The 54502-nt window shown below is 54.3% G+C and carries 62 protein-coding genes (2 of these 62 only partly in view); 35 read left to right on the top strand and 27 right to left on the bottom strand.

The genetic code is table 11. From position 1 onward, the window contains the following. From ABLU78_RS01145 to ABLU78_RS01125, 5 genes are all read left to right on the top strand, one after another. A protein-coding gene (locus ABLU78_RS01145; protein WP_116328448.1) for a hypothetical protein crosses the window boundary here: on the top strand, window positions 1–33 show its 3' portion. 555 nt of this gene lie to the left of the window's left edge; only the last 33 of its 588 coding nucleotides appear in the window; its start codon lies off the left edge, out of view; its stop codon occupies window positions 31–33. After that, window positions 30–1349, top strand: a complete 1320-nt coding sequence (locus ABLU78_RS01140) for an ATP-binding protein (protein ID WP_032711623.1) — start codon at window positions 30–32, stop codon at window positions 1347–1349. Before ABLU78_RS01145 ends, ABLU78_RS01140 begins: the two co-directional genes overlap by 4 nt. Next, window positions 1349–1966, top strand: a complete 618-nt coding sequence (locus ABLU78_RS01135; protein ID WP_045360840.1) for a response regulator — start codon at window positions 1349–1351, stop codon at window positions 1964–1966. The genes ABLU78_RS01140 and ABLU78_RS01135 overlap by 1 nt, the downstream gene beginning before the upstream one ends. A 95-nt stretch (window positions 1967–2061) precedes the next feature. Then, the gene (locus ABLU78_RS01130; RefSeq protein WP_045360838.1) at window positions 2062–2559 is read left to right on the top strand and encodes a heme-binding protein; all 498 of its coding nucleotides are present in this window, start codon (window positions 2062–2064) and stop codon (window positions 2557–2559) included. Window positions 2560–2963: 404 nt separating this feature from the next. Further along, the gene (locus ABLU78_RS01125; RefSeq protein WP_045387819.1) at window positions 2964–3494 is read left to right on the top strand and encodes an N-acetyltransferase; all 531 of its coding nucleotides are present in this window, start codon (window positions 2964–2966) and stop codon (window positions 3492–3494) included. Window positions 3495–3548: 54 nt separating this feature from the next. Here the strand turns inward: ABLU78_RS01125 and ABLU78_RS01120 are convergent, their stop codons facing one another. Further along, window positions 3549–4784: an MFS transporter gene (locus ABLU78_RS01120; RefSeq protein ID WP_045387815.1), complete on the bottom strand. Its 1236-nt coding sequence runs from the start codon at window positions 4782–4784 to the stop codon at window positions 3549–3551. Between the two features lie 272 nt (window positions 4785–5056). Here ABLU78_RS01120 and ABLU78_RS01115 point away from each other — a divergent pair, with 272 nt between their 5' ends. The 4 genes from ABLU78_RS01115 (at window position 5057) to ABLU78_RS01100 (ending at window position 8703) form a co-directional block, all read left to right on the top strand. Beyond that, complete coding sequence (locus tag ABLU78_RS01115; RefSeq protein WP_015705366.1) at window positions 5057–5323, top strand: DUF1778 domain-containing protein; 267 nt, start codon at window positions 5057–5059, stop codon at window positions 5321–5323. Beyond that, entirely contained in the window at window positions 5311–5796 is a 486-nt protein-coding gene (locus ABLU78_RS01110; protein ID WP_015705365.1) for a GNAT family N-acetyltransferase, read from the top strand. Before ABLU78_RS01115 ends, ABLU78_RS01110 begins: the two co-directional genes overlap by 13 nt. Window positions 5797–5867: 71 nt before the next feature. Continuing rightward, window positions 5868–7484 carry an FAD-NAD(P)-binding protein gene (locus ABLU78_RS01105; RefSeq protein WP_045387812.1) on the top strand — a complete coding sequence of 539 codons (1617 nt, stop codon included), beginning with the start codon at window positions 5868–5870 and terminating at the stop codon, window positions 7482–7484. A gap of 118 nt (window positions 7485–7602) precedes the next feature. Beyond that, window positions 7603–8703: an NADH:flavin oxidoreductase/NADH oxidase gene (locus ABLU78_RS01100; RefSeq protein WP_015705363.1), complete on the top strand. Its 1101-nt coding sequence runs from the start codon at window positions 7603–7605 to the stop codon at window positions 8701–8703. A gap of 56 nt (window positions 8704–8759) precedes the next feature. Here ABLU78_RS01100 and ABLU78_RS01095 read toward each other — a convergent pair whose 3' ends face one another. Further along, window positions 8760–8918 carry a YqaE/Pmp3 family membrane protein gene (locus tag ABLU78_RS01095; RefSeq protein ID WP_002903230.1) on the bottom strand — a complete coding sequence of 53 codons (159 nt, stop codon included), beginning with the start codon at window positions 8916–8918 and terminating at the stop codon, window positions 8760–8762. Window positions 8919–9178: 260 nt separating this feature from the next. On the opposite strand from ABLU78_RS01095, the gene uxuA reads away from it, so the two are divergent. Continuing rightward, complete coding sequence (gene uxuA / locus ABLU78_RS01090; protein WP_020078888.1) at window positions 9179–10249, top strand: mannonate dehydratase; 1071 nt, start codon at window positions 9179–9181, stop codon at window positions 10247–10249. A gap of 69 nt (window positions 10250–10318) precedes the next feature. Then, entirely contained in the window at window positions 10319–11653 is a 1335-nt protein-coding gene (locus ABLU78_RS01085; protein WP_047056804.1) for a gluconate:H+ symporter, read from the top strand. Window positions 11654–11702: 49 nt separating this feature from the next. On the opposite strand, the gene ABLU78_RS01080 is transcribed toward ABLU78_RS01085, so the two are convergent. Together ABLU78_RS01080 and ABLU78_RS01075 are read right to left on the bottom strand one after the other, a co-directional pair. Continuing rightward, complete coding sequence (locus ABLU78_RS01080) at window positions 11703–12188, bottom strand: lipoprotein (RefSeq protein ID WP_015366666.1); 486 nt, start codon at window positions 12186–12188, stop codon at window positions 11703–11705. Window positions 12189–12271: 83 nt separating this feature from the next. Next, complete coding sequence (locus ABLU78_RS01075) at window positions 12272–12445, bottom strand: hypothetical protein (RefSeq protein WP_020078890.1); 174 nt, start codon at window positions 12443–12445, stop codon at window positions 12272–12274. Window positions 12446–12540: 95 nt separating this feature from the next. Between ABLU78_RS01075 and ABLU78_RS01070 the strand changes: the two genes are divergently transcribed. Beyond that, window positions 12541–13917, top strand: coding sequence for a pyridoxal-phosphate dependent enzyme (locus tag ABLU78_RS01070; protein ID WP_162866910.1), 1377 nt, complete (start codon window positions 12541–12543; stop codon window positions 13915–13917). Between the two features lie 9 nt (window positions 13918–13926). Continuing rightward, window positions 13927–15072 (top strand): PLP-dependent aspartate aminotransferase family protein, encoded by a 1146-nt coding sequence (locus tag ABLU78_RS01065; protein ID WP_015705357.1) that lies wholly within the window; start codon window positions 13927–13929, stop codon window positions 15070–15072. A gap of 37 nt (window positions 15073–15109) precedes the next feature. Here ABLU78_RS01065 and ABLU78_RS01060 read toward each other — a convergent pair whose 3' ends face one another. Next, window positions 15110–15274, bottom strand: coding sequence for a hypothetical protein (locus ABLU78_RS01060; protein ID WP_015705356.1), 165 nt, complete (start codon window positions 15272–15274; stop codon window positions 15110–15112). 15 nt (window positions 15275–15289) lie between these two features. After that, window positions 15290–15694, bottom strand: a complete 405-nt coding sequence (locus tag ABLU78_RS01055) for a YdeI family stress tolerance OB fold protein (RefSeq protein WP_015366670.1) — start codon at window positions 15692–15694, stop codon at window positions 15290–15292. Between the two features lie 144 nt (window positions 15695–15838). Between ABLU78_RS01055 and ABLU78_RS01050 the strand changes: the two genes are divergently transcribed. Continuing rightward, window positions 15839–16342 carry a hypothetical protein gene (locus ABLU78_RS01050; protein ID WP_020078893.1) on the top strand — a complete coding sequence of 168 codons (504 nt, stop codon included), beginning with the start codon at window positions 15839–15841 and terminating at the stop codon, window positions 16340–16342. Between the two features lie 11 nt (window positions 16343–16353). After that, window positions 16354–16800, top strand: a complete 447-nt coding sequence (locus ABLU78_RS01045; protein WP_015366672.1) for a YetF domain-containing protein — start codon at window positions 16354–16356, stop codon at window positions 16798–16800. Between the two features lie 5 nt (window positions 16801–16805). Here ABLU78_RS01045 and ABLU78_RS01040 read toward each other — a convergent pair whose 3' ends face one another. Further along, window positions 16806–17081 (bottom strand): hypothetical protein, encoded by a 276-nt coding sequence (locus ABLU78_RS01040; protein ID WP_116328447.1) that lies wholly within the window; start codon window positions 17079–17081, stop codon window positions 16806–16808. Here ABLU78_RS01040 and ABLU78_RS01035 point away from each other — a divergent pair. Both ABLU78_RS01035 and ABLU78_RS01030 read left to right on the top strand, forming a co-directional pair. Continuing rightward, the gene (locus ABLU78_RS01035) at window positions 17080–17346 is read left to right on the top strand and encodes an SDR family NAD(P)-dependent oxidoreductase (protein ID WP_348819960.1); all 267 of its coding nucleotides are present in this window, start codon (window positions 17080–17082) and stop codon (window positions 17344–17346) included. The two genes, ABLU78_RS01040 and ABLU78_RS01035, sit on opposite strands and share 2 nt — an antisense overlap. Further along, complete coding sequence (locus tag ABLU78_RS01030; protein ID WP_348819958.1) at window positions 17285–18088, top strand: SDR family oxidoreductase; 804 nt, start codon at window positions 17285–17287, stop codon at window positions 18086–18088. The genes ABLU78_RS01035 and ABLU78_RS01030 overlap by 62 nt, the downstream gene beginning before the upstream one ends. Here the strand turns inward: ABLU78_RS01030 and ABLU78_RS01025 are convergent. The 5 genes from ABLU78_RS01025 to ABLU78_RS01005 form a co-directional block, all read right to left on the bottom strand. Then, the gene (locus tag ABLU78_RS01025; protein ID WP_048228736.1) at window positions 18085–19710 is read right to left on the bottom strand and encodes an alpha-amylase family protein; all 1626 of its coding nucleotides are present in this window, start codon (window positions 19708–19710) and stop codon (window positions 18085–18087) included. The two genes, ABLU78_RS01030 and ABLU78_RS01025, sit on opposite strands and share 4 nt — an antisense overlap. 264 nt (window positions 19711–19974) lie before the next feature. Further along, window positions 19975–20481 (bottom strand): DUF892 family protein, encoded by a 507-nt coding sequence (locus tag ABLU78_RS01020; protein WP_015366679.1) that lies wholly within the window; start codon window positions 20479–20481, stop codon window positions 19975–19977. A 24-nt stretch (window positions 20482–20505) separates the two neighbouring features. Then, window positions 20506–20721, bottom strand: coding sequence for a hypothetical protein (locus tag ABLU78_RS01015; protein ID WP_032705768.1), 216 nt, complete (start codon window positions 20719–20721; stop codon window positions 20506–20508). Window positions 20722–20747: 26 nt separating this feature from the next. Further along, window positions 20748–21248 carry a ferritin-like domain-containing protein gene (locus tag ABLU78_RS01010; RefSeq protein WP_015366681.1) on the bottom strand — a complete coding sequence of 167 codons (501 nt, stop codon included), beginning with the start codon at window positions 21246–21248 and terminating at the stop codon, window positions 20748–20750. 88 nt (window positions 21249–21336) lie between these two features. Next, the gene (locus ABLU78_RS01005) at window positions 21337–21522 is read right to left on the bottom strand and encodes a general stress protein (protein ID WP_004143718.1); all 186 of its coding nucleotides are present in this window, start codon (window positions 21520–21522) and stop codon (window positions 21337–21339) included. Between the two features lie 458 nt (window positions 21523–21980). Between ABLU78_RS01005 and ABLU78_RS01000 the strand changes: the two genes are divergently transcribed. After that, window positions 21981–22865 carry an SDR family oxidoreductase gene (locus ABLU78_RS01000; RefSeq protein ID WP_015366683.1) on the top strand — a complete coding sequence of 295 codons (885 nt, stop codon included), beginning with the start codon at window positions 21981–21983 and terminating at the stop codon, window positions 22863–22865. On the opposite strand, the gene ABLU78_RS00995 is transcribed toward ABLU78_RS01000, so the two are convergent. After that, entirely contained in the window at window positions 22862–23776 is a 915-nt protein-coding gene (locus tag ABLU78_RS00995) for a TIGR03571 family LLM class oxidoreductase (RefSeq protein WP_042897535.1), read from the bottom strand. The genes ABLU78_RS01000 and ABLU78_RS00995 overlap by 4 nt on opposite strands. Window positions 23777–23950: 174 nt before the next feature. Between ABLU78_RS00995 and ABLU78_RS00990 the strand changes: the two genes are divergently transcribed. Continuing rightward, window positions 23951–24934, top strand: a complete 984-nt coding sequence (locus ABLU78_RS00990) for a zinc-binding dehydrogenase (RefSeq protein WP_052765797.1) — start codon at window positions 23951–23953, stop codon at window positions 24932–24934. Between the two features lie 276 nt (window positions 24935–25210). Next, entirely contained in the window at window positions 25211–25459 is a 249-nt protein-coding gene (locus ABLU78_RS00985) for a hypothetical protein (protein ID WP_015366686.1), read from the top strand. Between the two features lie 194 nt (window positions 25460–25653). Here the strand turns inward: ABLU78_RS00985 and ABLU78_RS00980 are convergent, their stop codons facing one another. Then, on the bottom strand, window positions 25654–26853 hold the full coding sequence (locus ABLU78_RS00980; RefSeq protein ID WP_015705349.1) for an MFS transporter: 1200 nt from the start codon (window positions 26851–26853) through the stop codon (window positions 25654–25656). Between the two features lie 104 nt (window positions 26854–26957). Here ABLU78_RS00980 and ABLU78_RS00975 point away from each other — a divergent pair, with 104 nt between their 5' ends. Beyond that, a complete protein-coding gene (locus ABLU78_RS00975; protein WP_015366688.1) occupies window positions 26958–27917 on the top strand; it encodes an AraC family transcriptional regulator in 960 nt (319 codons plus the stop codon). 6 nt (window positions 27918–27923) lie between these two features. Here the strand turns inward: ABLU78_RS00975 and ABLU78_RS00970 are convergent, their stop codons facing one another. Further along, window positions 27924–28190 (bottom strand): VF530 family protein, encoded by a 267-nt coding sequence (locus ABLU78_RS00970; RefSeq protein ID WP_015366689.1) that lies wholly within the window; start codon window positions 28188–28190, stop codon window positions 27924–27926. Between the two features lie 297 nt (window positions 28191–28487). On the opposite strand from ABLU78_RS00970, the gene ABLU78_RS00965 reads away from it, so the two are divergent. From ABLU78_RS00965 to ABLU78_RS00950, 4 genes are read left to right on the top strand one after another with little or no spacing between them, the layout of a single operon-like run. Continuing rightward, the gene (locus ABLU78_RS00965) at window positions 28488–29516 is read left to right on the top strand and encodes an isopenicillin N synthase family oxygenase (protein ID WP_046883604.1); all 1029 of its coding nucleotides are present in this window, start codon (window positions 28488–28490) and stop codon (window positions 29514–29516) included. A gap of 18 nt (window positions 29517–29534) precedes the next feature. Then, complete coding sequence (locus tag ABLU78_RS00960; protein ID WP_015366692.1) at window positions 29535–30341, top strand: MetQ/NlpA family ABC transporter substrate-binding protein; 807 nt, start codon at window positions 29535–29537, stop codon at window positions 30339–30341. Then, complete coding sequence (locus ABLU78_RS00955; protein WP_020079911.1) at window positions 30338–31129, top strand: methionine ABC transporter ATP-binding protein; 792 nt, start codon at window positions 30338–30340, stop codon at window positions 31127–31129. The genes ABLU78_RS00960 and ABLU78_RS00955 overlap by 4 nt, the downstream gene beginning before the upstream one ends. After that, on the top strand, window positions 31126–31785 hold the full coding sequence (locus ABLU78_RS00950; protein ID WP_161798788.1) for a methionine ABC transporter permease: 660 nt from the start codon (window positions 31126–31128) through the stop codon (window positions 31783–31785). Before ABLU78_RS00955 ends, ABLU78_RS00950 begins: the two co-directional genes overlap by 4 nt. An 18-nt stretch (window positions 31786–31803) precedes the next feature. On the opposite strand, the gene ABLU78_RS00945 is transcribed toward ABLU78_RS00950, so the two are convergent. Then, the gene (locus ABLU78_RS00945; RefSeq protein WP_032708005.1) at window positions 31804–32850 is read right to left on the bottom strand and encodes a nitronate monooxygenase; all 1047 of its coding nucleotides are present in this window, start codon (window positions 32848–32850) and stop codon (window positions 31804–31806) included. Between the two features lie 91 nt (window positions 32851–32941). Between ABLU78_RS00945 and ABLU78_RS00940 the strand changes: the two genes are divergently transcribed. Next, on the top strand, window positions 32942–33829 hold the full coding sequence (locus ABLU78_RS00940; RefSeq protein ID WP_046883603.1) for a LysR family transcriptional regulator: 888 nt from the start codon (window positions 32942–32944) through the stop codon (window positions 33827–33829). Here the strand turns inward: ABLU78_RS00940 and ABLU78_RS00935 are convergent. Together ABLU78_RS00935 and ABLU78_RS00930 are read right to left on the bottom strand one after the other, a co-directional pair. Next, window positions 33761–34927 (bottom strand): YbfB/YjiJ family MFS transporter, encoded by a 1167-nt coding sequence (locus ABLU78_RS00935; RefSeq protein WP_048228735.1) that lies wholly within the window; start codon window positions 34925–34927, stop codon window positions 33761–33763. The genes ABLU78_RS00940 and ABLU78_RS00935 overlap by 69 nt on opposite strands. A 181-nt stretch (window positions 34928–35108) precedes the next feature. Then, complete coding sequence (locus ABLU78_RS00930; protein ID WP_048228734.1) at window positions 35109–36437, bottom strand: PLP-dependent aminotransferase family protein; 1329 nt, start codon at window positions 36435–36437, stop codon at window positions 35109–35111. A 98-nt stretch (window positions 36438–36535) separates the two neighbouring features. Between ABLU78_RS00930 and ABLU78_RS00925 the strand changes: the two genes are divergently transcribed. The 3 genes from ABLU78_RS00925 to ABLU78_RS00915 all read left to right on the top strand — a co-directional run bounded on the left by ABLU78_RS00925 (window position 36536) and on the right by ABLU78_RS00915 (window position 39580). Beyond that, a complete protein-coding gene (locus tag ABLU78_RS00925; protein ID WP_032708001.1) occupies window positions 36536–37414 on the top strand; it encodes a DMT family transporter in 879 nt (292 codons plus the stop codon). A 475-nt stretch (window positions 37415–37889) separates the two neighbouring features. Then, on the top strand, window positions 37890–39074 hold the full coding sequence (locus ABLU78_RS00920) for an MFS transporter (protein WP_032708000.1): 1185 nt from the start codon (window positions 37890–37892) through the stop codon (window positions 39072–39074). Between the two features lie 215 nt (window positions 39075–39289). Next, entirely contained in the window at window positions 39290–39580 is a 291-nt protein-coding gene (locus tag ABLU78_RS00915; RefSeq protein ID WP_015366702.1) for a hypothetical protein, read from the top strand. A 6-nt stretch (window positions 39581–39586) separates the two neighbouring features. Here the strand turns inward: ABLU78_RS00915 and ABLU78_RS00910 are convergent, their stop codons facing one another. After that, window positions 39587–40387, bottom strand: a complete 801-nt coding sequence (locus tag ABLU78_RS00910; protein WP_048228733.1) for an MBL fold metallo-hydrolase — start codon at window positions 40385–40387, stop codon at window positions 39587–39589. Between the two features lie 178 nt (window positions 40388–40565). Between ABLU78_RS00910 and tam the strand changes: the two genes are divergently transcribed. Beyond that, window positions 40566–41330 carry a trans-aconitate 2-methyltransferase gene (gene tam / locus ABLU78_RS00905; protein ID WP_015705336.1) on the top strand — a complete coding sequence of 255 codons (765 nt, stop codon included), beginning with the start codon at window positions 40566–40568 and terminating at the stop codon, window positions 41328–41330. On the opposite strand, the gene ABLU78_RS00900 is transcribed toward tam, so the two are convergent. Then, window positions 41320–42093: a DeoR/GlpR family DNA-binding transcription regulator gene (locus ABLU78_RS00900; RefSeq protein WP_015705335.1), complete on the bottom strand. Its 774-nt coding sequence runs from the start codon at window positions 42091–42093 to the stop codon at window positions 41320–41322. The two genes, tam and ABLU78_RS00900, sit on opposite strands and share 11 nt — an antisense overlap. Before the next feature lie 220 nt (window positions 42094–42313). Here ABLU78_RS00900 and otnK point away from each other — a divergent pair, with 220 nt between their 5' ends. The 5 genes from otnK to denD all read left to right on the top strand — a co-directional run bounded on the left by otnK (window position 42314) and on the right by denD (window position 47370). Further along, window positions 42314–43582 carry a 3-oxo-tetronate kinase gene (otnK, locus tag ABLU78_RS00895; RefSeq protein ID WP_048228732.1) on the top strand — a complete coding sequence of 423 codons (1269 nt, stop codon included), beginning with the start codon at window positions 42314–42316 and terminating at the stop codon, window positions 43580–43582. Then, a complete protein-coding gene (locus tag ABLU78_RS00890) occupies window positions 43579–44208 on the top strand; it encodes an aldolase (RefSeq protein ID WP_032711593.1) in 630 nt (209 codons plus the stop codon). The genes otnK and ABLU78_RS00890 overlap by 4 nt, the downstream gene beginning before the upstream one ends. Then, window positions 44208–44987 (top strand): 2-oxo-tetronate isomerase, encoded by a 780-nt coding sequence (gene otnI, locus ABLU78_RS00885; protein WP_348819948.1) that lies wholly within the window; start codon window positions 44208–44210, stop codon window positions 44985–44987. The genes ABLU78_RS00890 and otnI overlap by 1 nt, the downstream gene beginning before the upstream one ends. 63 nt (window positions 44988–45050) lie before the next feature. Next, window positions 45051–46367 carry an MFS transporter gene (locus ABLU78_RS00880; protein WP_015366709.1) on the top strand — a complete coding sequence of 439 codons (1317 nt, stop codon included), beginning with the start codon at window positions 45051–45053 and terminating at the stop codon, window positions 46365–46367. A gap of 19 nt (window positions 46368–46386) precedes the next feature. Further along, window positions 46387–47370 (top strand): D-erythronate dehydrogenase, encoded by a 984-nt coding sequence (denD, locus tag ABLU78_RS00875; protein ID WP_048228731.1) that lies wholly within the window; start codon window positions 46387–46389, stop codon window positions 47368–47370. Between the two features lie 159 nt (window positions 47371–47529). Here the strand turns inward: denD and ABLU78_RS00870 are convergent, their stop codons facing one another. The 7 genes from ABLU78_RS00870 to sad all read right to left on the bottom strand — a co-directional run. Further along, the gene (locus tag ABLU78_RS00870; RefSeq protein WP_032711589.1) at window positions 47530–47970 is read right to left on the bottom strand and encodes a GNAT family N-acetyltransferase; all 441 of its coding nucleotides are present in this window, start codon (window positions 47968–47970) and stop codon (window positions 47530–47532) included. 216 nt (window positions 47971–48186) lie between these two features. Further along, window positions 48187–49638, bottom strand: coding sequence for a tagaturonate reductase (locus ABLU78_RS00865; protein WP_048228730.1), 1452 nt, complete (start codon window positions 49636–49638; stop codon window positions 48187–48189). A 103-nt stretch (window positions 49639–49741) separates the two neighbouring features. After that, a complete protein-coding gene (locus tag ABLU78_RS00860) occupies window positions 49742–50281 on the bottom strand; it encodes a GNAT family N-acetyltransferase (RefSeq protein WP_048228729.1) in 540 nt (179 codons plus the stop codon). 81 nt (window positions 50282–50362) lie between these two features. Further along, window positions 50363–51784: a GGDEF domain-containing protein gene (locus ABLU78_RS00855; protein ID WP_015366715.1), complete on the bottom strand. Its 1422-nt coding sequence runs from the start codon at window positions 51782–51784 to the stop codon at window positions 50363–50365. A 114-nt stretch (window positions 51785–51898) separates the two neighbouring features. Then, entirely contained in the window at window positions 51899–52267 is a 369-nt protein-coding gene (locus ABLU78_RS00850; RefSeq protein WP_015366716.1) for a DUF4186 domain-containing protein, read from the bottom strand. Continuing rightward, complete coding sequence (glsB, locus tag ABLU78_RS00845) at window positions 52267–53193, bottom strand: glutaminase B (RefSeq protein WP_015366717.1); 927 nt, start codon at window positions 53191–53193, stop codon at window positions 52267–52269. Before glsB ends, ABLU78_RS00850 begins: the two co-directional genes overlap by 1 nt. A gap of 80 nt (window positions 53194–53273) precedes the next feature. Further along, window positions 53274–54502, bottom strand: the 3' portion of a protein-coding gene (gene sad / locus ABLU78_RS00840) for a succinate-semialdehyde dehydrogenase (RefSeq protein WP_048228727.1). The gene runs 157 nt beyond the window's last position; 1229 of the gene's 1386 nt are visible here — the last part of the coding sequence; its start codon lies beyond the right edge, outside the window — the gene reads right to left on this strand; the stop codon is at window positions 53274–53276.

Genomic DNA, 54502 nt, shown 5'->3' with positions numbered 1-54502 from the left:
CAATTAAAACATCATGTAAAAAATACAGTATGATAAAAATCCTCTGCTGGCTCACACTTACACTGCTAAGCGCAACGGGGCTTGGCGCCTGGTTTCTTCAACAGCAATATGACGCGCGCTCCGCCGACTTCCGCATCCTGTATCGCGAAATCACGGTAAAGGTGTCGCAGCACGATGCCATCATCCCCCTGCTTCCGTCCGGTCAAAATGCCGCCGAAGTCCAGCAGATCCTGCCGCAGATCGTGCAATGGCGGCGCTATGATTCCCTGGAGCCGCGACGCCCCATCGTCGCGCAAAGCCCCGCACGCTACTGGCTGAATCTTCCGGGCATCTCTCTGCTGATTGATTTGAACACCCTACTTAACAGTCTCAATGAGAAAAAGACATTCAAACATCTTGCCATTCGTTGGGACGGTACCACGTTGTTTGAGGACGGTACCGCATCTACCAACACCTGGTGGCGCTGGGAGAAAACTGTCGCCAGCCCAACACAACCTCTGCTCATTAGCGCAGGTGATAACCCGCAATGGCATCAACTGCCGTGGTGGCTGATACTTTCACCGGCACTGTTCTGGGCGGTGATTATCTATCTTGTTAATCAGTATCGAACCAATAAACGCCGACGGGATATCGCCGATCTACGCACCCGCTATGGCGAACTGACTCGCCTTAACACCATGGGCGAGCTGGCCGCTGGTATCGTGCATGAGCTTAATCAACCTTTAACCGCCATTATGAGCTATAACCAGGCGGCAGTGCGCCTGATTAAAAAAAACGATCCCGTAAAGATCCCCGAACTGCTTGAGGCCTCAGTGTTGCAGATAAAACGCATTGACGCCCTGCTCAGCCAGTTTCGTCTTAAGCTAACCAGCAAGCGCGCCGAATATCAGCCGGTGGACCTTCCGTCGCTGTGGCTACGCGTGTGCGAATTACTGGATAATGAGATCCGCGCCGGTAAAGTTCGTATCTCCAGCCATTTTCCGTCGGACCTACCCGCGCTTCCTGCGCCGCCGCTGTGGGTAGAGCAAATACTGCATAATATCGTTAGCAATGCCATTCAGGCACAAAGCATAAATGTTCCAGGTAGCGCGTGGATTCATCTGCAAGCCGTGCGGGTAAATAACGGTATCGCTTTAACTCTTACTGATGGCGGACCAGGGTTATCATCTGAAGCGCTGGAGCAGGTTTTTATACCGTTTTATACCACCCGTACTGATGGTGTGGGACTCGGCATGGCCCTTGCGGATACCCTTGTTCAGCGTCTTAATGGCAAGATAGAAGCGAGCAATATCACCGGACAAGGCGCTTGCTTCCGGTTATGGTTTCCGCTGCGCAATGAGGAGAAGTAATGGAGCAGTACATCTGGTTAATTGATGACGATGCGGCAATACGCGATTCATTAAGTCTGCTGCTCTCAACCGTTGGCTGGCAGACGCAGGCGTTTGATAGCGCACACGCTTTTCAACATCAGGCAGGGAATCTAGCCGAATTAACCGGCTGTATGCTGCTGGATATCCGCATGCCGGGGAAAACCGGGCTGACGCTGCTCGATGAGTGGCGCCAGCTAGGTCTAACCTTGCCGGTTATTATTATGACCGGGCACGGTAATATTGATTTATGTCGTCGCGCCTTCAAAAATGGCGCCTTTGAATTTTTAACCAAACCCATTGATGCCGACCTGTTATTCGAAGTGGTCGGCGAAGCGATGGCGCAGCAAAAAGCGCATCTCGAACGACAACAAATATTACTGCCGCTGCAGGAAAAACTCGCCACCCTTACCGCCCGTGAGCATGAAATGCTCCAGCAGCTGCTCCAGGGCTACTCCAGTAAAGAAATCGCCCGTTTATGCTCGCTATCGCCGCGTACCGTCGAAGCGCATCGCGCCAATATTTTTAGCAAACTTGAAGTTAACTCGCTGCCCAAATTGTTGAAGGTTTATGCTGATATCGCCAGTGGTTCTAAGTAAAAATACCTGGTACGTTCGGTATTCGCGGCAATAGTCGCCATGCTCCCTACCCCCTAGTATTGGCCTATCGCCACTCAATACGACGGAGCATCACCATGAAACGTATCCTTCTTAGCGCCATCCTGCTCGGCAGCCTGGTCACGACCGCCAGCGCCGCAACGGGCGTTCTCAGCCAGAAAAATTTGTCAGTGGAGCTCGCGAATAAAATCGCGCAAAGTACGCTACAGGCCTGCGCCAAAGACGGCTATAACGTCGCCGTCACGCTGGTCGACCGTTCCGGTACGCCGCTATTAATGAAGAGAATGGATAATGCCGGCCCACACACCGTCGAAGCCAGCCGCATGAAAGCATTCACCGCGCTAACCACTAAAAATGCCACCAGCAATGTCATGAAAGGTTCTCAGTCCAACGCCGGAGCCGCGAACCTGCGCGATATACCCGGTTTTCTGCTATTAGCTGGCGGAGTGCCGGTTAAGATGGGCAATCAGGTCATTGGCGCGGTTGGCGTCGGCGGCGCGCCGGGGGGAAATTTTGACGAAGCCTGCGCGATTGCCGGGTTGCAATCGGTTGAAAATGAACTGAACGCCAGTTAACTGGGCTCGTCAGTAGTCACTGATATGGGTCATCGCGGATCGCCAGAGGTTATCCGCGATATATTTATGCTTTAGAGAATGCTTCCCCAAGCCCACACTCATGTAGTGGTTAATGATGGGTTGTGTTATCATTCGCGTGTTTTATAACTCATCGCAACAGAGGTATTGATGCTGGAGAATGTAATCATCTGATAATCGGTATGCCCTTTCGATTCTGGGGTGGCTGATTACACCGCGCTTAAACATATATGCCAACGCTTTGTATTGGTACGTTTTAGTGCATGATGATTACGGATTGTAAACAGCATGAATGGCGTCTCGCCTCCACGTCTCCCCCAGTAATCTCATTCCAGAACGTTCAATCGAGCCATGGCCGCCAATCTACAACCACATGGTAATTTATTATGATAAATATTGATATTGAACGCCCCCAGGATATTCCCCTGGTTCAACAGGTCATTATTGAGGCTTTTGGCTCAGCCGAAGAGGCATTGCTGGTGAATAAGCTGAGAGAGGACGCCGCCTGGATCCCGACTCTTTCACTGGTTGCGAGAGATAAGCAAGGAACAATCGTGGGGCATGCCGTTTGCACGCGAGCCAGTGTGGGTTTACATCCGGCGGTTACGTTAGCCCCAGTGTCGGTACATCCGGCATATCAAGAGGTGGGTATTGGCAGCGCCCTAGTCATTGCGATTATCGAAGCCGCACGCGACGCTGGCGAGAAACTCATGACCGTACTGGGACATCCTGACTATTACCCTCGCTTTGGTTTTCAACCAGCCTCTGCTTATGGAGTTATCTGCCAACTTAATGACGGCCCCGATGCGGCCAAAATGATCATGTCTCTCGATAACAGTGCTATTCCTGGAGGAAACATGGGATTTTGTAAGCCGATGACTGAATCTATTCAGGCCTGGCAACCAGACCACGCATAATAAAAAACTGGCGACTTGATCTTCAAGCGCCAGTTTTCTTTCAGCCACAGAGCATTACCGACTCACATGCTGCATGGCGTTTTGCCCAACCGCCCCGCTTATCTTCTTCGCCCGACTTTCTTGACCAAAGAAGGTCAGGATCGCGATAATGATCGCTACCGTACCGGCAACAATTGCCATCGCCAGTCCATAGTTCTGACCATGATGTTCCGCGATCGTGGCCTGCAAAGTCGCATTAACCGAAGCAATAAGATTACCCAGTTGATACACAAAGCCCGGCAGCACCGCCCGGGTATTCGCTGGAACCAGTTCATTCAGATAGGTCGGGACCACGCCCCAGGCGCCCTGAACCATGAACTGCATCAGGAATGCGCCGATTCCCAACATCAGTGAACCGCTAGCGAATGCCCACAGCGGGATAACCGGTAGCGCCAGCAACGAGGCGGTTATAATGGCCTTTTTACGACCAATCTTCTCGGAAAGCGAACCGAACAGCACCCCGCCGATGATCGATGCAATATTGTAAGTGACCGCGATAATACTGATCGTTTTCGGCTCAAAGCCATGCTGCACTTTCAAAAATACCGGATACAGGTCCTGGGTACCGTGGGAAAAGAAGTTGAACGCTGCCATCAGTACCACCAGATAGCAGCATAGTTTCCAGTGCGTTTTCAGTACCGGCAGCAGCGCCGTGCTTTCCTTTCTCTCTCGTGACGCCAGCCATACCGGTGACTCCTGCACGCAGAACCAGATAAACGGCAGCAGCAAAATAGGCGCAGCGCCGATGACAAACATCCCGCGCCAGCCGAGTAATTCAAATAGCAGCCCATAAGCGACGGCGGCAATCAGATAGCCAAACGGATAACCGGCCTGGAAAATTCCCGACATTAGTCCACGGGAACGGTCCGGAATGGTTTCCATTGACAGCGACGACGCCACGCCCCAAATACCGCCCATCGCCACGCCATACAGCACTCTTAAGACCAGAAAAATCGTTAATGATGGCGCCGCAGCAGACAGCAACTCGAAAATCGAAAAGAAGATGATATTCAACATCAGGATCGGCTTACGGCCATATTTCTCGGCGAGCCGGCCAAAAATAAGCGCGCCGATAGGCCGTACGGCAAGCGTCAGTAGTATCGCCAGCGTGACCTTTTCCAGCCCAACATGAAACGTCTGGGCAATGTCACTCAGTAAGAAGACGAGGAGGAAAAAATCGAAGGCATCAAGTGTCCAGCTTAAGAAGCTGGCAATGGCGGCATTGCGCTGTAGTGAAGTCCAGCCTAACATCGTGTTATCCCTATCCTGGCACAGCGGCCTGGAGATGTAGCAGCTAGCCGAAAGAACATGCGGGGCCAACTGCATATGTAAATGTAAAGTTTCTTAAGTTACTCATATGTTAAATACACCCAATAATCGTATGGCTGCAAGTTAATTAGCATGCTAATTTGTTTCAAATTAAGTATATGTCCCCTGATAGACCGTGCAGACAGAATGTATAGCATTTGCTATACACCTGTTCTACAATGAGCTGTATACCAATTGCTATACGGGAAAAGAAGATGAAATCAGATATCCAACTCAACATCCGGGCGAAGGAGTCCCAGCGGGCGCTGATTGATGCGGCTGCCGAAATTCTGCACAAATCACGGACCGACTTTATTCTTGAGATGGCCTGCCAGGCGGCAGAAAACGTCATTCTCGACCGCCGGGTGTTTAACTTAAGCGATGAGCAATACGCCGAATTTATCGACATGCTGGATGCGCCGGTTGAAGCTAACCCCGCTCTCGATAAATTGCTGGCGAGAAAACCACAATGGGAAAAATAAGCGCGCCTGCACCGCTATCTTCACACCATCAGATCGCGGAATTTTGTTGTGGAGAAACGGTTCTCGATCAATGGCTGAAACAGCGAGGATTGAAAAACCAGGCTCAGGGCGCCGCGAGAACCTTTGTGGTCTGCAAGGAAGAGAGCCATCAGGTGGTGGGGTTTTATTCGTTAGCAACCGGCAGCGTTAATCACACGGAAGCCACTGGCGGCCTGCGGCGCAATATGCCCGATCCTATCCCGGTCATCATTCTCGCCCGCCTGGCGATCGACTGCGCGTATCACGGACAGGGGCTGGGAGCTGATTTACTCCATGATGCGCTGTTACGCAGTTATCGCGTTGCCGAAAATGTTGGCGTACGTGCCCTGATGGTCCATGCCCTGACCGATAGCGCGAAAAGATTCTATTTACACCACGGATTCAAAGCCTCCACCACCCAGGAACGCACACTTTTCCTCGCGTTGCCTAAATAACTCCACCTTTCGTCATTTTCTCTACCACACTTATCTTTCAGTTCGGGAACCACACCAAAGGAAGGATAACGATGAAGAAAGTGGCGATTGTCGGCGTTGGGCCGACCGGGATCTATACTTTTCATTCCCTGGTTGAACGGGGTGAGCCGCTGGAGATAGTGCTCTACGAGCAGGGTGAAGAGGCTGGCGTCGGCATGCCTTATAACGATGAGCATAACTCAGCGCAAATGCTGGCGAATATCGCCAGTATCGAAATCCCCCCCATCTATATTACCTATCTGACGTGGCTACAAAATCAGAGCGAAAACTGGCTCAGCCGGTATGGCATTGAGCGTGAGGCCTTACATGAGCGGCAATTTTTACCGCGCGTGATCCTCGGCGACTATTATCGCGATCGGTTCCTGGCGCTGTTGGAGAAAGCCAGGTTAGCGGGTTTCAAAGTTAGCGTGCGCGAATCCTGCGAGGTTACCGATCTCCAGGCGGAACAGGATGGCGTCAAACTGTGGATTAATCACGCGCCCACAGCGGAACGCGCGGATTTTGCCGTTATCGCCACCGGTCATCTCTGGCCGCAGGACGATGATTCTTCCCGCGAATATTATCCCAGCCCCTGGAGCGGTTTGATGCAGGCGCAGATAGCCCCCTGCCGGGTCGGTATCATGGGGACTTCACTCAGCGGCATTGATGCTGCCGTCGCCGTCGTCATTCAGCATGGCCATTTTACGACTGACGCTGATGAGAGCGTCCATTTTCGGCTTAATGACGTGAGTCATAAACTCCATATCACCCTGATGTCGCGAAACGGCATCCTGCCCGAGGCAGATTTCTACTGTCCTATCCCCTATGAACCGCTGGAAATTGTCACCCATCAGAGGCTGGAAACGGCCATCGCTGAGGGGAGCGAGGGATTGCTGGATCGCGTATTCCAGCTTATCGTCAGGGAGCTGGAACTCGCCGCGCCGCACTGGTGTAAGCAGATAGGCTTACGCCAGCTCACCGCGGATACGTTCAGCGACGCCTGGTTTATCGACAGAAAACGACACGATCCCTTTGCCTGGGCGCAAGCCAATTTGCAGGAAGTGGAACGCAACAAACAACAACAGCATACCGTGCCGTGGCGGTATACCATTCTGCGATTGCATGAAGTGATTGAGATGATTACGCCGCATCTTAACGAACGCGACCGCGAACGCTTTAAAACAGGGCTCGCCCGGGTATTTATCGATAATTACGCGGCCATTCCATCGGAATCGATTCGCCGCCTGCTGGCGCTGCGTGAGGCCGGGGTGATTAGTATTTTGCCGCTCGGGGCCGATTATCAACTGGAAGTTCAACCACAACGGACGGTCATTCACCATCACAACCAACGCAGCGAATTTGACGTCTTTATTGACGCCAGAGGCCAAAAGGCGCTGAAGAGTAAAGACATCCCTTTCCCGACGCTGCGCCAGCAACTTCTCGCCTGCGGTGATGAGATCCCGGATATCGGTGATGATTACACCCTGCAGGCGCCGGCGTGCGCTCGCGGCCGCATTGCCTTCGGCGCGCTGCCGTGGTTGATGCATGACCGCCCTTTCGTTCAGGGCCTCGTCGCCAGCGCGGAAATCGGCGCCGCGATGGCGAGATCGGTTTCACAGCAGGCCAGCGGCCGCCGGCGCAAGCTGTGGTTCAGTCATGAAGAGTGGTGATCCATCAGCATGCGAATAACGACTAACCGCGTCTTAAGCGCAACAACGGAAAAGAGACCGCCATCCAGGCATGTTACAACTACAGGTTATCAGGTAGCACAACGCTTACGAGGTACATATGAGTCAACTATTTAGCCCTGCGCGAATTGGTAAACTGGCGCTGGAAAACCGGATTGTCATCGCCCCGATGTGTCAGTACTCCGCCGAAAACGGCAAGGCAACCGCCTGGCACCGCATTCATCTTGGACAGCTGGCTTTTTCCGGCGCCGGTTTGGTGATTATTGAAGCCAGCGCCGTTGAGCCCGCGGGTCGCATCTCCCCGGCGGACGTCGGCCTGTGGGATGATGAAACCGAAGCCGCCCTGTACCGGGTACTGGAAGATGTTCGCGCCTATTCAACAACCCGCATCGGTATCCAGCTGGGGCATGCCGGGCGCAAAGCCTCCGTCGCTGCCCCCTGGCTTGGCGGCGGTCAGTTGGCGTTGGATAACGGCGGCTGGCAAACCGTCGCTCCATCCGCGCTGGCATTTCATGACGGCGACCGGGCGCCGAAAGCGCTGAGCCATGACGATCTGGCGCGGCTTAAACAAGCCTTTGTTGATAGCGCGCGGCGCGCTGAACGCCTGGGAATTGAACTGATAGAGCTGCATGCCGCCCACGGCTATCTGTTGCACCAATTCCTCTCGCCGCTGAGCAACCAGCGAACAGATGAATACGGCGGTTCGCTGGAAAACCGCTTACGTTTCCCGCTGGAGGTTTTCCAGGCAATACGGGAGGCGGTCAGCGAAAATATCGCCGTCGGCGTACGGCTTTCGGCGACAGACTGGGTGGACGGTGGTTGGGATACGGCGCAATCCATCGTCTTTAGCCAGCAGCTTGAAGCGCTGGGTTGCGACTATATTCACGTCTCCAGCGGCGGGTTGTCGCCGCAGCAGGCGATTCAGGTCGGTCCTGGCTATCAGTTACCGTTCGCCCATGAAATCCGCCAGCAGATCAACGTTCCGGTCATTGGCGTAGGGTTGATTACCGAACCGCAGCAGGCTGAAGATGCACTGCAAAACGGCGACGCCGATCTGATTGCCATCGCCCGCGCAGCGCTCTACAACCCACACTGGCCGTGGCAGGCTGCGGCGGCTCTGGGGGCCCAGGTTAGCGTGCCGCCGCAATACCTGCGTTCAGAACCGCATGGGCTGAAAGGCACGCTAAAATCTAATCGCTGAAGCTTCACGCTATGAACGATAGCGGCGCGAATGCGCCGCTAAATTATTGACAGGAATTAATCGCGGGTTTGTACCCAGAAGGCGTGAATAAGGCCAGGAATATAGCCCAGCAAGGTCAGAATTATATTCAGAATGAATGCCCAGCCGAAGCCTTTACCCAGCAGTACGCCCAGCGGCGGCAGGATGATAGTAAATACGATTCTCCAGAAACCCATACACTCTCCATACAAACAAAATTAACGACTTAAAAAAGAGACTTCGTCTCTAAGCATAGTAATTCTACCTGATGCCGCCACGTTAACCGCCCCCTTTACCCGATTTTACGCATCTTGTAATGAGCATTACGTCAGCGTGTGCAATTCATCCGATGTATGGTTTTGTGAGTTCGATCATGTCCCCCTCTCCGCATTGTCGTTATCCTTAATCTAACTTGTATGGTAGTAGACTACAAACAACGCGGTAAGGAAAAGTTTTCATGCAAATGACGATGCGCTGGTTTGGGCCAGACGAAGATAAAGTCACTCTTGAGCAGATCCGTCAGGTTCCTGGAGTGGAAGGTGTGGTCGGCGCGCTGTACGACGTACCGGTTGGCGAAGTCTGGCCACGGGAGAAAATTAAGGCGTTAGTCGAGCAGGCCCACGCTAACGGTCTGACGATGGAAGTTATCGAAAGCGTGAATATTCACGACGCGATTAAAATCGGGCTGCCGGAGCGCGAGCGCTATATCGCCAACTATCAGCAAACGATCCGTAACCTCGCCGCCTTTGGCGTTAAGGTCATCTGCTACAACTTTATGCCGGTTTTCGACTGGATGAAAACCGACATGAACTACCGGCTGGCGGACGGTTCGCTAACGATGGCTTTTGAAAAAGCCGGCATCGATAAAACGCTGGAACAGGTCGTTGCGGAAGTGCTCAGCAACGCCAACGGCTATGCCCTGCCGGGCTGGGAGCCCGAACGTTTAGCGCAGGTACAGACGTTATTCGACAGCTATAAAGCGGTCGATGATGACAAACTGCGAGAAAATCTGCTCTATTTCCTGGAGAAAATTATCCCGGTCTGCGAAGAGGTCGGCGTGAAAATGGCCATTCATCCTGACGATCCGCCGTACTCTATTTTTGGTCTGCCGCGCATTATTAAAAACCGCGACGATCTCGACTGGTTGTGTCGCGCGGTGGATTCACCGGCAAACGGGATTACCTTATGTACCGGCTCTATTGCCGAGGAGCCGCAAAATAATGTTTATCAAATCCTCGCGGAATTCAGCCAGCGCGGGCGCATTCATTTCGCTCATGTCAGAAATATTAAAATCATAAAAGACAAAGATTTCTACGAATCGGCGCACCCTACCCGCTATGGCTCGCTCGATATGTACCGGGTGATGCAGGCGCTGCACGACAACGGCTTCGACGGCTATATTCGCCCCGATCATGGCCGTTTTATCTGGGGAGAAACCGGCCGTCCGGGATACGGCTTATACGATCGCGCGCTCGGCGCCACTTACTTACTGGGATTATGGGAAGCGCTGGAAAACCAGCACGCCTGATCCGCTCGTCACCCAGGTGCCGGAACTCTCCGGCACTGAAAATAATAAAATCTCTGTTGGGAGGATGCCATGTCTCCAGCCCTGGCTCTGCTATGGGTGGTGGTCGGTATTGCGCTACTGGTCATCATGAATCTGAAATACAAAGTTCACAATATTTTCGCCTTATTAATTGCCGGCCTGTTCGTCGCCGTTATGGAAGGCGTGCCCCTCGATAAAATCGTCTCGATGGTTCAGCAAGGACTGGGCGGAATAATGGGACACCTGGCGCTGATCATTATATTCGGCGCTATCATCGGCAAATTTATGACTGAATCCGGCGCCAGCCAGCAGATCGCCGATACGGTCATCAGGCGTTGCGGTACCCGTTATCTGGCGGTCGGCTTGATGTTTATCGGCGTTATCTTCGGCATTGCCATGTTTTATGAAGTGGCGTTTTTGATTGCTATGCCGCTGGTTCTTAACATCGCCAGCAAAGCCAATATCCCGTGGATGAAACTGGTTATTCCGACGGTCGTCGGCGCCACCATGGGACATAGTTTATTCCCGCCACAACCGGGGCCGGTTGCATTAGTCAGCGCCTTCCAGGCGGATATTGTTCAGGTTTATCTGTATGGCATTATCGTGATCATCCCGGCGCTGTTCTGTGCGGGGATCCTGTTACCCGCCTGGCTTCCAGGTATCCGCGAGATGAAGCTGAATGCCATGATTAAACCGCAGGAGGAGAAACCTGCCGACGCGCTGCCGTCGTTTGCGGTCAGCATTGCCATTCCGCTGATCCCCGCGATATTAATGATTGCGTCTTCGCTGATTCAGTCGCTGTTTGGCGCGGCCTCTTCTGCGGGAAAATTCTTCCAGTTCCTCGGTAGCGCGGAAATTAGCATGCTGTTGGCGACCGGCGCCGCAATCTGGCTGCTCGGCTGCCGCCGCGGTATGAACGCCGTTCAGGTTAACCACTGCGTCACGGACTCGGTCGCCAGAATTGCCAACGTCCTGTTCGTCATCAGCGCCGGCGGCATTCTCAAACAGGTTATTATCGATTCCGGCGTCGGCGACCATATCGTTACGATGATGAGCCACGTCCCGCTGTCGCCGTTTATTATCGCCTGGCTGATTACCGCTATTATTCGTATTCTTACCGGCCAGGGCGCCGTTGCGGCAATTACTTCAGCAGGGATTGTTTCGCCGATGGTTACCGCATTTCATCTTAATCCAGCGCTGATGTGCCTGGCGGTGGCCTGTGGTAGTAATACCATTACTTTGATGTATGACGGCGGCTTTTTACTCTTTAAGGAAACGTTTGGTATCTCGATGCGCGATACCTTTAAGACCTGGGGCTTACTGGAGCTAATCAACTCGGTGGTGGGTCTGTTGATGGTGTTATTACTGAGTCTGTTTATTTCCTGAGAAACGCATCGCGGCGGCGACAATACCGCCGCGGTAAGCACTCAAATATTTACTGTTGGCCGGCCGGCGCCTGCTGTGCTGGCGCTTGCTCCGGCGCGATACTCTCTTTTATTTCTTTGGTTTTATTGGCGGCATCGGCGGAAAGCTGGTTGGCTTCAACGATAGCGTTATCTTTAATTTTTCCCGCCTCTTTCATGATCGCATCGCTTTTTTGCTGCGCATCCTGTTTTACCGCATCCGCTTTATTTTTCGCATCCTGGGCAATCGCGTCGGCCTTCTTGTCGGCTTCAGATTTAATACTGCTGGCCTGGGTTTTCAGGCTATCCGCTTCATTATTGGCCTGCGTTTTGATGTCGTCGATCTGCTTATCCGCTTCTTGCTTAATGGCCCGCGCTTTATCGGCAGCCGCATCTTTAATTTGTTCCGCGTTATCTTTGGCCTGATCCAGTTTATTGTCGACTTTCGATGAGTCATCGCAGCCAAACAACGCCAGGCATAATGCAGAGGTAATCAGCGTTTTATTCCACAGTTTCATCAGTATTCCCTTATCGGTCCAGGTGGTAAGCCAGTGACGGTCATAGCCTTGCCGTATCGGCAGAGTCAATTTATTTATAATCGCTATGCCTGGAGAGTCAAGCTATCGATAATTTTCAGTAATGCTTTGCCGGAAAATGCATAGACCAGCCAACGCCAGCGGCTAATTTGCTTAAAAACAAGACAAAAAACCGTTATTCCAGCAATCGATACGCCCGGGCGGATAACCTGCTTTCCTTCTGGATGGCTAAAAAGCATCTTATATTCCATTTTGCGCTAAACGGCAGATTTATGTTCTTTAAAATGCCGTTTTTACAGTTCTACCATTCAGCTATCTCGATACGAATGGGTAAATGGTTATGTCACTCTTTCACTCTGTAAGCGACCTGATTGGTTATACCCCACTGTTACAACTGCATAAACTGGATACCGGCCCGTGCAGCCTGTTCCTGAAACTGGAAAACCAAAACCCCGGCGGTTCGATAAAGGATCGCGTGGCGTTGTCGATGATTAATGAAGCCGAGCGCCAGGGAAAACTGCGCCCCGGCGGCACCATCATTGAAGCCACCGCCGGTAATACCGGGTTGGGGCTGGCGCTGATTGCCGCGCAGAAAGGCTACAAACTGATCCTGGTGGTGCCGGACAAAATGAGCCGCGAGAAAATTTTCCATCTGCGTGCGCTGGGCGCCACCGTGCAGTTAACCCGCTCGGACGTCAACAAAGGTCATCCCGCCTATTATCAGGACTACGCCCGCCGTCTGGCGGATGAAACGCCGGGCGCGTTTTATATTGACCAGTTCAATAATGAAGCCAACCCGTTGGCTCATGCCACCACTACCGCGCCGGAGCTGTTTGAGCAACTCGATGGCGACATTGACGCCGTGGTGGTTGGTGTCGGCTCAGGCGGTACCCTGGGTGGTTTGCAGGCATGGTTTGCGGAACATTCGCCGAAAACCGAATTTATTCTTGCCGATCCTGCGGGATCGATTCTGGCGGATCAGGTAGAGACCGGGCAATACGGTGAAACCGGCTCCTGGCTGGTGGAGGGGATCGGCGAAGATTTTATTCCCCCGCTCGCCCATCTGGAGAAAGTACGCAAAGCGTGGCGCGTGACCGATCGTGAAGCGTTCGCCACCGCCCGGCAGCTGCTGCAGGTGGAAGGTATCCTCGCCGGATCGTCAACGGGCACCCTGCTGACAGCAGCCCTGCGATACTGCCAGGCGCAGTCCACCGCTAAACGGGTGGTGACCTTCGCCTGCGATAGCGGCAACAAATACCTGTCGAAAATGTTCAACGATGACTGGATGCGCCAGCAAGGTCTGCTAAGCCGTCCGACGCGCGGCGATCTTAGCGATTTTATTGCCCTGCGTCATGACGAAGGCGCAACCGTCACCGCCGCGCCCGACGATACGCTGGCTGCCGTCCTTGCTCGTATGCGCCTGTACGATTTCTCCCAGCTGCCGGTGCTGGAAAACGGCCACGTGGTTGGCATCGTCGATGAATGGGATCTGATAAGCCACGTCCAGGGCGACAGCCGGCGTTTCGCGCTACCGGTCAGAGAGGCGATGACCCGCCATGTCGAAACCCTGGATAAGCACGCCCCGGAAAGCGCGCTTAAAGATATCTTCGACCGTGGACATGTCGTGGTCGTTACCGATAACGATCGGTTTATCGGCCTGATTACCCGTAGCGACGTCCTGACCACCTGGCGTAACCGACTGGAACAATAAGGAACGAACATGAAAAATTTACAGACGCTCAGCGTCCATAGCGGCATTTTTAACGACCAGCATGGCGCGGTGATGCCACCAATTTACGCCACCTCTACCTTTGCCCAGCCCGCGCCGGGCCAGCATACCGGCTATGAATATTCGCGTAGCGGCAATCCGACCCGCCACGCGCTGGAAACGGCCATTGCAGAGCTGGAAAGCGGTAGCCGGGGTTTTGCTTTTGCTTCAGGCCTCGCGGCCATTTCCACGGTACTGGAACTGCTGGATAAGGATAGCCATCTGGTGGCGGTAGATGATGTCTATGGCGGCACATACCGGCTGATTGAAAATGTTCGCCGTCGTAGCGCCGGTCTGCAAGTGACCTGGGTCAAACCTGACGATCTGGCAGGCATCGAAGCCGCGATCCGCCCTGATACGCGGATGATTTGGGTGGAAACGCCGACCAATCCGTTACTCAAGCTGGCGGATCTTGCGGCCATTGCCGAGATTGCCCGTCGACATAACATTATCAGCGTCACCGATAATACCTTTGCCTCACCGATCATCCATCGCCCTATCGAACTGGGCTTTGATATCGTGGTGCATTCAGCGACCAAATATCTCAACGGTCATTCGGATGTCGTCGCCGGGTTGGCGGTGGTTGGCGACAATCCGACGCTGGCCGAGAAGTTGGGCTATCTGCAAAACGCCGTCGGCGGCGTACTTGACCCATTCAGCAGCTTCCTGACGCTGCGCGGCATTCGCACCCTGGCTCTACGGGTGGAACGTCATAGCAGCAACGCTCTGCTGCTGGCGGAATGGCTGGAGCAGCAGCCGCAGGTCGAGAAAGTGTGGTTCCCCTGGCTCGCCAGCCATCCCCATCACGATCTGGCCCGCCGACAGATGGCCCTGCCAGGCGGTATGATTTCCGTTGTGGTCAAAGGAGATGATGACTACGCCGGGCGCATCATCAAAAAACTACGGTTATTTACCCTGGCGGAAAGCCTGGGGGGTGTGGAAAGCCTGGTGAGCCAGCCATTCAGCATGACGCACGCCTCCATTCCGCTGGAACAGCGGCTGGCGAATGGCATAACGCCGCAGTTGATTCGACTCTCGGTAGGTATTGAAGATCCGCAAGACCTGATCGCTGACTGGCGAAACGCGCTACGTGAGTAAACGCTAACCCCGCGCGCGGCGCGGGGTTTCATTACCCTCAGCAGAAACATACCGCTTTGGCGTTTTCCGTCGGATGATAGGGATCGCTTCGGTGATCGTCGCTATCATCCCGTTTCCGCGGGATCTCGCCGTGTTTACCCGGCTCTTCTCGCGCCGGGTGTTTACCGCGTTTATCGAGTTCATGGTGATGCGCTCTGCTCATACTCAGGCTCTCCGGTTAATTGGGCGCTTGTTTGCGCAGCTTATCAACCCGCACCAGCGGCGGCGTCATTTTACTATCCAGGCTTCCGTTGATGCTCACCAGTTTGTCTGGCTTGATGTCCTGACCATCAAAAACGGCTGCCGGAATAATGGCCGCAATGGTGCCAGTTTTATCACGGAACAGATAACGGTCGTCGCCTTCATGCTTAATCACATTGCCGCGCAGGGAAATAGTCGCGCCGTCGTGCATGGTTTTCGCCTGCTCAATGGTCATAATCCGGCCATCCTCCATACCGCGATAGCCGTCGTCCAGCTGGTGCGGCGGCGGCGGTGCGGCATCGTTTTTAAAACCGCCCTTCTCTTCAGCCCAGACGCCAGCGGTGAGTAACAAACAGAGTGTCGCGATTAGCTTTTTCCTCATTATTTCACCTTTTATGTCAGCATGACTGTTATTAAAGTCTGGCCGCGGATAGCGATTTTAACAACGTCAATAATTCTGATATCAGCTAAAATAACAACGTCGCTATCGTATCGTTAAATATAAACATCATGCTGGAGCCGAAAGATGGACAATAATCAACAGGATCCGCCAGAGATAAACGAGAATCTACAGGCGTTACGCTTCGAGTATAACTTCCGGCGCTATGGGGTGGTTTTTCTCGCCATTATTATCATTGCTGCATTATGCGGTTTATTTTCATCTGGCTTCCTGAGCTCCGCCCATCATGAGAATTCCGCTTCATCGTTAACGGTAGACTATGACCGTTTTGCCAGGCTAATGAGCGAAACCGAAGTCAATGTTCAGATAAAAAACAGTGGCCTCGCTCATACCTCAGTGGATTTTTCACCCACGTTATTAAGCCATTACCAAATTGGTGATATTCGACCGCAGCCCGATAAAATGTACAGCGCTAACGGTCATCTGATACTGGTTTACAATGAAAATAGCAGTGGCGCGCCGCTCTCGCTGTGGTTATCTATCACGCCAAAAACATTTGGCAAACTTTCCACGACACTACAGGCGAACCGGCAACCTGCCGTCACCTTTAGCCAATTTGTCTTTCCTTAGGAGTCACAACGATGGAAATGGTGCTCAGAGCCGTCGCAATCTATCTTATCTTATTGATTATATTTAAAGTTGCTGGTAGAAGAACGCTTATGCAACTCACCAGTTTTGATCTGATTTTACTGTTGATTATCAGTGAGGCCACCCAGCAGGCCATGCTCAGCACCGACTATTCTGTTACCGGTTCAATGCTGACTATTGTCACGCTGGTCAGCGTGGATATTTTATTTGGCTATATAAAGAAGCGCTTTTCGCAGGCTGAGAATTATCTTGATGGTTCGCCGACGATCGTCGTAGAAAATGGTGTTGTCGCTGACGATAAAATGAAAATGGTCAATATCTCTGTGGATGACATATTGCTCGCCGCGCGACAGCACCATGGTATATATCAACTTGAGAAGATTAAATTTGCGATCCTCGAACGTAATGGCCAGATTTCAATTATTCCGACCGAAGCGTAGAGACGTTACTTATCGCGTTCCGGTTGTTTATCGCCTGACTCAGGAGCCCGTGTCGGGTCGTCCTCTTCTTTTTCAGTAACATGATTAATATACATACCACCTCCAACTTTGCGGCATTGAATTATAAATTGTAGCGTTACCATGAAATTTGGCCATTGCCATAATAAATAATGTCGTTTGTTAGCCATAATAAGTACTCTCGGATATTTCCGACCACCGGCCAGCAATGAATCAATAATACTCAAGTACTCAGTGACCAATACACCATGGCGAAATGCCATGTTCAGACCAATTGAGGCGACTATGGCGGTAATGGTTATCACCGGCGGCAGCGCGGGCGCCGGTAAAGCGACGGTGCTACGTTTTGCTAAGGCAGGCTATGATGTGGCGATTATTGCGCGCGATGAAAGTGGGCTACAGGAGGCCGAAAACGCATGTCGACAGTACGGCGTCCGGACGCAGGTTATCAGCGCTGACGTCGCTGATGCCCGTTCGCTGCGGCAGGCCGCGGCGGAAATCGAAACCCAGCTCGGCGCCGATCAATAATGCCATGACCACGGTGTTAGCGCCCTTCCATTTGATGAGTGATGAGGAATTTCGCCGCGTGACGGAGGTGACCTATTTAGGTTATGTCAACGGCACACGCGCCGCGTTGGAAGTGATGAGCCCCAGAAACCGCGGGATAATAATCCAGGTGGGCTCCGCGCTTGCCTGGCGCTCCATCCCGTTGCAATCGGCGTATTGCGGCGCGAAGGCGGCGATTCGCGGATTTACCGATGCTGTGCGAACCGAACTGATGTATCAACGCAGCCGGATCCAATTAACCATGGTCCAACTGCCGGGAATGAATACGACGCAGTTTGGTTGGGCAAGAAATAAAATGGATAAAGAGATGCAGCCCGTTCCCCCGGTTTATCAGCCGGAGGTGGCGGCAGAGGCGATTTTTAGCGTCGTTCAGCGCCCCGTTCGCGAGTTGTGGGTAGGTAAAAGCACCATTCAATCCATCGTTGGCCAATTTTTCTTCCCTTCACTACTCGACCGCCTGATGGTTAACAAAGCCTGGGAAGGTCAGCTGACAGCGCAAGCGAAACGTAGCGAAAAGCCAGACGATCTCTATTCTGCCGTGCGGGGCGAGCACAGCACCCGCGGGACATTTAGCGCTGGCGCTCGCCAGCGCTCATTTAACGTCAGCGCCGATTTGCCTGGTAAAGTCGCCTCCGGCGTTGGGATCGCATTTGGACTGATGATATTACGCGGACTACTACGCCGCCCGCGCAAGCGCCGTTAATCGTGCTGGCGGCTAAACCAGCGATAACCATAATCGGCAAGCTGTAACCGGCAGACCTTGCCGCCGGTAAGGCTATCGCGATAACGGCGGTCCTCCAGCACGCAGGACCAGTAACCTGTCTCCTGACGCGGCAATCGTACCTCTATCGGGCGTTCGCTGAAGTTCGCCAGCATCATCAGATCGCGAGATTGACTGCGGTAGCGCAGCGCTAACACCGATGGCGGCACGCCGGATACCAGCTCAAAGGGGGTGGCCCCCGGCTCATGGTATTCGGCGCGCAGTTGAACCATCTGCCGCACTCGCTGCAGCAACGAGTGGCGTTGACGCAACGCCAGTTCGACGTTGACCTGCTGATATCGCCAGGGGCCGCTGGCAACCGGCCTGACGAGTAATTTTTCCGCCGCGGCGGTGGAAAAGCCCCCATTGACCCCGGCTGACCACTGCATGGGCGTCCTCACGGCATAACGCTCTTTCAGCGACAGATCCTCGCCCATACCGATTTCATCGCCATAGCGCATCACAGGCACGCCAGGCAGCGACAGTAACACCGCATGGCTAAGCGCCAGCCGACGGATATTGCCCTCCAGCATCGGCGCCAGGCGGCGGCGAATGCCACGTTGATAGACTGACATCGACTTCTTGGGGGCGAAACAGCGCAGCACAAACTGCCGGTCTGCGTCCTCAATACCCTCCAGGTCGAGCTCATCGTGATTACGTAACCAGTTAGCAAAACAGCAACCGGGCGGCGGCTTAATCATCGCTTGCAGCGCGCTAACGAGCGGCTTCGCACTCTGCCGGGCGAGGCTGACGTAAAAAAATTTGTTCAGCCAGAAATTAAGCACCAGTTGCAGGCGATCGCTGTGGCCGAAATAGTGACGGTAATCGTTCACTGCCACGTCAACTTCACCGAGCAGAATGGCTTCAGGATTGGTCTGTTCAACCAGTTGCCGAAGATGGGCCAATATCCAGTACCCCTGCTCTTCGTCGCCATTTCCGGCTTGTTTAACCAGGTGTGAGGCGGCGTCTAGCCGAAAACCGCTCACCCCAACGCGTAGCCAAAAACGCACAATATTGTCAATTTCGTCTATCACCGGAGGGTGCACCAGATTGAGATCCGGCTCGTGGCGATAGAACATGTGACGATAATACTGTCCCGCCTGTTGATCCCAGCGCCAGACGCTCTTTTCGACACCGGGAAACATTGGCGGGTCGTCCTGTTCGGGCGGCGAATCGGCCCAGAGATAATATGGCCGGAAAGGAGAATGTCTGTTTTTACGCGCCTCCAGAAACCAGGGGTGTTGCGAAGAGGTATGCTGGATAACCAACTCGATGATTACGCGTATCCCCAGTTCCCGCGCGTCATCAATCAGTTGAATAACGTCACGGATTTGCCCAAAACGCGGATCGGGCTGCAGATGATCCTGCACGTCGTAACCGTCATCGAGAAATGGCGTCAGATAAAAGGGGGTTAACCACAATACCGTCACCCCAAAGCTACGTAAGTAATAGAGTTTTTGCCTTATTCCGGCCAGATCGCCACAGCCATCACCATTGGCATCATAAAACAGCGAGGTATCAACCTGATAAATTACAGCGTTTTGAAACCACGGTTGGCGAGGCATTATTCCCCCTCGTATCAGTAGAACATCACGAGCGCCAGAAACATACCCGAGGTATAAGCTCTTATTTTCTCTGCGCAGGCTTCGGACGTGTGGCAAGTTTATCTACCATCATTCGCTGCCTCGGGGTCAACGACGGACACTGACAGTGCGCGTCAAAATTTATCTCTAACGTAATATTCCGCCCTGCTGCCGTTAGCGGCGGCGCGCTATCGTTAATACGCGACAAGATAGCAAGGAGACGAATCATTTACAGACCTTTTACCGCTAACGCTTAGCATCAAAACCCGGCGTTTCAGAGCGGATAATATATTGCTCCGTAATATCCGGAATATGTTGCAGCAACCATTCGGCCATACCTCTCTCTTCCGCCAAAATACTTTCTAAATCCGCAATCGAATCATGATCGTTGACCTTTTGCGCGGCGGTTAATAAGGAGGTATAACAGGCGACCTCAAACTGCTCGAAAACGTAACCGCTGATCACACCTTTGACTACTTCATCTTGTGGAAACATTCCACCAATAGATTGTCCCATCGCGGCGATTTTACTCATTGAGTCTTTAAGAACCGAGCGGGAAATATTATTGCGCGCAATAATATCATCCAGTACGGTAATTTGCCGACGGGTTTCAAAAAGATGCTGCTCAAGGCGGGTGCATAATTCCGGGTAGCTGTCGATGCGTTTGACCATCGATTCAAGCATCGATTCGGCCTGCTTTTCCATAGCGTGCGCGTCACGCAACCAATCGTGATAGTTTTCAATATCAGTCATAACAACCTCTTTATAAAAAGATAATTACTCTTCAGCCTTATCTTCATTTTCTTCTGCGGCCTGGTCGGCTCGTGCTGCGCTATACCCTGATAAGTGGCCGACAATATTTGCATAAATACTAATAATGATGACCCACAGGACACTGTCTTTCCACCATATTACCGACGGTATAGCCAGTACAAACCACATTATCGCCGCGACGAGATGACACCTTTTTATTACAACCGGACTAAGACTCATTTTTTTGCCTGATGCCTTAGATAGGATTAAGCGGACTGTTGGGCATCCTGATTGACGTGTCCAACGGCGATGTCCGTTAATTTCATATCAGCGTCTTTTTCTTCTTCCAGCGTTTCCGCCAGCAATTTCACCGCGGCTTTATAGCCGAGCTGCTCTGCCAGCGTACACAGCGTACCGTAGGCCGCAATTTCATAGTGTTCAACTTTCTGCGCGGCGGCTATCAGCGCAGCATCGCGGATCTCGTTCTTTTCCGTCGCTTCGATCACTTCGTTGGCCTCTTCGATAAGCCCTTCCATCGCCACACACTTCATCCGTTTCAGGCGAATTTGATCATTTTGTTCAAGGAGCTTATCAATACGTTCTATATGGCCCTGTGTTTCCTCAAGGTGAGCGCTGAATGCCGTTTGTAGCTCTTCACATGCGCTGGCGCGGGATAGTTTAGCCAGCGCGCGGGTTAACTGTTTTTCCGCGCTGTAGGTATCCGATAATAAATGAATAAAAATATCTTCAATGGTTTGTATTTTCATAAGTCACACCTTTTAAAAACTGCGGGTCGGATGACCCGCAGGGTATTTTTAACAGCAGTTACCAGATCAAATCACTTATATTCACAAGCTAGCTATCACCGGATTTACGGCCGCCGCCATGGCTGTTTTTACCGCCTTTTTTACCGGCTTCGGATGCACGTTCCGGGTCATTTTTAAAATTCCCGCCGCTGTGCTGTCCGCCTTTACGTCCGGCTTCAGATGCTTTTTCCCGGTCTTCTGCAAAATTACCTGAACCACCTCTGTGTTCTGCCATAACGTTTACCTTTTAGCTTGGTTAGTAAAAGATGATTTAACGCTCTAAATCATCGCCGTCGAGAATTAAGTCTGGAGCAATAAGTGAAAAATGCAAATTAAATAAAATATATTAACAGTTGCTATGAAATTAATTAAAAAATAAATAGCGGAGCGGAAAAAATAACCAGACCATCGCTAAGATCATATTAACCAGAAGAAATAAACGCGACGGCGAGACCAAAAATCACCACGAATTGAGCATGAGAAAATAGAACTGTAAATAAAGTTAAATATTCTGTTTTTAAATATTTCGCTGAATAATCTGAAAAATAACCCAGCGAAAGGTTATATATAAATCGCCTTATATCAGTAAGTTGGCTAAGGAAAAGCGGGAATATGTCCATTGGGCAGGGATTTACATTTATCGTAGCGTCCGCATACCTTCTATCATTACTCTTTTCTGTGAAGGAGATTGCTATGGATAATGACAAACTGCGTACCAACCATTGGCCACAACCCCCTTTCCCCGATCAACCGCAAACGCCTCCCGGCCTGGCCGCCGAAATGGAACCCACACCGGATCATGGTGAAGTCAGCTACAGCGGGTCAGGACGGCTACAGGGTAAGAAAGCGCTGATTACCGGCGGAGACTCCGGTATTGGTCGCGCCGTGGCTATCGCCTTTGCCCGCGAAGGCGCGGATGTTGCCATTAACTATCTTCCGGAAGAACAGAGCGATGCGGACGCCGTCATCGCGCTTATCAAAGCGGAAGGCCGTACGGCGGTGGCGATACCGGGCGATATTCGCGTGGAATCCTTCTGTGAAACGCTTGTGGAAAAAGCGGTAAGCGGTCTTGGCGGTTTGGATATTGTTGTGAACAATGCAGGTCGTCAGCAATACTGTGAAAAAATTGAGCAACTCACCACCGCCGATTTCGATGCAACCTTCAAAACCAACGTCTATGCGCCGTTCTGGATAACCAAAGCCGCGCTGCCGCACCTCAAAGCCCAAAGCGTGATTATCAACACCTCTTCGGTCCAGGCTTTTAAACCGAGCCCTATTTTGCTGGATTACGCCCAGACCAAAGCCTGCCTGGTGGCATTCACCAAATCGCTGGCCAAGCAGTTAGGGCCGCGTGGGATCCGGGTCAATGCGGTCGCTCCCGGCCCGTACTGGACGGTGCTGCAGTCAAGCGGCGGACAGCCGGCGGAAAAAGTGCAAAACTTTGGCGGCGATACGCCGCTGGGGCGGCCAGGGCAACCCGTTGAGATCGCCCCGTTGTATGTGACTCTCGCCTCTGATGCCTGCTCGTATGCCTCCGGCCAGGTCTGGTGTTCAGACGGCGGTGACGGCGTACTTTAATAATGGAATGCCGGCAGCACCAGTTCGCCAATCTCCTGCATCGTCTCGGCCAGCGGACGCTGGTTGCGACGAAAATGCAGACCGATATGGTTCACGCCGGCATCGCGCATCGCGTTCAATTCCTGAATGAGACCATGGCGGCCGCTGCTGATGCCGAAACGATGGCGCTGAATCGGCGCATTGGCGTCATCTTGCAGATCCAGGTGGATAAAGCTGATATAGGGTTTCTCGCCCGCTACCCGGCGCCACAGCTTGACGCGGCTAACGTGCTCGTCAGGCTGGCCAGGGTAGGCAAGCCAGCCATCCATATTACTGCCTACCCATTGCGCCGTTTGTTGCGCCAAACCAGCAACCAGCAGCGGCGGGGTCGGTTTGGCTGGCAGCAACTCCAGGCCCGGCTCCAGCTGACGATCGGTCTCGCCCTTCAGCACGCTCACGCCGTGACGGAAACGCTCGCCGCGGCTGGCGTAGTCTTCACCAAATAGCGGGTATTCGACCGGCCTGTCGCCGCTGGCGATGCCCAGTAGCAGCCGGTCGCCGCTGAGCGCCTGCACCGTGGCGGCGGCTTTACGTACCAGCCATGGCTGACGTAACGGCAGCACAACCGCCGCCGTGCCCAGCAAAATATTTTGCGTCAGGCTCGATAAATAGCCGAGGTAGGTAAAGGCTTCAAAGACGTTAGCCGCATCGCCAAACTGCGGATCGTACAGCGGAACATCGCGGATCCAGGCAGCGCGAAACCCGAGCGTATCCGCCAGTTTAATGCGCTGCGCGTGCTCGCTCATATCCGGCACGCCAAACGGTCGCCCGTCGCGCTGCCGTTTTAGCTGTCCGCTTGTCGACCAGTCATTGTCCAGCGGCAGTTCCACGCCAATCGTTAGCGGCTGCTGGGTTAATTTTTCGATGCTCATGGGTCACTCCGTCAACCGCCGTGCGGTATCACGTTGAAAATATGAGCAAAGTGTTTCATGGAATGCTATTGCGATAAACAGCACTAATCGCAATAGATAATTGCTAATTATGGAATTATCTTGAGTTCTGATTTTGTTTAAATGGATAGCTCACCAACACCAGAGGAAGAAACAATGATAAAAACCGACGCCTGGCTGTGGAAAAAGCACGCCTCCCCGCTTCTGCTTGAACGCCATGAGAAAACATTAGTCACGCCCGCTGACGATCAGGTGCTGATCGAGAACCGCGCCATTGGTCTTAATCCGGTCGACTGGAAGCTGATGGCCGGTCTCTCCGACGCCTGGCAGGAGGATCAGATCCCCGGCGTCGACGGTATGGGGGTGATTACCGCCGTTGGCCGCAACGCCCGCCACCTTCGTCCCGGCACGCGTGTGATGTATCACACCGACCTTCGTTTTGACGGTAGCTTTGCCCGCCATACGTTAGTCAGCGCCCAGGCGGTGATTGCAGTTCCCGATCATATCAGCGACCTCACCGCTGCGGCGCTACCATGCCCTGGTCTGACGGCGTGGCAGGCAGCGCAAAAGATCCCCCTTCCGGCTGGCGAGAATGTACTGGTCAGCGGCGCCGGCGGCGCTGCCGGTAGTCTGCTAAGCCAATTACTGATTGAGAGCGGCGCTAACGTCTACGTCACGGCCAGCGCCACGCATCACCCGAAACTACTGGCTCGTGGGGTGATTCAGGCCTTTGATTATCACCATACTTCCTGGCCGCAGGAGCTAAAACGCGCGCTGGCGGGTAAATCGCTGTATGCCGCTTTCGATACCGTAAATCAGCAAAATGCCCTTTCGCTTGCCGGGTTGCTCGGCTACTACGGCCATCTGGTCTGTATACAAGACCGGCTCGAGCACGCGCCGCTACCGGCGTTTACTACCAGTATCTCATTGCATGAGGTCGCGCTGGCGGCAATCCATCCTTACGGTACCCAGAGGCAGTGGAGTCGATTACGTCAGGCCGGGGAAAACATGCTGCAGCAAATTGGCCGCGGCGAACTGATGATGCCGCCGATAGAAAGCGTCAGTTTCGACGAGATCCCACAGGCGCTGGAAAGGCTAAAACAGAACAATAACGGTATTAAGTACGTAGCGGTGCTGTAATATTCATCAGCACGATGAATAACCTCAATCCCAAAAACCGGGTAATCAATGCCACATCCAACGGGCCTCTTTCCGCTGGATGAGGCATTCATCGCTTCGCTTCCGTAGGTCGGTCTGGTGCTGAATGGTTACAATAGCCTGGGATTCAGCAGAGTGATTAGCAAAAATATAACAGCTAGATCGCCAACTAATAGTCACACACATCGATTAAAAACTCAGATTGAAAGAATCAAAAAAAGGAGTAACGTTAAAAAAACATTAACAAAGAGGTGCAAAATGTTACGCGATTATTTAAAACTGGATTCTGAAGACCAATTAGTTGAACAACAAAGCGGTCATCAACCTAGCCAGCAGTATACCGAAGTGACTGAGTGGGTGATCCTCAATAAAGAGGGTAAGAAAAAAGGCCGCGTCTCCCTGTTTGATAAATTTAATACTCGCCGCTCGTGGAACGTTAATTTTCGTATTACCCAATTTGATAACAGCGGTAAAGTTATCGTTGACCAACTGACAGACGCTATTTAATAGAATAATTAATAACATAGCGCCCAATCTGTGATGGAAACCACCTGACAAAACGCTGAGGCCAGCAACCGCATTCACGCGGGAAAACGTAAGAAGTTTTTCAACTCATCAATTAGCCGCTCGTTTTATAATAATAAAATGAGTACTCGCTGCGCCCGAAGAAAAATAAACGCGCCAGTCGGCGCGTTTAATCATTAATTGTTTCTGACCGGCGGCGTCACCCTGACGCCAATAAAGACAATCAGCATGGCGCTTAATAATAACAGCCCGCTGCCGGTAAATACGCCGCTGGCGCCGCTGATATCAAATATTGCCCCACCGCCGGCAGCCCCGGCGCTAATGGCCAGCTGGATCGCCGCGACTAATAATCCCCCTGCACTTTCCGCTTCATCCGGTACCGTAGTGGCAAGCCAGGTTGACCAGGCCACCGGCACCAGGCCGAATGCAAATCCCCACAGGGCGACCAACAGGCCATCCAGTAGCGCAATATGACCATACAGCACCATCATCAGCGCCAGCAAGCTCATCGCCAGTGGCACCAGCGCCAGCGTCAAACGCAAACTACGCGCCAACAGATGCCCGGCAAGCGAGGTGCCGATAAAGTTGGCCACGCCGAACCCCAGCAAAATCAACGACACCCCTTCTACACTTGCCAGCGCCACGGTTTCGAGAAACGGCCGCAGATAGGTAAAGAAAGCGAAGTGGCCGCCAAAAATCAAAATCGAAGCCAGCAGGCCGCCAACCATTCCCGGCCGCCGCAGTACCTTAAAGAGCGTACTAAAGCTGCCAGCACTCTCCGGGCGCATCGACGGCAGTACCCATAGCTGCCACAGTAGCGCAACCAGGCTCGGTACGGCGCAGATGATAAAGACGTTACGCCAGCCAATGAGCGCGCCAAGATAGCTACCCAGCGGTGCCGCCACTACGGTGGCAATCGACACCGCCGAGAAGATAATCGCCAGCGCTTTCGGCACCATCGCCGCCGGAACCAGCCGCATCGCCGTCGCCGTCGACATCGCCCAGAAGCCGCCGATAGCGATACCAAGCAGCAAGCGTCCCAGCAGCAGGAACTCCAGTGAACCGGCAAAGGCCACGATCAGACTGGAGATGATTTGCAATACGGAAAAGAACATCAGTACCCAGCGACGGTCGATATTGCGGGTAGCGGAGGTAATCAATAACCCCGTCACCAGAGCGATTAACGCCGTGGCGGTCACCGCCTGTCCGGCCATCCCCTCACTCACGCCCAGGCTGCTGGCCATCGGCGTCAGTAAACTGGCCGGTAGAAATTCAGCGACGATCAGGCCAAAGACCCCCAACGCCAGCGCATACACGGCGCGCCACGCCGGGCGGGCGTTAATCGCGCTCTCTTCAGCGACAATGCAAGAACTCATATACATCTCTCCAGAATCATTAACATTCGCCAAGCTTAGTGGCTTCCGTTAAGACGATATATGATACATACTCTGCAATTATTGATTATTCGTCCGGAAAAACGATGAGCCAGCAAACCTTAGATCTGACCAGCGAGCTGTTACAGGGCATGCGACTGTCGGGAGTGAAATACCGACGGATTGAAACCTCGCGTCCTTTCGGCGTGGAGTTTAATTCGGTTCCTGGCAAAGCGCAGTTTCATTTTGTCAGCCGCGGCCCGCTGCTGCTACAAATGAGCAACGGTAAACAGTTCTCGCTTGAGAGCGGCGATGCGGTGTTTATTCCCAATAGCGATGCGCACGCCCTGCTCTCAGATAGCAAAGCCGCGCGGGTGAATGTGATGGAGCTCGACAGCAAACCGGTCTGCGGGACGGTTTCCTGCATCAAAAACGCAGGCTGTGTTAATACCGAAGAGAATGCGGTTATCTTCAGCGCCTGTATGGATTTTGAATTAGGCGGAATGCAGCCGCTGGTTCGGGCCATGCCGGAGGTAATGTTAGTGAGTAGCCTGTTAAGCGCCCGCCCGGAAATCCAGCCGCTGCTGGCGGCAATGGAGCGTGAATCCCTGACGCGTCAGGTGGGCTATGCCGGCATTCTGGCACGTCTCGCCGACGTCGTCGCGGCGCTGATCGTCCGCGCCTGGGTGGAATGCGGCTGCGGTAACGCTACCGGCTGGGTACAGGTACTGCGCGACCCGAAGCTATCGCGCGCGATATATGCTATGCATCAGCAGCCCGGCGTCAACTGGAAGGTGGAAGACTTAGCCCGCGAATCCGGCCTGTCGCGTTCGGTGTTCGCCGAACGTTTTCTCACCGCCACCGGTACCACGCCGGCCCGCTACCTGACAGAATTACGCATGCGCCTGGCGGTGCAGTACATCAGCCATGAAGGCGAAGCGCTGGAAAAAGTCGCCTTCCGCCTCGGCTACAACTCGCTCGCTGCCTTTAGCCGCGCCTTTAAACGCATTACCGGCAAAGCGCCGGGAGCGCTACGCAATGGGGTCAATGAACAAGCGGTAACCTGATAAGCGTTATTTCTTCTGCCAGTTGGCCCACGGGCCAGCGTCGGCGGGTTTGTCGATGAGCCCTTCCAGCGAATCGAGATAAAAGTTTTCCACTTCTTTACGCGCCCACGGCGTGCGGCGTAGAAATTTCAGGCTCGACTTAATGCTCGGATCGCTTTTGAAACAGTTGATTTTGATATGTCGGGCCAGTTCATCCCAGCCATATCTGGCCACAAGGTCAGTGAGTAACGCTTCGAGCGTCACGCCGTGAAGCGGATCTTTTGACGTGTGCATTGTCTTTCCTGCATGAAAAATTTCGCTCACCATACGGACCGCGGCGGCATCATGCAACATCCCGCCACTTTTTTTAAATAACGGCTACGCCGAAACCCCTCTCCTTATCTGTTTTTCGCAAAAGCACTGAACCCACCGCGGTCATAAATTAGAAAAGAACGTTATTGGTCGAAAAAATTGCGCTAAGGCAAGCTGAGCGCATCTACCCGACAGAGGAAATCATCATGCGCCGTTGTTGTTGCCGAACCCAGAATCACTTCATAGCCAATGACCCGTACCCCGTTCTCGGAGAACACAATGAACGCCACGACTTTGCCGATTCTCGATCTGGCCCGCTATACCAACCCTGCTGAAAAGAGCGGTTTTCTTGCCGACCTCCGCCAGGCCGCTCGCGATATTGGTTTCTTTTATCTTATTAATCACGGCGTGGACGCCGGATTGCAAACTGAAGTTCAACGCCAGGCGCGACGCTTTTTTGCTCTTGATGATAGCGAAAAGCAGCAGGTGGCGATGATTCATTCCCCGCACTTTCGCGGCTATAACCGCGCGGCTTCCGAGCTCACTCGCGGCCAGCCAGACTGGCGCGAACAGTTTGACATCGGCGCCGAACGCCCGGCTTTAACTCTCGCCGAAAACGCGCCACGCTGGCAGCGTCTGCAGGGACCGAACTTATGGCCCGCCGCGCTACCGTCGCTGAAACCGACCCTACTGGGTTGGCAGCAGGCGATGACCGGCGTTGGGATCACCTTGCTGCGCGCGTTTGCCGAAGCGCTACAGTTACCTGCCGACGCCTTTGACGCGCTGTATGGCGAGAAGCCGAATGAACATATCAAACTGATTCGCTACCCCGGTCAGCGTGAAACCAAAAGCGCACAAGGCGTCGGCGCGCATAAAGATTCCGGATTCTTAAGCTTCCTGTTACAGGACGAGCAAAAAGGACTGCAGGTGGAAGTCGCGCCGGACCATTGGATCGACGCCACGCCGCTCGCGGGCAGCTTTGTGGTGAATATCGGTGAGCTACTTGAGCTGGCGACTAACGGTTACCTGCGCGCCACCGTTCATCGCGTGGTCTCGCCGCCGGCAGAACAGGAACGCCTCTCAATCGCCTTCTTTCTTGGCGCGCAGCTCGATGCCGTGGTGCCGGTGTACCGCCTGCCCGCCCATCTGGCGCAGGAAGCGCTCGGCCCGGATAGCGATCCGCAAAATCCGCTGCTGCGGGATGTTGGCTGGAATTACCTCAAAGGGCGGCTGCGTTCCCACCCGGATGTCGCCGAACGTTATTACCAGGATGTTTTTCGCGAACGTACTGAGCAACTGATCGTTTAATTTAATAAGGATAACAATATGAAATATGCCGCATTCAAACTGGCAGGGGTCGCTTTATCTCTTTCTCTGGCATGGACATCCGCCCAGGCTGCCGCGCTGCGCGTTGCCGCTGACCCGGTACCACACGCTGAAATCCTCAATTACATCAAAAAAATCGATCCCAGCCTCGATATCAAAGTGGTCGAACTCACCAGCGGCGTTAACGCCAACGAGCTGCTGGCGAATGGCGACGTTGATGCCAACTACTTCCAGCACGTTCCGTATCTGAAGGATCAGGAAAAAGCGCTGGGTAAGACCTTTGCCGTCGCCGCTACGGTGCATATTGAACCGCTGGGTATTTATTCCCGTAAGCACAAAGACTTTAATTCCGTCCCGGAAAACGGGACCGTCGCGGTGCCGAACAACACCACCAATCTCAGTCGCGCCTTGTTCCTGCTACAAAGCCAGGGGTTAATCAAACTCGGCGCTAAATTCACCAACCCGGCGACCACGTTAGCCACCCCGAAAGATATCGTGGAAAACCCCAAACATCTGAAGATCCTCGAAATTGAATCGCCGCAGATCCCGCGTTCCTTAGACGATGTCGATTTAGCGGTCATTAACGGCAACTACGCGCTGGAGGCGGGACTGGTACCGGCGAAAGATGCGTTAGGACTGGAGAGCGCGAACAACAACCCTTACGCCAATATCCTGGTAACGACGCCGCAGTTGGCTAATGACCCACGCATTAAAGCGCTGGCCAAAGATCTCACCTCGCCGCAGGTTGCCGAGTTTATTCGCAAAAACTATAACGGCTCGGTTATCCCGGTTGCGCCGCAATCATGATTGAGGTCGTCGGGCTGAGTAAAACCTATGCCGGAACAGGCCGACCGGCGTTAAACGACGTGTCGCTGCAGATCCCGAAAGGCGCGATTTATGGCATTCTCGGGCGCAGCGGTGCAGGCAAAAGCACGCTGATCCGCTGTCTCAATTTACTCGAACGGCCCTCTGCGGGCCGAATTGTGGTGAACGGGCAGGATATCACTCAGTTAGACAAAGCCGGTTTACGTCAGCACCGTCTGCGCACCGGAATGATCTTCCAGCACTTCAACCTGCTGCATGCCCGCAACGTGGCTGACAACGTCGCGGTTCCGCTGGAAATCGCCGGTGTCGACAAACGTGCGCGCCGCGAACGCGTGCTCGAGTTGCTGGAGTTAGTGGGACTGGCGGATAAAGCAACCGCCTTTCCATCCCAGCTTTCCGGCGGTCAAAAGCAGCGCGTCGGCATCGCCCGCGCGCTGGCGGCCGGCCCGGATGTGCTGCTATGCGATGAAGCAACCAGCGCCCTCGATCCGGAAACCACCGCCTCGGTGCTGGCGTTACTGGCCGATATCAATCAGCGGCTCAATCTGACTATCGTGCTTATTACCCATGAGCTGGAAGTCGTCAAAACGCTGTGCGATCACGCGGCGCTGCTGGAGCATGGCGAAGTCATCGAGAGCGGGAAAATTGCCGATCTGCTGGTGGCGCCGTGGTCCAGATTACGTCAGTCGTTACTGCATAATCCGCAGGCGGAGCAGGATTTCCTCGCCCGCCACGGCTTTCACGGGAGGCCTTTATGCGTAGTCGCATGAGCTGGGAAGATTTATGGCCCTTATTATGGGAAGGCAGCCTGGAAACCCTCTATATGGTAGGGCTGGCGGCGCTGTTTACCATTTTAATCGGCCTGCCGGTCGGCGTGTTACTGTTTGTCTCCCGGCGCAACGGCCTGGCGCCGATGCCGAAACTGAATGCGCTGCTGGGGGCGATTATCAATTTTGGCCGCTCGCTGCCGTTTATTGTACTGCTCATTGCGCTGATCCCCTTCACGCGTTTGATTATCGGCACCACCTTAGGCAGCACCGCCGCCGTCGTGCCGATTACCATCGGCGCTTTTCCGTTCTTCGCGCGACTGACCGAAAACGCGCTCGACGAAGTGGATTACGGACGCATTGAAGCCATTCTGTCGATGGGGGGTAATCTGTGGCACGTTATCTTTAAATCGCTGCTGCCGGAGGCGCTACCGACCCTGCTTGCCGGGATCACCCTGACTATCGTGATGCTGATTGGCTTTTCATCCATGGCGGGCGTCATTGGCGGCGGCGGTCTTGGGGACCTGGCGATTCGCTACGGTTATCAGCGTTTTAACGATCAGGTGATGGTCGGTACGGTGCTGATTCTGGTGGTGATGGTCCAGGGCGTACAAATGATCGGCGACAGGCTGGTACGACAGCTTGCCCATCGCCGCTAAGCTCTCATTCTCAGGCGGCTACTGCAGGCCGCCTTCCTTCACGAGAACCCTGACCAGCTCTGCCGCCGGCATTTCGCGAATCATCGCCACCCCTTGTCCCGCCCAGTGCGCGCCGAAACCATGATCGCCCTGCGCTTTTGCCGCCGTCGCCAGCGCTTTTCCGGCGTCATAAGCGAGCGGATAGGCGGGAATTTCTCCTTCGCCGATTTCGTGCCAGCTATTTTTAACGCAGCGTGCTGGCCGACCCGAAATAGCCGCCGTCAAAAATGTGACAACGTCACTATTTTGCGTGAGCGCCTGTCGATATCCACTATCTATACCCGCTTCCGGGCACAATAAAAATGCGGTTCCCAGCTGAACGCCCGACGCGCCGAGCTGCATCAGGCTGGCTATCGCCGCCCCATGCATGATGCCGCCGGCGGCGACAATGGGTAAATCGACAGCCTGCTTTAGAGCCTGAAGCAGAGTGAAGGTGCTCATTTGACGATCGTCGCCGTGTGGGTCAAAAATCCCCCGATGGCCACCGGCCTCATACCCTTGCGCAATAACGACATCAATACCCGCTTGCGCAATTAATCGCGCTTCGTCGACGCAGGTGGCGGACGCCATCGTCACCGTTCCCTGTTGCTGGAAGCGGCGAATAACCTCTGACGACGGCACGCCAAAATGAAAACTCACCACCGCCGGCTTCTGTTCAAGCAGCATATCGAGCATGGATTGATGTTGATGGAAGGTCTGATAAATCTCGTTAAGCTGTTTCGGCGGCGTGCCGTGATAACGGGCAAACGCCGGAGCCAACCGCGCCAGCCACTGCGCTTCTTGAACGGCATCGCGGCGCGACGGCGTATGACAGAAAAGGTTGACGTTAAAAGGACGATCGGTGAGCTGCCGGGTTTGTTCAATAAGCGCCTGCGCCTGCGTAACCGTCGACGCGCCGAGCCCCAGCGAACCCAATCCTCCGGCGTTGCTTACCGCTGCAGCCAGGGACGGTGTCGACACCCCTGCCATCGGCGCCTGAATAATCGGGTAACGAATATTAAGTAATCGCGGTAAATGCTGATTCATTGGCGATCCTGTGCAATTTGCGATGTGAGGCATTAACCATCTCTTTTTAAGATGTTAAGATCAACAATATTGTCATATTGAGAAGAAAAATATGAACCACACCACATTACTGATCTTTAAGCTGGTGGCCGAAACCCAAAGCGTCACTCAGGCGGCGAAACAACTTGGTCGCGCGCAGTCCAATATCACCACGCGCATTCAGCAGCTTGAAGAGGAGCTGGAAGCCGAGCTTTTCGTACGCGGAAACAAGAAGATGCTGCTTTCTCCCGCCGGGCAAAACTTCCTCAGCTACGCGCGGCGAATTTTAAGCCTTGCCGAAGAAGCCAAACTGGCGCTGCACCCGGCACGGCCCGCGGGAACGTTAAAGCTCGGCGCGATGGAAGCCTGTGCCGCCAGCCGCCTGCCGGCCATATTGCCGCTGTTTCAGCAACGCTGCCCGGACGCCGACCTGACATTGCGTACCATGCCCACCCGTCAGCTGACTGAACTGGTCGAAAACTCCACGTTGGACTGTGCGCTGGTTTCACTGCCGGCCGGTCCGGACGGCAGCCTTCAATGCCCACAGACGCTTGAATATCTCCCGCTTTTTATCGAACAACTGGTCCTTATCGCCCCTGTCGAGGGGCGCAACTACCGTTTTGCCGCCTTCCCGGCAGGATGTTCCTACCGCCAGCGCGGCATCGAGTATCTGCAGCAGACGGGAGCACACGTGGACATCGTCGATGTCAGCTCCTATCACGCTATGATGGCCAACGTCGCCACCGGTCGCTACGCCTGTTTGCTCCCGGAAAGCGTTCTGGCCCTGCTCACCCTACCCGCAGGCTGCCAGACGCAATACGTCACCCAGGCCGCCACCCAGCTTATCTGGCGCCGCGGGTATGTATCGCCGATTCTCGACGCCCTGCGCCAGTTATTGCTGGCGCCGGCCGCAGGCAACCAGCCCGGCGGCTCCCAGCAACACGCCGCTGGCCGTCAATAGTGAAGGGTTAAACGATCCCGTCAGGCTGTATAAACCATCGGCGACCAGCGGCCCGATTATCTGTCCGACGCCGTAAGTCGCCGTTAGCGCGGCGATCATATTAAATTTTACCGCCTGATTTAGCCGCTTGCCCTCTGACAAGGCAATGGTTACCGTCCCAAGGAAGGTCGCTCCAACCAGCAGCGCGCTCAACAAACAAAAGGTGAATGAGTGGCTCCACGCCGGTAAGGCCACGCCGAAGGCCTGGATAACGAGATTGCTACAAAATGCCCGCTGATAGCCAATTTTCAGTACGAGTTGGTGCCAGATAAAACAGGAAGGTACCGCCGCGAGACCAAATACCGCCCACAGATGCACCGGGTCGATACCCGATAGCGCGCCGTGCAAAAACAGCGGCAAATAGGTCGCGGTGATGATGTAGCCGAAGCCCGCGAGGCCATAAATCAGCAGCAATTTTACCGCATCGCTCGTGCGCCCATTGTCGCTCGGCATCGTTGTTGCGGGCCTGCTGTTTAACGCCAGCAGCGAATCCGCCGGGCTTAATAATCCGCGCAAGGCGAATAAAAACAGCATCGTCGCCGTGATGGCGCACAGTAGCCAGATTTGCTGACTGCTAAACGCCAGCGCTTTACCGGCGGCAATAAACTCCGCCGACAAAAAAATCCCCATCCCGACACCGGCAAACAGTACCGGCGCGCCGTTATGATGTTTCATATGTTGCAGTAGCCATAACGAGGCGGAGATAAGCGTTACCGCGCTGAGTACCCCGGCCAACCCGCGCAGGATAATGATAGCCAGCGGCGAACGCAGCCAGGCCAGTAGCGCCAGACAAATTAGCGTCAGAATGACCGAGACAATATTCATTCTGGTCGCCTGCTCCGGCTTTGCCTTCGCCAGTAACAATGCCCCCAGCAGGTACCCGGCATAATTAGCGGAGGCGGCCAGATTCCCCTGACGCAGCGTCAGGATCTGATCGCTTAACATCACCGGCAGGATCCCGGTGAAGGCGAAGCGGCCGTAACCCATACCAATCATTAATACCGTCGCCCCTGCCAGCGCTAATAAGAAAGCGTTTATCTCCGGCCTGATTTGTCGCATCTGCGTTACCCCTTGCACAATTTAATCTCAAAAAGAGAATATTATTTAAATTTAATTCTCTTTTTATTATGTATTAGCATGATGCGACGAGCAAGCCGCCGCGCCAGGGCAAAGAGTAAAAGCACCAACCAGAGGATACTTCGGTTAGCGACGAAGGATGGTTGTCAAAAGCGCACGGTCGTTAAACGCCGTACTCGATAATAGGCCGCATTATCTTCAGCGCAGCGCTCAGTTTATCGAGGCTCGGTGACGCCAGCGCCAGACGCAAAGCATGCGGCACATCACGACTGACGCTGTAAGGTTCGGCGGTGGAAATAGCGATATTCATGGTTAGCAGCTGTTTCACGACGCGATCGGCGCGGATCTCCTCGCCCAACGGCAGCCAAAGGAACCAGGCATTTTCATTGCCAATCATTGGTAAGCCAGCCAGCGCCTGACGGGCGATGGCCTGCCGCCGCCGCGCATCTGCGCGCATTATGGTTTCGAGCCGGGCCAGCGTCCCATCCTGGATCCAGCCGCAGACCAGCGCCGTCGTTAAGGCCGGCGTATTCCAGCTGGTGGCGCGGATCGTCCGCTCTATCGCCGGCATTAACGCTTCGCGGCATACCACCATGCCAACCCGTAAACCGGTGGCGATGTTTTTTGAAAAACCGCACACATAGACCGTACGCTCAGGCGCCAGCGACATCAGCGGCGGCGGCGCGTTTTCAATCAACCACGCATAGGCGGCATCCTCAATGATGAACAAATCGAACTGGCGGGCAATATCAACCAGTTGACTACGCTGCGCCAGATTCATTACCCAGCCGAGAGGGTTATGCAGCGTCGGCATGGTGTAAATCGCTTTTACCCGCCGTTTTTCACACAGGCTGCGAAGCATGTCGAGATCCGGCCCTTGTGTTGTGTGCGGGATAGCAACCAGTTCAAGTTGATAGAGCCTGGCGAGAGCGCGAAATCCCGGATAGGTCAATGCATCTGCCGCAACCACATCGCCGGGACGCAGCAGGCCGCCGAGCGTGACCGCCAGCCCATGCTGAGCGCCGTTAACGATAGCGACCTGCCCGGCGCTGGCCGCCATACCCTGTCTGTTAAGATGCTGGGCCACTATTTCCCGTTCGCTCATGCGTCCGGCGTGCGGTTGATAGCGTAACAACGCCTCCAGATCGCCCGCGCCAGACAGTTTTTTTAATGCCTCGCGCAGGAGAACGGTTTGTTCCGGCAACGCCGGAGAGTTGAAATTAAGATCGATCATGTCCGGGGCAATGGCGTGCTGATCGACACCCAGCCCCGGCGGCAAGCTCAGTTCACGCACAAAAGTGCCGCGTCCCGTTTCGCCGCTGACCAGCCCCATTAACGCCAGTTCACGGTAGACCCGCGTCGCGGTAGCCAGCGAAATTCCGTGTTCAACGACCAATTGCCGATGGGTCGGCAGTTGGCAGCCAGCCGCCAGCGCACCGCTGCGGATGGCTGCCGCATAGCGATCAACCAGAGATTTATAGCGGTTTTTCATCGTCATTGTATCCATGACAATTATTTGATTGTCATGGATTGTGCGACCTACTATCGACCCGGTCAACCACATTAACTATCACTACAAAGAGGTCACACGTGCACAACCGTCGCGCTTCCACTTCTATATCCGGTTGGATAAACGGTTTTATCGGCGTCGCTATTTTTAGCGGCTCGCTACCCGCCACCCGCATCGCCGTGCAGGAGTTCGATCCTTTTTTCCTGACTTTCTGCCGTGGGGCGATTGCCGGGGTGCTTGCGCTGGGCCTGATCTGGCTTTTACGCCTGCCGCGCCCGCAAGCGGGACAATGGCGTTCACTGGCGCTGGTTGCCGGCGGCGTGGTCATCGGTTTTCCGCTGCTGACGGCGCTAGCGCTGCAGCGGGTGACGTCTGCCCACTCAATTGTTTTTATTGGGTTATTGCCGCTAGCGACGGCGATTTTCGCGGTGATCCGCGGCGGTGAGAGACCGCGCCCTGCCTTTTGGGGATTCTCGCTGCTGGGCAGCGTGCTGGTGGCCAGTTTCGCGCTGGCCGGTAATGTCGGGATCTCCGTCGCGGGCGATCTGCTGATGCTGGCGGCGGTAGTGGTCTGCGGATTGGGTTATGCCGAAGGGGCGCGCCTCACCCGAGAGCTTGGCGGGCTGGCGGTCATCTGTTGGGCGCTGCTCCTGTCCCTGCCCCTGATGGTGCTAGCCTGCGGCTTAACGATTCCCATCAGCTTCAGTGGTATCAGTGCGTCTGCATGGACGGCGCTGGCCTATGTCTCGTTATTCAGCATGCTGGTAGGCTTTATCTTCTGGTATCGGGGACTGGCAATCGGCGGTATTGCGGCGGTCGGTCAACTCCAGCTATTGCAGCCCTTTTTCGGCCTGGCGCTGGCGGCACTGCTCCTTCATGAATCAGTGAGCCCGTTGATGGTTGTTGTCACGCTTGGCATTATTTTCTGCGTGATCGGTTCGAAGCGCTTTGCCCGTTAAAATAGTCGGCAGCCTGATTTGAGGCGCATTCCTCTCTCAGGCTGTCTTCTATCAATTAAACTGTGGCGCAACCGAATGGCCGCAGGCGCTGTTAGCATCAATGGTGTCGTTCATGCAGGTTTGCGAATCAAGGCCCTGACCCGGCGCCATCCCCGAGGATGATGAGGAACCTCCTGAACAGGCGGATACAGCAAAAACAATGAGCAATATAAGTAATTTTTTCATCGCGATGACCTCCGGGAAGCAAATAGATTGCCGTGCTCCATCCTAAGACTGGCCACTCATCCATTTCCCTTTCAAACTCAGGTATCACTCTAAGAAATAATATGGGCGTTATTTATCATCTGTATAGCTATATTATCGGTCATTTTGCCAATAAATGAACCGAGCGTTGGCATAAAATGCTCGCCCGCTCGCCGTGGCCACCGCGCTTGCGCTATGCTTATCCTCCCTTTTGTTTTAAACACTTAGCGTTATGACTACTTCTGTCAGCACCACTCAGCTTAACCTGCGAATTATTTCCATCGTGGTTTTCACCTGTATCTGCTATCTCTCCATCGGCCTGCCGCTGGCGGTGCTTCCCGGCTACATCCACTATCAGCTCGGGTACAGTACGCTAATCGCCGGAGTCGTTATCAGCCTGCAGTACATTTCAACGCTAGTAAGCCGCCCGCATGCTGGCCGCTATACCGATATCTGGGGGCCAAAAAAGGTCGTTAGTCTCGGCATCATCTGCTGCATGTTAAGCGGACTCTTCACCCTCGCGGCGGTGATGTTGCAAGCTATACCGCTTCTCGCCGTCAGCGCCCTGTTGATTGGCCGGGTTTTCCTCGGCGTGGGAGAAAGCTTTACCGCCACCGGGGCAACGTTATGGGGCATTAAAACCGTTGGCGCGATTCACACCTCGCGGGTGATTTCATGGAATGGCGTCGCGACCTACGTGGCAATGGCCGTCGGCGCGCCGCTGGGGGTGATGCTCAATAGTTATTTTGGCATCAGCGGTTTTGCCGTAGTGGTAGTGCTGGTTGCGCTAATTGGCCTGCTCTTTGCCCGCACGCGACAGGATGTCAGCGTAACCGCCGGAGTGAGAGCGCCATTCCATGTGGTAGTGCGCAGAATCTGGCCCTACGGGCTGGGACTGGCGCTTGGGACTGTCGGCTTTGGCGTCATCGCCACCTTTATTACCCTCTATTTTTCGGCTCACCACTGGCAAGGCGCGGCCTTCACCCTCTCTCTCTTCAGCATCGGTTTTATTTGTATACGCCTGATCCTTGGCAACACCATTACCCGCTACGGCGGCGTGCCGGTGTCGCTTGTCTGCTTCGTAGTGGAGTGTCTTGGATTATTGATTATCTGGCAGGCGCCGTCGGCGTGGGTCGCCGGTATTGGCGCATTCCTCACCGGTTCTGGTTTCTCGCTGGTCTTCCCGGCGCTGGGCGTCGAGGCGGTGAAACAGGTAGAAGAACAAAACCAGGGCACGGCGCTGGGTACCTATTCAGCCTTTCTCGATTTGGCGCTGGGTTTGACCGGCCCGGTTGCCGGTTGGGTGGCGGGTTATTATGCGCTTGATACGCTGTATCTGCTGGCTGCGGTGGTCGTCGCCATGGCGTTTATCCTGCTGCTTCGGGTTCGTCTGCAACAGACCAGGACGAACGTATGATGTATGCCGATTAATCATGATACTGGTAACAATTTAATCAATAATTGACGACGCTTTAATATCCGTGCCACCATTCCGCGAGCATCCAGTCCTGGATGCCGGGCGGTACGGGTGCAGTGATAGAGGTCGTCAACAAAACGATCCCCCCGTGACCTGGCTCCATTCGACTCGTCGCCTGATGCGGCGAGCGGCTTACCCTGGCGGGAAATACCGACATGCATCAAAGTTTCAACCAGCGCGTCCATTTTTACTACTGCATTCTGGTCGCGCTGAAAATCCACGTAAAAACGAAGAAATCGGGCGGAGCGAGAGGGAAAAATAACTTTCTTCTCAAATGGTTGCGTAAAGCGCAGGACAACAACATTTTTCACCCGGATATCACCAGCGAAATCGAATGGCTACGCGGAAAAATTATCCAGGCCGGTCATGATACAGACCTTGAACCGATGCTGGAATTCGTCTATGCCACCGCCCGGCGCGCCGAAATGCTGAAAGATGCCGACTGATCCTTATTAAGCTAGCTGCAAAATATCCCCTGTAGCCGGCGCCTGTGCGCCGGCGAGCCACAGTTTTCCCCAGGCGCCGGTACAGTGGCAGGCCAAAATTTTCTCCACCTGCAGCTGTTGTAAATAACTTCGGACCTGCCAGACCCTGGCGACGGATGCGGCGCGCAGGTGTAGCCCACCGATCAATGCGTGGACCCGCTCGATACCGGTGATATTCTGACAATGCCGCACAATGTTCTCTACGCCACGATGTCCGCAGCCGCAGATGATGACCAGACCGTGGTCAGAAAGATAGATAAGGACGCCTTCATCGACGATATAATCAGGCGTCAACGGCGAGCTGGCTAAAACGCCAAAGGATTGCGGACGGTTTACCACAATCTCGCCGGACCACAACAGACGTTCGCTGATGGCAAACGGCTGCCGGTAGCATTCCATGCGAAAGCGGGAATAGTCGAGCTCAAGCGAGAGTTTTTTGATTTTGCGTACGTGCCGGCCAAGGCTGATAGCGGCATAGCGCGGTTGGCTAAGCTGTGGATGACAAATAATTCGGCTCCCCTCCGGCAGCCAGGGGACGCCACCGCAGTGATCGTAATGGCCGTGTGATAATACCGTCGCGGTCAAGTTATCCAGTTTAATCCCCATCCGCTGCGCATTCTTAAGAAAACTGCCGTCAGGGCCGGTATCAAACAGCACTTTGCTGGTTTCATCCTCAAGGAGCAGGCTAAGTCCTGCTTTGGCTGTCAACGCCGGATCGGCGTGCGCCGCAAGGCGATTTTCCAGTAATACCCTGATGGTTAAGGCCATTATTTCATTCATCCCTGTTATATATGCACGACCAGTGTAACGAAGAAACCCTGCAATCTGTGTGATGAGCGCCGCACCTTTCGCCCCGAAAAAAGTGACCCTGTCACTAAAAAACAACTTCACAACCGCGCTACGTCCTCTATGCTGATAGACGCGGATCGTTAACTTGAGGTTATCTATGGCAGACTGGAATCCCTCGCTGTATCTGAAATTTGCTGATGAGCGCACCCGACCGGCGGCTGAGTTAACGGCGCGTATTGCGCAACAGCCGGTCAAGCTGGCTGTGGATCTGGGCTGCGGTCCAGGCAACAGCACGGCCTTACTGCGTGCAGCGTGGCCTGAAGCGCGAATTATTGGCGTTGATAATTCCGCCGCCATGCTGGCACAGGCGGCGCAAGCGCTTCCCGATTGTGAGTTTATCACCGCAAATATAGAAGACTGGCAGCCATCTGAGCCCGCAGACGTGATCTATGCCAATGCCTCTTTACAATGGCTCACAGACCATCAAACGCTGTTCCCGCGACTGGCCGGCCAGTTAAGCGATGGCGGCGTTCTGGCGGTTCAGATGCCGGATAACTGGCAAGAGCCCTCTCATACCCTGATGCGTCAGGTCGCTGAAGAGCTGGGATTTCCGGAAAGTGGCCGACAGCCGCTCCCCAGCGTCCAGCTGTATTACGACATGCTGAGCAACAGCGGTTGCGAGGTGGACATCTGGCGCACCACCTATTATCACCCTCTGGAATCGCACCAGGCGATCGTTGACTGGCTGCAGGCAACCGGTCTGCGCCCGTATCTGCAGAATCTTGATGAAGCAGAAAAGAACGTGTTTTTAGAGCGTTATCTGACGCTGTTACAACAACATTATCCGTTACAGTGTAACGGGAAAGTGCTGTTATTGTTCCCGCGGCTGTTTATTGTGGCCCGACTCCTGGTTAACGCGTAGTCGCCAGTTCGACATCAACGTTAAGCGCATTCAGCTGATTTACTACACTGCCGCTCAGCCGGTCATCGCTGATGATGACATCAAGCTCGCTCAGCGGCAGGATCAGGTAATTCGCCATTTTTCCATATTTTGATGAGTCGCTTAGCAGGATACATTTTTCACTTACCTTCGCCACGGTCTGTTTCACGATGGCTTTATTTTCGTTGGGCGTCGACAGTCCGCGCAAATTCCATGATGACGCCGAAATAAACGCGACATCGATAAACAGGTTCTCCAGCATTTTTGCCGTCAGGTGGCCAACGGTCGACTGATTCTCACGGCATAAGCGTCCGCCGGTATGGATCAATTCACATTGCCCGCGTTCAATCATCAAATTGGCAATGGCGAAATCATTGGTGATGATCAGCAAGTCCTGACGCTCAACCAGGTTTTCGGCCAGTGCGAGCGTCGTGGTCCCGGCATCCAGATAGACGGTGCTGTTCGCGGGAATATGCTTAAGCGCCGCCAGACCAATAGCCTCCTTTTCCTGGGGAAACATAAGCGTTTTATCGCGATGCGAAGGTTCATTCAGCAGGCGGGTTCGTTGCGGAAGTGCCACACCCCCCGATACGCTGGCCAGCACGTTAAGCTGCTCCAGGCGCTGAATATCGCGCCGGATTGTCATATGCGACACGCCCAGCGCCTCGACCAGTTCGACGACGCTGACCACCCCTTTGTCTTTAATGATTTCCAATATCTTCTCTTGTCTCTCCAATGGCAGCATCGATTTCTCCTGATGGTGTCTCGCTATCTCATATTTTCACATTTTATCACATCATCCAGGGCTGTACACCGGATTAACAGTGCCAGTTAATGTGAAAAATAGATAATAAATGTTATTTATTGTGATCGTCATCGCTGTATTCATCACCTCAATCATTGATATTAACATTTAACAACAGATAATACCGTAAATTAACACTCGCTGTATGAGGGGACAGGATATGAGAGCAGGCATAATTGCCGATGATTTTACCGGCGCGACGGATATCGCCAGTTTTCTGGCTAATAACGGAATAGCGACCAGCCTGTTTAGCGGCGTCCCCGGTGAAGATTACCAGGGCGATGCTCGCGCATTAGTCGTGAGTCTGAAATCACGTTCTGTTTCAGCCAAAGAATCTGTGACGCTGTCACTGAATGCGCTGCACTGGTTGCAACAACAGGGGTGCGATCGCTTTTATTTTAAGTACTGCTCCACCTTCGATAGCACGAGAAAGGGGAATATCGGCCCGGTAACCGATGCCTTAATGGATGCGCTGGGCGTCGCAACCACGGTGATCTCTCCGTCGTTGCCTATTAACGGTCGTACGGTGTATCAGGGACATTTATTCGTAGAAGACCGCCTGCTACAGGAGTCCGGTATGCGCAATCATCCGGTCAATCCCATGGATGACAGCGATCTGCGCCGTTTGATGGAACGCCAGTCTCGCGGCACATGCGCTCTTATCAATGTGCAGATTCTGGAGTCCGGCGAGGCAGCCGTGCGCGACGAGATCCAAACTTTATCCGCCTCGGGTTATCGTTATATCGCGCTGGACGCAATAAACGAGAAACATCTGCAAATTCAGGGGCAAGCGTTGCACGATATGAAGCTGGTTACCGGTGGTTCCGGCTTAGCCGCGGGTCTCGCGCGTTGCTGGGCCAACGCCACGGAGCCTTCCCTTCCCTTTAGCGTCACCACGCCAGCGGCCTGTACGGTAGTATTATCCGGGTCCTGCTCTATGAGAACTCAGGCACAGGTGGAAAAATACCGCCAACTGGCGCCAACGCTGGCCGTGGACGTGGCAGGATTGCTTGATAAACGCTGGACGCTTGATGAGTATTGCGGTCAGATCGTTGAATGGCTGCACCAGCAGTCCGACGCGGCCATGGCGCCAATGGTTTACGCCACGACTTCGGTCGCAGAGCTGCACAACATCCAACAGCGCTATGGCGCCGAGCCAAGTCGGTTGATCGTTGAGACGCTGTTTTCTCAATTAGCAAAACAACTTGCGCAGCAAGGCGTGAGCCGGTTCATCGTCGCGGGCGGAGAGACCTCCGGCGCGGTAACGCAAGCGCTTGATATTCGCCATTTCACTATTGGCGCCGCGGTCTCACCCGGCGTTCCATGGATCAAGGCAGATTCCCGGCCGCTTATCCTGCTGCTCAAATCGGGTAATTTTGGCGATGACAATTTCTTTGCCCGCGCGCAGACCGCGGAGGCTTGTGCATGAACGAGTCATCCTTACGCCAACAGATGGTCTCTATCGCTCGCTCTTTCTTTAATCGCGGCTATGCAACCGGTTCGGCTGGCAATCTTTCCGTCCAGCTTGCTGACGGCACGATTCTGGCCACCCCGACAGGCTCCTGTCTTGGCGAGCTTAACGCCGAAGAATTGTCGCACGTGACTCTGAGCGGTGAATTGCTCTCGGGTTTAAAACCCTCAAAAGAGGTGAGTTTTCATCTCGCGCTGTACCGCAACAATCCGCAGTGTCGCGCCGTCGTCCATCTGCATTGCCATTACCTGACGGCCCTATCCTGCCTGCAGGACCTGGACCCGGCTAATACCCTGCCGGCCTGTACACCGTATGTGGTCATGCGGGTCGGCGAAATACCGCTGGTCCCCTATTTCCGCCCAGGCGATCCGCAGATTGGCCAATGGCTCGGCGAACGCGCCGCGCAGCATAAGGCTTTTTTGCTGGCTAATCATGGCCCGGTGGTGGTGGGTAAATCGCTACGCGATGCCGCCGACAATCTGGAAGAGATGGAAGCGTCCGCCCGCCTGTTCTTCACGTTGAAAAACAGCCCGGTGAACTATCTCGATCATCAACAAATGACTGTGCTTCGAGGAATGCAATAATGTTGAAACTTGCTGCCAATTTATCGATGTTATTCGGCGAAAATCCGCCTCTGGAGCGCTTCTCCCTGGCGGCCAGAGCCGGTTTTAATGCCGTTGAGATGTGGTTCCCTTACGAATATCCCGTAGAGACCGTCGCCCGCGAATTAGAGAAACATCACCTCAAGCTTATCGGCATTAATACTCCGGCAGGCAATACCGCACGCGGCGAATGGGGATTATCGGCTTTACCTGGCCGTGAAGAGGAAGCCCGCAAAGCCATTGATTTAGCCATTCACTATGCTGCGGCTCTGCAGTGCCCGGCGATACATGTTATGGCGGGCGTCACCGAAGGGTTCGATCGGCAGCACTGTGCGGACACGTTTATTGACAACGTACGCTACGCGGCGGATCTGGCCAAACCGCATAACATCACCATTTTGCTTGAAGGTTTATCGCCCGCCACCCGTCCGGGTTATTTATTTTCCAGCCAATATCAGGCGATGGAATATATTCGCCAGGCGGACCGCGACAATATTCGACTGCAGCTTGATATTTTCCATGCCCAGCAGGTCGATGGCAATCTAACGTATTTATTGAAAAACTATAAAGAGTATATCGGCCATATTCAGATTGCGTCGGTACCGGCGCGCCAGGAACCGATTGACGGCGAAGTGGATTATCAATGGATTTTCGCCGTACTCGAGCAGGAAAAATATGATGGTTACGTCGCCGCGGAATATAGTCCTCGCGCCGGAACGCAAGTCGGACTGGATTGGGCGCAAGCCTGGTTAAATAACTAAAACCTACATAATATCAATGCCTCAGTGAGCGCCGATGCGCGCTCATTTTTCGGAGATAGAACTATGTCAAACCACTCTGCGTTGAGCCTGGAGGGCGTTGCGCCTGCCATAAATGAAGAGTTAGTGTGGAAGAAAGTCGTCCGCCGCACGCTGCCCTTATTAATGATTTGCTATATTCTGGCCTATCTTGACCGGATCAACGTCAGTATCGCTAAATTACAAATGTCGAGCGATCTGGCATTTTCCGACACCGTTTACGGTATCGGTGCGGGAATATTTTTCATCGGTTTTTTCTTTTTTGAAATTCCCAGTAATATGATCCTTCATCGCTTTGGCGCCAGACGGTTACTTGGTGGTTTACTTATTTCCTGGGCGCTCATTGCGCCGCTGACGGCATTTGTGCGCACGCCGCTGGAGTTTTATACCGTGCGCTTCTTTTTAGGCGTGGCGGAATCTGGCTTTTATCCCGGGGTAATTCTGTATCTTTCGTTCTGGTTCCCCAGCTATCGCCGCGGGCGGATGTTCGCCCTCTTTGCTACCGCCGTACCGCTTTCCGGGATCCTCGGCGCTCCGCTCTCCGGGTGGATTATGGGCCATTTTCATGAGTACGGCGGTCTCGCTGGCTGGAAGTGGTTGTACATTATTGAAGGCGCGCCATCTCTGCTCATTGGCGTGCTGGTGATATTTCTGCTGACCGACCGCATTGCGCAGGCGAAATGGCTGTCAGATGACGAAAAAGCGTTGCTCGAGGCGCGACTGCGCAGCGATGGCAGCCATAAGACCGAACAGCATGGTTCGATGCTGGCTGTTTTGAAGAATCCGAAGGTGTGGTTACTGACTTTTATCTATTTCTGCCTGATTGCCGGGTTCTATACCGTCAGTTTTTGGATGCCAACGCTGATTCATAACGCCGGTGAAGGCGATGTGCTGAAAGTCGGATTGTTAACCGCTATTCCTTATGCCGCAGCGATAGTCACCATGATTGCCGCTTCGCGCAGCGCCGATAAACGCAGAGAACGTCGCTGGCATCTCGCCGCCATCGCCGTCATGAGCGGCCTGGGGATGATTATTGCGGCGCTGTTCAGCCACGATCTGGTGATTGCGATGATCGGTTTAACAATTGGCGCCGCCGGCGGATTGAGCACCCTACCACTCTTCTGGAGCCTGCCGACGGCCTTCCTTGGCGGCGCTTCCGCCGCGGTCGGTATCGCGGTAATCAACTCCTTTGGCAATCTCGCCGGCTTTGTCGCCCCGTGGATTATGGGCCTGCTCACCGATATGACCCATTCGACGCTAACCGGCACCTTAATCATATCCGCGACGCTGTTTATCGGCGCTGCGGCGATATTCCGTATTCCTGCCCGTATGGTTAACCATTAATAATATTGAGAAAATCACCATGAATAATAAATTAACGATTGCCGTCACCGGCGCCGCCGGATTTCTTGGCTCCCAACTGGTCAAGGCGCTACTTCAGCGTGGTTCGCTAAGCGGCCCGCAGGGCGAAACCCAAGAAATCGGTAGACTGATCGCTATCGACCGCGTGGCGTTCCAGGGGATTGACGATAGCCGTTTACAGGTATTAACCGGCGACATCAGCGATAGCGAATGGTTATGTAGCGCGATTCCCGCTCAGGTCGATAGCGTCTTTCATTTAGCCGCCATCGTTTCAAGCCAGGCGGAACAGGACTTCGAGCTGGGGATGAAAATCAACGTTGATGCCTTCCGCCAACTGCTCGAGCACCTGCGTCAGTTGCCGCAGAGCGTCAAACTGGTGACCACCAGTTCGGTGGCGGTATTCGGCGGCGACTTGCCAGAAAAAGTGAGCGATTCACAGGTATGGTTGCCGCAGAGTTCTTACGGCACGCAAAAAGCCATTTGCGATCTGTTACTGGCGGATTATAGCCGTCGCGGTTGGCTTAATGGCAGAAGCCTGCGCATGCCCACCATCGTCGTGCGCCCGGGGAGGCCCAATCAGGCGGCATCGAGTTTTGCCAGCGGTATTATCCGCGAGCCACTTAATGGGGAATCCGCCGTTTGCCCGGTCACAGCGGATACCCGTCTGTGGCTGTTGTCGCCCCGTAACGCAATTAAGGCTTTAATTCACGGGCACGAACTGGCTGAGGCACAGTTGACGGACGGTCGGGTGATTAATCTCTGCGGGCTGTCGGTCAGCGTCGAACAGATGATCGTGGCGTTGCGCCAGGTTGCCGGCAGTGAAGTCGCGCAGCGTATCACCTTCACGCCCGATGCCGCCATTGAACGCATTGTCAATTCGTGGCCCGGCGATTTCGACACGCGCTATGCTCAGCGTCTTGGGTTTAGCGCCAACCACAGCTTCAGCGAAATGATCGAAGAGTATATGGCAGATTACCTCAAATAGGTTCGGTACCAGCGGCGCCTGACGGCGCCGCTGCATGTTACCAGGGGAAGTCGTGAACCAGCGAAAGATCCCAGGCGGTGGCCAGTAACGACAGAAACATAATCAGATTAACGGTAGTTTCGATTCGTTTTTCCATGCTGCTTCTCCTGTGTCGCACAGCTAGAGCTTCATCAGATATCGAACATAATCGTCCGCAGGGGTGAATTCATCATACAGTCGGCGTGCAGGATTATCGTGACGGGTGTGCCAGTACAGCCGCGACCATCCCTGAATTTTACCTTCAGCCTGCAGGGTTCGAATCAGCGTTCTCGCGACTCCCCGCCCGCGGGCTTTTGGTGCAACAAACAGGTCTTCCAGATAACAGACAGGCGTCGTTACCCAGGTGCCTTCGTGAAGTACGCAGATAGCAAACCCCAGCACCTCGCCCTCAACCACGGCTACCCGACCGATCACCGGAGACTGCGGATCCAGCAGACGTCGCCAGGTATGTTCGGTGACGGTTTCCGGCTGCGGGCTATTATAGAACTGCGTGTACCCCTCCCATAACACTCGCCAGGCGCTGTAATCCCGGTCAGTAGGTTCACGTATGTCTATATTCATTGATGGGATCTCCGCACGCTAAACATCATCGTTAAGTCATTATTTTGCTTTCTGAAAATGACTTCAAGCGCCGAGTGCACATTTCATCCCTTTCCCCGCTGCGAAGCGATGTCGGTACGATGTTACTGCAACGGTTTACTGCTAACAACAACCAGAATGTTGTAACTAATGAAAGAGATTAACCCGGCAGCATGCCGGGTCATTGCAGAGGAGCGTTTAGCACAGCGGTTTTACGGCGCTGCGCATGCCGTCACGTAAGATAGCATCCAGATTAGCCGTTACCTGCGCCGTCAGTCCTGGCACCTGCGTCAGATCCTGCTGCCAGTGCGATTCTACCGACAACACCGACGTTACCAGATCCTGCGTTGAAAGCTGGCCATCGCGATGCTGCGCCCACAGCGTCTGAAAGCGTGCGATCCACTCCGCGTCGTCCTGAACCGGGTAGACTTCACCGTTACGCTCACCGCGGTAGAAGGCGATCAATGCCGCCAGCGCGAAAGTCAGGCGCGGTGGCAATTTACCGCTTTGCTTCTGCCCTGCCAGCAGCTGCGGCAGGATACGTGTACGGAACTTAGTCATGCCATTGAGGGCGATGGATAACAGCTGGTGTTTGATATAGGGGTTGCGAAAGCGTCCTGTTACCGCGCTGGCGAATGATTCCAGCTCATCGCGCGGCAGATCGAGAACCGGGATAATCTCCTGATATATCGCTTTTTCGACAAATGCGCAGACTTCCACGTCGTTCATCGCTTCACCAATGGTGTCCAGACCTGCCTGCCAGGCCACCGGCACCAGTGCGGTATGCGCGCCGTTGAGAATCGCTACCTTTCGTTCTTTATACGGTTTGATATCGTCAACAATCAGCACGTTGAGCGGTAATTTATCGAGGCGCAGTTCGGCGGCCAGCGATTTCGGCCCCTGGATCACGAACAGGTAAAAGTGCTCGGCGGTATCAAGAAAGGCATCTTTATAGCCAAGCTGCGTTTCAATCTGCTCCGCTTCATCGCGCGGATAGCCGGTAACGATGCGGTCCACCAGCGTTGAACAGAAGGTGTTCGCCTCTGCAAGCCAGGCGGCAAAGGATTCCGGCAGCGCCCATTCACGCGCATAGCGCAGCACCAGTTCACGCAGCGCCTCGCCGTTATAATCGATGAGCTCACAAGGGATGATAACCCAGCCTTTATCGGCGGCGCCGGCAAAATGGCTGAAGCGTTCGAACAGCAGGCGGGTCAGTTTCGCCGGATAACTTACCGCCGGGGCATCGTCAAAACGGTCCCCGGCATGGTAGCTGATACCCGCCTCGGTGGTGTTGGAGAAGACAAAGCGGATATCCGGATTGTGCGCCAGGCGCAGAAATTCGTCATAGTCGGCGTAGGCGCTAATTTCGCGATTTACCGAACGAATAAGACGCGCATCGCTGACTGCTTCGCCCTTTTCATTCAGTCCGCGAATAATCGTGGTATAGAGGCCGTCCTGAGTGCTCAGCGACGGCGGGAAATCGCTGGCGATGGGTCGGACGATGACCACGCCAGCATTCAGGTCAGTATGCTCGTTAAGCAGGTCAATTTGCCAGTCAACAAACGCGCGCAGAAAGTTACCTTCGCCAAACTGGATGATACGTTCAGGGTACTGCGCGCCGGGGAAATCTCGACGGTTTAAGGTTTTCACAATGGGTTCCCTCTTAGAGTAGTCATACAACCTGAGTAATTGGTCCAATAAGTTATCAGGTTTTATGCTTCGCAAAACCCCGTTTTGATCAAACCTCTTCGCATTATTCTGTCGCCGGGAGGATCTTATAGAACAGCGTGGTGCCCGTCATTTCCCCGTCAGGCATTAAGGCAAACTGCGGAATTTCTCCCGCTTTTTGCCAGCCGCACTGCTGATAGAAGCTCTCCGCGCCGCTGCCGGTGGCGGTATCCAGCACCAGCACGGTTTTCCCGTGCGCCAGTGCAATAGCCTCAAGCTCGCTCATCAGTAACCCGGCGATCCCCTGCCGGCGCGCATTTTGGTGAACCAAAAGCTTGACGACATCGGCGCGGTGCGGCTGGTTTTCCGGCTGGTCGATAATCAACTGGACGGTCCCCACTATCTGCCGTTGTTGGTTTTCGGCCGCCAGAACAATCCGCTCGCCGGCAGCGACGCTTTGCGCCATCCGCTGCCAGAAGCGCTCGCCGGTGTCCGGTGAAAACGGCTGCATAAAACTGACCGAAGCCCCGCCGTTCACGCAGCTGGCGAGGATTTCATTTAATTGCGGAAGGGATTCAAGAATAGATTCACGCGTCAGCGTGCGAAGTGATATAGGTGTGGCCATAGGTTGCTCCCTGAAAATGACCACATCACTATGTTTTTAACTAATATTTAACTCAAGCAAAAAGACCATTGGATTTTCTTATCATACGCCGTCAGGCAGCGCCTGCACGCAAACACGATTGCGCCCGGCCTGCTTGGCGTTGACTAACAGGTCATCCGCTTCCATCAGCAGCTGATTAAACAGCTCGGCGATCCGTCCTTCACCGACTTCGCGGCACTGCAAGCCGAGACTCACCGTCAGGCGAATACGCTGCTGCCCCCAGGTGAACGTTTCCGACTCAATCCCCTGACGAATTTTTTCCGCCAGCAGATGGGATTGTTGAGCATTATCGAGCAGCGCCGCAACGGCAAACTCTTCCCCGCCGATACGCGCCACCATTCCCTCTTCGCCCGCCAGTTCACGTACGCGCTGGGCAAACTGGGTCAGCACGCAGTCACCGCATTCGTGGCCCCAGGTATCATTCACCCGTTTAAAACCATCGATGTCCAGCACCATCACCGAGAGCTGTTTATCCGGGTGCGGCGCCTGGCGTTTCAGCGCCTCGCCCAAACCGGAACGAGAGTAAACCCGGGTCTGAAAATCGAAATCAGCGCGGAGCGCCAGCTGTTTTACCAGGTTATTGATAGCCTCGACGCTGGTCGCCACGATCACCGGGCTAATCAGCATCGCCGCCATGCCGAGACGGGTTGAAAACAGCTGCCACGGCTGCGGACGCGCATCCGGCGACAGATGGATAAGCGAGTTTGCCACCAGCAGAATCTCAGTGATACCGGTAATAAACGTTAGCAGGCAGGTCAGCGGCAATGGATAGCGAATCGCGCACCAGATCAGCGCCGGCAGCGGGAAAGTCAGGCTTCCGGCGCCGCCTACCGCCACGCCGAGCGCCATCGATAGCACCAGCGCTATCACCGGCAGTAGTTGGCTAAAGCGAAAGCGGCCCAGCACCGATGGCAGCGTCAGGGTCAGAATAAACGGCAGGATGAGGACCGCGGTCGAGAACTGCTCGCTAAACCAGTCCGCCAGTTGCGGAATAAAAGTCGCCCGTTCAACATCAACCGAGCCCAACGCGCCAACCGCCGCGCACACCAACGCCGCCAGCAGGCAATAACAAAAAAGATTCAGAGCGTTAATTGGCCCCGGCATCGAATCGGCACGCCGCTTATCCCACAGCACCAGTTGCGCCAGAATGACGATGAAGACGATATTGGAGAAGTTAATCAGCAGCGACGCAAAACCCATGCCCCAACGGGAAGTCAGGCCGTCATAAACCAGCATCGCGGCAAAACAAATAGCGTAAAAATAGCTGCGATTTAGCCAGACGTAGCGTGCGAAAATACCTGCCATAACGGCGTTGAGCGGCCAAAAGAACGAGAGCTCCTGCACCAGACGCAACATAGCGCCCATAAAGTGCAGCAGGATCGTCAGCGTGAATAACACCAGCGCATCGCGCACCGGTTGATCCTCGCGAAATAGCGTGAATGACCGAATCGACAGTGAAGACATTCAGTAATTATCCGTCTAATTGTTTCAGGCAATTATTATGTAAATAATTAGTTAGCGGATTATCATAGCATGAGAATATTTGTTAGGCATACTGCCATGCCTGAGCGTTATCGGTTAACGGTTGGTAATCGCGTTCATTTCCATCACCAGCCAGTGGTGAATCACCTGTACGACGTAACGCTGCTCCTCGCCGCTCAGTTCACGCCCGCGCGGGATCGCATGCCACTTTTCCAGACATCCGCGGCAGCAGGTCGCCGTAGCGTGCTGGGCGATAAATACCGGGTGCCCGCGCATCGGCGTCTGCTTGCCGTCATTAGCAATCTGCGCCGGGGCCAGCCGTTTGGCGATAAAATCCGCCGCGTGGCTGTCGATAATCTCTGGCCCTTTATCATAACAATACTGCCGCTCTTTCACCCCGAGGTGGAAGCGAGAGCGGAATGTTGAACGCCCAAGCCGGGCGAACAGATTTTCCATTGCAGACATCAGAACACCGATCTTCCTAAACGTTGGGTGAGTTTTTCCAGTAAGGCGATCCCCGCCAGCGAGTTACCCGCTTCATCAAGTTCAGGACTCCACACTGCAATCGCCATCTCCTGCGGCACGATCGCCACAATGCCGCCGCCGACGCCGGATTTTGCCGGCAGCCCGACACGCCAGGCGAACTCGCCGGCGTTCTGGTACATGCCGCTGGTCATCATCAGCGCGTTAACCTGTCGCGACTGAATCGGTGCGATGACCGGGTCCGCCAGATGCGGGGCAATCCCCCGATCGGCGAGAAACAGGAAGGTCCGCGCCAGCTCAACGCAGCTCATCTCCAGCGAGCAGTAGTGGAAATAGTTTTGTAGCACCGTGGCGACATCATTATGGAAATTGCCGAAGGATTTCATCAGCCAGGCGATGGCGGCGTTACGCGCGGAGTGTTCGAACTCGGAGCGCGCGACCACCGAATCATAGGCGATATCGTCCACCCCGCTCAGCCGACGCACGATCTCCAGCATTCTCTGACGCGGCGCGCTCAGGCGGCTTTGCAGCATGTCGCAGACCACCAACGCCCCAGCGTTGATAAAAGGATTACGCGGTTTGCCCTGCTCGATCTCCAGCTGCAGTAAAGAGTTAAAGGGCTGGCCGGAAGGATCTTTACCGACGCGCTGCCAGATCTCCTCTTCCTGATAATGGTTCATCGCCACCACCAGACTGAGCACCTTCGAGATAGATTGAATCGAGAAACGTTCGTGGGCATCGCCGGCGCTATAGTGCTGGCCGTCAACCGTACAGATGGCGACGCCCAGTTTATTGCCGCTAACGCGCGCCAGGGCTGGAATGTAGTCCGCTACCTTGCCGCGCCCTATCAGCGGCCTGATTTCTGCCAGAACGGCATCCAGCATTGCATTATTAATAACCGTCGCCACACTCGGCTCCTTGCCCACCATCGAAATTCGGGTGGCGAGTATAGCAGAGCGCGGCGACGGACGTCAGGCGCTAACGTCGATTAGCGACGGTCTTTCCATACGGTTTGAATATTGCAGAACTCATGCAAGCCAAAATGCGACAGTTCCCGACCAAAGCCGCTCTTCTTCACGCCGCCGAACGCCACGCGAGCATCGCTGGCGCTATAGCCATTGATAAACACCCCGCCGCACTCCAGACCACGCGCAAAACGCTCCGCTTCCGCGCTGCTTGACGTAAAGACGGTTGCCGAAAGGCCAAACTCGCTATCGTTAGCCAGTTCAAGGGCATGGGCCGCGTCGCGGGCTTCGCTGATGGTAGCCACCGGCCCGAAAAGCTCCTGACGGAAACCGGTCATCTCCGGGGTCACGTTGGCCAGTACCGTTGGCGCGTAGTAGTTGCCGGCGCCAGCGATTTTCTCGCCGCCAAGCAATAACGTCGCCCCTTCCTTCAGCGTGGCTTCAACCTGTTGATGCAGTTCATCGCGCAAATCAAAACGCGCCATCGGGCCGATATAATTTTGCTCGTCGCGCGGGTCGCCCATTTTCAGCGCTGCCACCGCGGCCACGAATTTTTTAGTAAAAGCGTCGGCGATACCCGCCTCAACGATAAAGCGTTTCGACGCCGCGCAGACCTGCCCGCTGTTCTGATAACGGCCGACAACGGCGGCTTTCACCGCTTCGTCCAGATCGGCATCGTTAAGCACGATGAAGGGATCGGAACCACCGAGTTCCAGCACGCATTTTTTCAGCGCTGCGCCGGCCTGAGCGCCGATTGCCCGCCCGGCGCGTACGCTACCGGTCACCGTGACCGCCGCGATACGATCATCATTGATAATTTGCGAGACGCCTTCATTGGTGGCGTTGATCCAGCCAAAGACGCCAGCCGGCAGACCCGCTTTGGCAAACAGTTCGCCCAGCAGCTGCGCGCTGCCCATCACGTTCGGCGCGTGTTTCAGCAGATAGCTATTCCCAGCCAGCAGAATCGGTACCGCGCCGCGCAGAACCTGCCAGACCGGGAAGTTCCACGGCATCACCGCCAGAATCGGCCCCAGCGGCCGGTATTCAATCACCGCCTTATTATCTTCTACCTGGGTGGCTTCGGTCGCCAGCATCGCCGGGCCATGTTCGGCATACCAGTCGCAGAGATTAGCCGATTTGCTCACTTCGCCGCGTGCCTGGGCGATGGGCTTACCCATTTCAAGGCTGATCATTTGCGCCAGTTCTTCACCGCGGGCGCGCATTGCGCCGCCGACTTTACGCAGCGCGGCGG

Source organism: Klebsiella sp. JN_Kp122, from assembly GCF_040062085.1.
Classification (GTDB): Bacteria; Pseudomonadota; Gammaproteobacteria; order Enterobacterales; family Enterobacteriaceae; genus Klebsiella; species Klebsiella aerogenes.
This window is presented reverse-complemented; position numbering and strand designations above follow the sequence as displayed.

Bases quoted from the DNA above. Each gene is read 5' to 3' on its own strand.
- ABLU78_RS00965 (WP_046883604.1), top strand. From the start codon at position 28,488: ATGAACGCCACGACTTTGCCGATTCTCGATCTGGCCCGCTATACCAAC.
- ABLU78_RS00940 (WP_046883603.1), top strand. From the start codon at position 32,942: ATGAACCACACCACATTACTGATCTTTAAGCTGGTGGCCGAAACCCAA.
- ABLU78_RS00910 (WP_048228733.1), bottom strand. From the start codon at position 40,387: ATGGCCTTAACCATCAGGGTATTACTGGAAAATCGCCTTGCGGCGCAC.
- uxuA (WP_020078888.1), top strand. From the start codon at position 9,179: ATGCAAATGACGATGCGCTGGTTTGGGCCAGACGAAGATAAAGTCACT.
- ABLU78_RS00900 (WP_015705335.1), bottom strand. From the start codon at position 42,093: ATGCTGCCATTGGAGAGACAAGAGAAGATATTGGAAATCATTAAAGAC.
- tam (WP_015705336.1), top strand. From the start codon at position 40,566: ATGGCAGACTGGAATCCCTCGCTGTATCTGAAATTTGCTGATGAGCGC.
- ABLU78_RS01075 (WP_020078890.1), bottom strand. From the start codon at position 12,445: ATGCTTTTTAGCCATCCAGAAGGAAAGCAGGTTATCCGCCCGGGCGTA.
- ABLU78_RS01095 (WP_002903230.1), bottom strand. From the start codon at position 8,918: ATGGGTTTCTGGAGAATCGTATTTACTATCATCCTGCCGCCGCTGGGC.
- ABLU78_RS01005 (WP_004143718.1), bottom strand. From the start codon at position 21,522: ATGGCAGAACACAGAGGTGGTTCAGGTAATTTTGCAGAAGACCGGGAA.
- ABLU78_RS01135 (WP_045360840.1), top strand. From the start codon at position 1,349: ATGGAGCAGTACATCTGGTTAATTGATGACGATGCGGCAATACGCGAT.
- ABLU78_RS00870 (WP_032711589.1), bottom strand. From the start codon at position 47,970: ATGAATATAGACATACGTGAACCTACTGACCGGGATTACAGCGCCTGG.
- ABLU78_RS00970 (WP_015366689.1), bottom strand. From the start codon at position 28,190: ATGCACACGTCAAAAGATCCGCTTCACGGCGTGACGCTCGAAGCGTTA.
- ABLU78_RS01130 (WP_045360838.1), top strand. From the start codon at position 2,062: ATGAAACGTATCCTTCTTAGCGCCATCCTGCTCGGCAGCCTGGTCACG.
- ABLU78_RS00880 (WP_015366709.1), top strand. From the start codon at position 45,051: ATGTCAAACCACTCTGCGTTGAGCCTGGAGGGCGTTGCGCCTGCCATA.
- ABLU78_RS00860 (WP_048228729.1), bottom strand. From the start codon at position 50,281: ATGGCCACACCTATATCACTTCGCACGCTGACGCGTGAATCTATTCTT.
- otnI (WP_348819948.1), top strand. From the start codon at position 44,208: ATGTTGAAACTTGCTGCCAATTTATCGATGTTATTCGGCGAAAATCCG.
- ABLU78_RS00980 (WP_015705349.1), bottom strand. From the start codon at position 26,853: ATGAGTTCTTGCATTGTCGCTGAAGAGAGCGCGATTAACGCCCGCCCG.
- otnK (WP_048228732.1), top strand. From the start codon at position 42,314: ATGAGAGCAGGCATAATTGCCGATGATTTTACCGGCGCGACGGATATC.
- ABLU78_RS01140 (WP_032711623.1), top strand. From the start codon at position 30: ATGATAAAAATCCTCTGCTGGCTCACACTTACACTGCTAAGCGCAACG.
- ABLU78_RS00985 (WP_015366686.1), top strand. From the start codon at position 25,211: ATGTTACGCGATTATTTAAAACTGGATTCTGAAGACCAATTAGTTGAA.
- ABLU78_RS01025 (WP_048228736.1), bottom strand. From the start codon at position 19,710: ATGCCTCGCCAACCGTGGTTTCAAAACGCTGTAATTTATCAGGTTGAT.
- ABLU78_RS01105 (WP_045387812.1), top strand. From the start codon at position 5,868: ATGAAGAAAGTGGCGATTGTCGGCGTTGGGCCGACCGGGATCTATACT.
- ABLU78_RS01010 (WP_015366681.1), bottom strand. From the start codon at position 21,248: ATGAAAATACAAACCATTGAAGATATTTTTATTCATTTATTATCGGAT.
- ABLU78_RS01120 (WP_045387815.1), bottom strand. From the start codon at position 4,784: ATGTTAGGCTGGACTTCACTACAGCGCAATGCCGCCATTGCCAGCTTC.
- ABLU78_RS00920 (WP_032708000.1), top strand. From the start codon at position 37,890: ATGACTACTTCTGTCAGCACCACTCAGCTTAACCTGCGAATTATTTCC.
- ABLU78_RS01055 (WP_015366670.1), bottom strand. From the start codon at position 15,694: ATGAGGAAAAAGCTAATCGCGACACTCTGTTTGTTACTCACCGCTGGC.
- ABLU78_RS01100 (WP_015705363.1), top strand. From the start codon at position 7,603: ATGAGTCAACTATTTAGCCCTGCGCGAATTGGTAAACTGGCGCTGGAA.
- ABLU78_RS01110 (WP_015705365.1), top strand. From the start codon at position 5,311: ATGGGAAAAATAAGCGCGCCTGCACCGCTATCTTCACACCATCAGATC.
- ABLU78_RS01015 (WP_032705768.1), bottom strand. From the start codon at position 20,721: ATGAGTCTTAGTCCGGTTGTAATAAAAAGGTGTCATCTCGTCGCGGCG.
- ABLU78_RS01080 (WP_015366666.1), bottom strand. From the start codon at position 12,188: ATGAAACTGTGGAATAAAACGCTGATTACCTCTGCATTATGCCTGGCG.
- ABLU78_RS00915 (WP_015366702.1), top strand. From the start codon at position 39,290: ATGCATCAAAGTTTCAACCAGCGCGTCCATTTTTACTACTGCATTCTG.
- ABLU78_RS01000 (WP_015366683.1), top strand. From the start codon at position 21,981: ATGGATAATGACAAACTGCGTACCAACCATTGGCCACAACCCCCTTTC.
- ABLU78_RS00950 (WP_161798788.1), top strand. From the start codon at position 31,126: ATGAGCTGGGAAGATTTATGGCCCTTATTATGGGAAGGCAGCCTGGAA.
- ABLU78_RS00855 (WP_015366715.1), bottom strand. From the start codon at position 51,784: ATGTCTTCACTGTCGATTCGGTCATTCACGCTATTTCGCGAGGATCAA.
- ABLU78_RS01050 (WP_020078893.1), top strand. From the start codon at position 15,839: ATGGACAATAATCAACAGGATCCGCCAGAGATAAACGAGAATCTACAG.
- ABLU78_RS00990 (WP_052765797.1), top strand. From the start codon at position 23,951: ATGATAAAAACCGACGCCTGGCTGTGGAAAAAGCACGCCTCCCCGCTT.
- ABLU78_RS00960 (WP_015366692.1), top strand. From the start codon at position 29,535: ATGAAATATGCCGCATTCAAACTGGCAGGGGTCGCTTTATCTCTTTCT.
- ABLU78_RS00955 (WP_020079911.1), top strand. From the start codon at position 30,338: ATGATTGAGGTCGTCGGGCTGAGTAAAACCTATGCCGGAACAGGCCGA.
- ABLU78_RS00850 (WP_015366716.1), bottom strand. From the start codon at position 52,267: ATGTCTGCAATGGAAAATCTGTTCGCCCGGCTTGGGCGTTCAACATTC.
- ABLU78_RS01020 (WP_015366679.1), bottom strand. From the start codon at position 20,481: ATGACTGATATTGAAAACTATCACGATTGGTTGCGTGACGCGCACGCT.
- ABLU78_RS01035 (WP_348819960.1), top strand. From the start codon at position 17,080: ATGTTCAGACCAATTGAGGCGACTATGGCGGTAATGGTTATCACCGGC.
- ABLU78_RS00935 (WP_048228735.1), bottom strand. From the start codon at position 34,927: ATGCGACAAATCAGGCCGGAGATAAACGCTTTCTTATTAGCGCTGGCA.
- ABLU78_RS01085 (WP_047056804.1), top strand. From the start codon at position 10,319: ATGTCTCCAGCCCTGGCTCTGCTATGGGTGGTGGTCGGTATTGCGCTA.
- ABLU78_RS01045 (WP_015366672.1), top strand. From the start codon at position 16,354: ATGGAAATGGTGCTCAGAGCCGTCGCAATCTATCTTATCTTATTGATT.
- ABLU78_RS01115 (WP_015705366.1), top strand. From the start codon at position 5,057: ATGAAATCAGATATCCAACTCAACATCCGGGCGAAGGAGTCCCAGCGG.
- ABLU78_RS01065 (WP_015705357.1), top strand. From the start codon at position 13,927: ATGAAAAATTTACAGACGCTCAGCGTCCATAGCGGCATTTTTAACGAC.
- ABLU78_RS00975 (WP_015366688.1), top strand. From the start codon at position 26,958: ATGAGCCAGCAAACCTTAGATCTGACCAGCGAGCTGTTACAGGGCATG.
- ABLU78_RS01125 (WP_045387819.1), top strand. From the start codon at position 2,964: ATGATAAATATTGATATTGAACGCCCCCAGGATATTCCCCTGGTTCAA.
- ABLU78_RS01060 (WP_015705356.1), bottom strand. From the start codon at position 15,274: ATGAGCAGAGCGCATCACCATGAACTCGATAAACGCGGTAAACACCCG.
- ABLU78_RS01070 (WP_162866910.1), top strand. From the start codon at position 12,541: ATGGTTATGTCACTCTTTCACTCTGTAAGCGACCTGATTGGTTATACC.
- ABLU78_RS00930 (WP_048228734.1), bottom strand. From the start codon at position 36,437: ATGAAAAACCGCTATAAATCTCTGGTTGATCGCTATGCGGCAGCCATC.
- ABLU78_RS00995 (WP_042897535.1), bottom strand. From the start codon at position 23,776: ATGAGCATCGAAAAATTAACCCAGCAGCCGCTAACGATTGGCGTGGAA.
- ABLU78_RS00890 (WP_032711593.1), top strand. From the start codon at position 43,579: ATGAACGAGTCATCCTTACGCCAACAGATGGTCTCTATCGCTCGCTCT.
- ABLU78_RS01040 (WP_116328447.1), bottom strand. From the start codon at position 17,081: ATGGCATTTCGCCATGGTGTATTGGTCACTGAGTACTTGAGTATTATT.
- ABLU78_RS00945 (WP_032708005.1), bottom strand. From the start codon at position 32,850: ATGAATCAGCATTTACCGCGATTACTTAATATTCGTTACCCGATTATT.
- ABLU78_RS01030 (WP_348819958.1), top strand. From the start codon at position 17,285: ATGCCCGTTCGCTGCGGCAGGCCGCGGCGGAAATCGAAACCCAGCTCG.
- denD (WP_048228731.1), top strand. From the start codon at position 46,387: ATGAATAATAAATTAACGATTGCCGTCACCGGCGCCGCCGGATTTCTT.